General features: G+C 68.9%; 52 protein-coding genes and 1 tRNA gene (1 of these 53 running past the window's edge). 35 read left to right on the forward strand and 18 right to left on the reverse strand.

The features are described 5' to 3' along the window. Positions 1-438, reverse strand: the 5' end (the start) of a protein-coding gene (locus tag FG385_RS10175; protein ID WP_139096386.1) for a DegT/DnrJ/EryC1/StrS family aminotransferase. 669 nt of this gene lie to the left of the window's left edge; only the first 438 of its 1,107 coding nucleotides appear in the window; the start codon lies at positions 436-438; its stop codon lies off the left edge, out of view. Between the two features lie 41 nt (positions 439-479). Between FG385_RS10175 and FG385_RS10180 the strand changes: the two genes are divergently transcribed. Genes FG385_RS10180 through FG385_RS10205 form a run of 6 tightly spaced genes read left to right on the forward strand, consistent with a single transcriptional unit; the run spans position 480 to position 5,820 of the window. Further along, a complete protein-coding gene (locus FG385_RS10180; protein WP_139096387.1) occupies positions 480-1,178 on the forward strand; it encodes an acyl-ACP--UDP-N-acetylglucosamine O-acyltransferase family protein in 699 nt (232 codons plus the stop codon). Positions 1,179-1,182: 4 nt separating this feature from the next. Then, positions 1,183-1,416, forward strand: coding sequence for an acyl carrier protein (locus FG385_RS10185; RefSeq protein WP_200834386.1), 234 nt, complete (start codon positions 1,183-1,185; stop codon positions 1,414-1,416). A gap of 12 nt (positions 1,417-1,428) precedes the next feature. Next, the gene (locus tag FG385_RS10190; RefSeq protein ID WP_139096388.1) at positions 1,429-2,826 is read left to right on the forward strand and encodes an AMP-binding protein; all 1,398 of its coding nucleotides are present in this window, start codon (positions 1,429-1,431) and stop codon (positions 2,824-2,826) included. Then, the gene (locus FG385_RS10195) at positions 2,823-3,812 is read left to right on the forward strand and encodes a LuxE/PaaK family acyltransferase (protein ID WP_139096389.1); all 990 of its coding nucleotides are present in this window, start codon (positions 2,823-2,825) and stop codon (positions 3,810-3,812) included. The genes FG385_RS10190 and FG385_RS10195 overlap by 4 nt, the downstream gene beginning before the upstream one ends. After that, positions 3,809-4,921 carry an acyl-CoA reductase gene (locus FG385_RS10200; RefSeq protein ID WP_235022487.1) on the forward strand — a complete coding sequence of 371 codons (1,113 nt, stop codon included), beginning with the start codon at positions 3,809-3,811 and terminating at the stop codon, positions 4,919-4,921. The genes FG385_RS10195 and FG385_RS10200 overlap by 4 nt, the downstream gene beginning before the upstream one ends. A gap of 5 nt (positions 4,922-4,926) precedes the next feature. After that, positions 4,927-5,820: a lysylphosphatidylglycerol synthase transmembrane domain-containing protein gene (locus FG385_RS10205; protein WP_139096390.1), complete on the forward strand. Its 894-nt coding sequence runs from the start codon at positions 4,927-4,929 to the stop codon at positions 5,818-5,820. Here the strand turns inward: FG385_RS10205 and FG385_RS10210 are convergent. Next, entirely contained in the window at positions 5,738-7,588 is a 1,851-nt protein-coding gene (locus FG385_RS10210; protein WP_139096391.1) for a DUF6541 family protein, read from the reverse strand. The genes FG385_RS10205 and FG385_RS10210 overlap by 83 nt on opposite strands. 114 nt (positions 7,589-7,702) lie before the next feature. On the opposite strand from FG385_RS10210, the gene FG385_RS10215 reads away from it, so the two are divergent. Next, entirely contained in the window at positions 7,703-8,383 is a 681-nt protein-coding gene (locus FG385_RS10215; protein WP_139096392.1) for a lysophospholipid acyltransferase family protein, read from the forward strand. 68 nt (positions 8,384-8,451) lie between these two features. On the opposite strand, the gene FG385_RS10220 is transcribed toward FG385_RS10215, so the two are convergent. Beyond that, positions 8,452-9,267 carry a Cof-type HAD-IIB family hydrolase gene (locus FG385_RS10220; protein WP_139096393.1) on the reverse strand — a complete coding sequence of 272 codons (816 nt, stop codon included), beginning with the start codon at positions 9,265-9,267 and terminating at the stop codon, positions 8,452-8,454. Positions 9,268-9,311: 44 nt separating this feature from the next. Here FG385_RS10220 and FG385_RS10225 point away from each other — a divergent pair, with 44 nt between their 5' ends. From FG385_RS10225 to FG385_RS10260, 8 genes are all read left to right on the forward strand, one after another. Continuing rightward, positions 9,312-10,214 carry an LLM class flavin-dependent oxidoreductase gene (locus tag FG385_RS10225; protein WP_139096394.1) on the forward strand — a complete coding sequence of 301 codons (903 nt, stop codon included), beginning with the start codon at positions 9,312-9,314 and terminating at the stop codon, positions 10,212-10,214. 49 nt (positions 10,215-10,263) lie between these two features. After that, positions 10,264-11,487 carry a UDP-galactopyranose mutase gene (glf, locus tag FG385_RS10230; RefSeq protein WP_139096395.1) on the forward strand — a complete coding sequence of 408 codons (1,224 nt, stop codon included), beginning with the start codon at positions 10,264-10,266 and terminating at the stop codon, positions 11,485-11,487. Continuing rightward, entirely contained in the window at positions 11,480-12,001 is a 522-nt protein-coding gene (locus tag FG385_RS10235; RefSeq protein ID WP_139096396.1) for a phosphatase PAP2 family protein, read from the forward strand. Before glf ends, FG385_RS10235 begins: the two co-directional genes overlap by 8 nt. Positions 12,002-12,068: 67 nt before the next feature. Continuing rightward, on the forward strand, positions 12,069-12,974 hold the full coding sequence (locus FG385_RS10240; protein ID WP_235022497.1) for a decaprenyl-phosphate phosphoribosyltransferase: 906 nt from the start codon (positions 12,069-12,071) through the stop codon (positions 12,972-12,974). Further along, positions 12,971-14,914 (forward strand): arabinofuranosyltransferase, encoded by a 1,944-nt coding sequence (locus FG385_RS10245; RefSeq protein ID WP_139096397.1) that lies wholly within the window; start codon positions 12,971-12,973, stop codon positions 14,912-14,914. The genes FG385_RS10240 and FG385_RS10245 overlap by 4 nt, the downstream gene beginning before the upstream one ends. 10 nt (positions 14,915-14,924) lie before the next feature. After that, positions 14,925-16,358: a hypothetical protein gene (locus tag FG385_RS10250; protein WP_235022488.1), complete on the forward strand. Its 1,434-nt coding sequence runs from the start codon at positions 14,925-14,927 to the stop codon at positions 16,356-16,358. A gap of 61 nt (positions 16,359-16,419) precedes the next feature. Beyond that, on the forward strand, positions 16,420-17,160 hold the full coding sequence (locus FG385_RS10255) for a hypothetical protein (protein ID WP_139096398.1): 741 nt from the start codon (positions 16,420-16,422) through the stop codon (positions 17,158-17,160). A 24-nt stretch (positions 17,161-17,184) separates the two neighbouring features. Beyond that, entirely contained in the window at positions 17,185-19,302 is a 2,118-nt protein-coding gene (locus FG385_RS10260; RefSeq protein WP_139096399.1) for an ArnT family glycosyltransferase, read from the forward strand. Between the two features lie 21 nt (positions 19,303-19,323). On the opposite strand, the gene FG385_RS10265 is transcribed toward FG385_RS10260, so the two are convergent. Further along, positions 19,324-20,079: a decaprenylphospho-beta-D-erythro-pentofuranosid-2-ulose 2-reductase gene (locus FG385_RS10265; protein ID WP_139096400.1), complete on the reverse strand. Its 756-nt coding sequence runs from the start codon at positions 20,077-20,079 to the stop codon at positions 19,324-19,326. Continuing rightward, positions 20,076-21,458 (reverse strand): FAD-binding oxidoreductase, encoded by a 1,383-nt coding sequence (locus FG385_RS10270; RefSeq protein ID WP_200834387.1) that lies wholly within the window; start codon positions 21,456-21,458, stop codon positions 20,076-20,078. Before FG385_RS10270 ends, FG385_RS10265 begins: the two co-directional genes overlap by 4 nt. Positions 21,459-21,553: 95 nt before the next feature. Here FG385_RS10270 and FG385_RS10275 point away from each other — a divergent pair, with 95 nt between their 5' ends. The 5 genes from FG385_RS10275 to FG385_RS10295 all read left to right on the forward strand — a co-directional run bounded on the left by FG385_RS10275 (position 21,554) and on the right by FG385_RS10295 (position 26,651). Then, complete coding sequence (locus FG385_RS10275; RefSeq protein WP_139096401.1) at positions 21,554-22,006, forward strand: GtrA family protein; 453 nt, start codon at positions 21,554-21,556, stop codon at positions 22,004-22,006. Positions 22,007-22,043: 37 nt separating this feature from the next. After that, positions 22,044-23,978 (forward strand): glycosyltransferase, encoded by a 1,935-nt coding sequence (locus tag FG385_RS10280; protein WP_139096455.1) that lies wholly within the window; start codon positions 22,044-22,046, stop codon positions 23,976-23,978. A gap of 130 nt (positions 23,979-24,108) precedes the next feature. After that, positions 24,109-24,579: a hypothetical protein gene (locus FG385_RS10285; RefSeq protein ID WP_139096402.1), complete on the forward strand. Its 471-nt coding sequence runs from the start codon at positions 24,109-24,111 to the stop codon at positions 24,577-24,579. 3 nt (positions 24,580-24,582) lie between these two features. Continuing rightward, complete coding sequence (locus tag FG385_RS10290; protein ID WP_160148759.1) at positions 24,583-25,179, forward strand: DUF3558 family protein; 597 nt, start codon at positions 24,583-24,585, stop codon at positions 25,177-25,179. 2 nt (positions 25,180-25,181) lie between these two features. Next, positions 25,182-26,651 carry a hypothetical protein gene (locus tag FG385_RS10295; protein ID WP_139096403.1) on the forward strand — a complete coding sequence of 490 codons (1,470 nt, stop codon included), beginning with the start codon at positions 25,182-25,184 and terminating at the stop codon, positions 26,649-26,651. 5 nt (positions 26,652-26,656) lie between these two features. On the opposite strand, the gene FG385_RS10300 is transcribed toward FG385_RS10295, so the two are convergent. After that, positions 26,657-26,899: a hypothetical protein gene (locus FG385_RS10300; protein ID WP_139096404.1), complete on the reverse strand. Its 243-nt coding sequence runs from the start codon at positions 26,897-26,899 to the stop codon at positions 26,657-26,659. Between the two features lie 122 nt (positions 26,900-27,021). Between FG385_RS10300 and FG385_RS10305 the strand changes: the two genes are divergently transcribed. After that, complete coding sequence (locus tag FG385_RS10305; protein WP_139096405.1) at positions 27,022-27,774, forward strand: ESX secretion-associated protein EspG; 753 nt, start codon at positions 27,022-27,024, stop codon at positions 27,772-27,774. Here FG385_RS10305 and glfT1 read toward each other — a convergent pair. From glfT1 to wzm, 3 genes are read right to left on the reverse strand one after another with little or no spacing between them, the layout of a single operon-like run. Beyond that, positions 27,768-28,679 (reverse strand): galactofuranosyltransferase GlfT1, encoded by a 912-nt coding sequence (gene glfT1 / locus FG385_RS10310; RefSeq protein ID WP_139096406.1) that lies wholly within the window; start codon positions 28,677-28,679, stop codon positions 27,768-27,770. The genes FG385_RS10305 and glfT1 overlap by 7 nt on opposite strands. 1 nt (position 28,680) lies before the next feature. After that, positions 28,681-29,493: a galactan export ABC transporter ATP-binding subunit Wzt/RfbE gene (gene wzt / locus FG385_RS10315; protein WP_139096407.1), complete on the reverse strand. Its 813-nt coding sequence runs from the start codon at positions 29,491-29,493 to the stop codon at positions 28,681-28,683. 9 nt (positions 29,494-29,502) lie between these two features. After that, positions 29,503-30,468 carry a galactan export ABC transporter permease subunit Wzm/RfbD gene (gene wzm, locus FG385_RS10320; protein WP_139096408.1) on the reverse strand — a complete coding sequence of 322 codons (966 nt, stop codon included), beginning with the start codon at positions 30,466-30,468 and terminating at the stop codon, positions 29,503-29,505. 194 nt (positions 30,469-30,662) lie between these two features. Between wzm and FG385_RS10325 the strand changes: the two genes are divergently transcribed. The 6 genes from FG385_RS10325 to FG385_RS10350 are packed head-to-tail and all read left to right on the forward strand — an operon-like array spanning position 30,663 to position 37,387. Further along, the gene (locus FG385_RS10325; protein ID WP_139096409.1) at positions 30,663-32,528 is read left to right on the forward strand and encodes a glycosyltransferase; all 1,866 of its coding nucleotides are present in this window, start codon (positions 30,663-30,665) and stop codon (positions 32,526-32,528) included. A 23-nt stretch (positions 32,529-32,551) separates the two neighbouring features. Then, a complete protein-coding gene (locus tag FG385_RS10330; protein WP_235022489.1) occupies positions 32,552-33,742 on the forward strand; it encodes an acylneuraminate cytidylyltransferase in 1,191 nt (396 codons plus the stop codon). Then, complete coding sequence (locus tag FG385_RS10335) at positions 33,739-34,608, forward strand: N-acetylneuraminate synthase family protein (RefSeq protein ID WP_139096411.1); 870 nt, start codon at positions 33,739-33,741, stop codon at positions 34,606-34,608. The genes FG385_RS10330 and FG385_RS10335 overlap by 4 nt, the downstream gene beginning before the upstream one ends. A gap of 47 nt (positions 34,609-34,655) precedes the next feature. After that, positions 34,656-35,339, forward strand: coding sequence for a hypothetical protein (locus FG385_RS10340; protein ID WP_235022490.1), 684 nt, complete (start codon positions 34,656-34,658; stop codon positions 35,337-35,339). After that, positions 35,336-35,788 (forward strand): hypothetical protein, encoded by a 453-nt coding sequence (locus tag FG385_RS10345; protein WP_139096412.1) that lies wholly within the window; start codon positions 35,336-35,338, stop codon positions 35,786-35,788. The genes FG385_RS10340 and FG385_RS10345 overlap by 4 nt, the downstream gene beginning before the upstream one ends. Next, on the forward strand, positions 35,789-37,387 hold the full coding sequence (locus FG385_RS10350; RefSeq protein ID WP_139096413.1) for a hypothetical protein: 1,599 nt from the start codon (positions 35,789-35,791) through the stop codon (positions 37,385-37,387). Here FG385_RS10350 and FG385_RS10355 read toward each other — a convergent pair. Continuing rightward, the gene (locus FG385_RS10355) at positions 37,384-37,938 is read right to left on the reverse strand and encodes a bacterial proteasome activator family protein (protein ID WP_200834388.1); all 555 of its coding nucleotides are present in this window, start codon (positions 37,936-37,938) and stop codon (positions 37,384-37,386) included. The two genes, FG385_RS10350 and FG385_RS10355, sit on opposite strands and share 4 nt — an antisense overlap. A 128-nt stretch (positions 37,939-38,066) precedes the next feature. Here FG385_RS10355 and FG385_RS10360 point away from each other — a divergent pair, with 128 nt between their 5' ends. Further along, positions 38,067-39,266: a cysteine desulfurase-like protein gene (locus FG385_RS10360; protein WP_139096415.1), complete on the forward strand. Its 1,200-nt coding sequence runs from the start codon at positions 38,067-38,069 to the stop codon at positions 39,264-39,266. Here FG385_RS10360 and FG385_RS10365 read toward each other — a convergent pair. Both FG385_RS10365 and ypfJ read right to left on the reverse strand, forming a co-directional pair. Then, positions 39,263-40,240: an NAD(P)H-quinone oxidoreductase gene (locus FG385_RS10365; RefSeq protein WP_139096416.1), complete on the reverse strand. Its 978-nt coding sequence runs from the start codon at positions 40,238-40,240 to the stop codon at positions 39,263-39,265. The two genes, FG385_RS10360 and FG385_RS10365, sit on opposite strands and share 4 nt — an antisense overlap. Positions 40,241-40,249: 9 nt before the next feature. After that, a complete protein-coding gene (gene ypfJ / locus FG385_RS10370; protein ID WP_139096417.1) occupies positions 40,250-41,164 on the reverse strand; it encodes a KPN_02809 family neutral zinc metallopeptidase in 915 nt (304 codons plus the stop codon). Positions 41,165-41,639: 475 nt separating this feature from the next. Here ypfJ and FG385_RS10375 point away from each other — a divergent pair, with 475 nt between their 5' ends. The 4 genes from FG385_RS10375 to FG385_RS10390 all read left to right on the forward strand — a co-directional run bounded on the left by FG385_RS10375 (position 41,640) and on the right by FG385_RS10390 (position 45,027). Further along, entirely contained in the window at positions 41,640-42,104 is a 465-nt protein-coding gene (locus FG385_RS10375; RefSeq protein ID WP_139096418.1) for a MarR family winged helix-turn-helix transcriptional regulator, read from the forward strand. A gap of 20 nt (positions 42,105-42,124) precedes the next feature. Beyond that, positions 42,125-42,209, forward strand: a tRNA-Ser gene (locus FG385_RS10380). Positions 42,210-42,932: 723 nt separating this feature from the next. Then, a complete protein-coding gene (locus tag FG385_RS10385) occupies positions 42,933-44,147 on the forward strand; it encodes an HIRAN domain-containing protein (protein WP_139096419.1) in 1,215 nt (404 codons plus the stop codon). 85 nt (positions 44,148-44,232) lie between these two features. After that, complete coding sequence (locus tag FG385_RS10390; RefSeq protein WP_139096420.1) at positions 44,233-45,027, forward strand: hypothetical protein; 795 nt, start codon at positions 44,233-44,235, stop codon at positions 45,025-45,027. Here FG385_RS10390 and FG385_RS10395 read toward each other — a convergent pair. From FG385_RS10395 to FG385_RS10405, 3 genes are all read right to left on the reverse strand, one after another. Further along, entirely contained in the window at positions 45,010-45,417 is a 408-nt protein-coding gene (locus FG385_RS10395) for a nucleotidyltransferase domain-containing protein (RefSeq protein WP_139096421.1), read from the reverse strand. The two genes, FG385_RS10390 and FG385_RS10395, sit on opposite strands and share 18 nt — an antisense overlap. After that, positions 45,404-46,591 carry a hypothetical protein gene (locus tag FG385_RS10400; RefSeq protein ID WP_235022491.1) on the reverse strand — a complete coding sequence of 396 codons (1,188 nt, stop codon included), beginning with the start codon at positions 46,589-46,591 and terminating at the stop codon, positions 45,404-45,406. The genes FG385_RS10395 and FG385_RS10400 overlap by 14 nt, the downstream gene beginning before the upstream one ends. Positions 46,592-46,708: 117 nt before the next feature. Continuing rightward, positions 46,709-47,491 (reverse strand): FadR/GntR family transcriptional regulator, encoded by a 783-nt coding sequence (locus tag FG385_RS10405; RefSeq protein WP_139096422.1) that lies wholly within the window; start codon positions 47,489-47,491, stop codon positions 46,709-46,711. Positions 47,492-47,683: 192 nt separating this feature from the next. Between FG385_RS10405 and FG385_RS33845 the strand changes: the two genes are divergently transcribed. The 3 genes from FG385_RS33845 (at position 47,684) to FG385_RS10415 (ending at position 49,483) form a co-directional block, all read left to right on the forward strand. After that, positions 47,684-47,845, forward strand: coding sequence for a hypothetical protein (locus FG385_RS33845; protein WP_160148760.1), 162 nt, complete (start codon positions 47,684-47,686; stop codon positions 47,843-47,845). A gap of 134 nt (positions 47,846-47,979) precedes the next feature. Continuing rightward, positions 47,980-49,179 (forward strand): aKG-HExxH-type peptide beta-hydroxylase, encoded by a 1,200-nt coding sequence (locus FG385_RS10410; RefSeq protein ID WP_235022492.1) that lies wholly within the window; start codon positions 47,980-47,982, stop codon positions 49,177-49,179. 103 nt (positions 49,180-49,282) lie between these two features. Then, a complete protein-coding gene (locus FG385_RS10415) occupies positions 49,283-49,483 on the forward strand; it encodes a hypothetical protein (RefSeq protein WP_139096423.1) in 201 nt (66 codons plus the stop codon). A 38-nt stretch (positions 49,484-49,521) separates the two neighbouring features. Here the strand turns inward: FG385_RS10415 and FG385_RS10420 are convergent, their stop codons facing one another. From FG385_RS10420 to FG385_RS33850, 3 genes are all read right to left on the reverse strand, one after another. Beyond that, on the reverse strand, positions 49,522-50,778 hold the full coding sequence (locus FG385_RS10420) for a P-loop NTPase family protein (protein ID WP_139096424.1): 1,257 nt from the start codon (positions 50,776-50,778) through the stop codon (positions 49,522-49,524). Then, on the reverse strand, positions 50,775-52,580 hold the full coding sequence (locus FG385_RS10425; RefSeq protein ID WP_139096425.1) for a dynamin family protein: 1,806 nt from the start codon (positions 52,578-52,580) through the stop codon (positions 50,775-50,777). The genes FG385_RS10420 and FG385_RS10425 overlap by 4 nt, the downstream gene beginning before the upstream one ends. A gap of 147 nt (positions 52,581-52,727) precedes the next feature. Beyond that, on the reverse strand, positions 52,728-54,090 hold a 1,363-nt coding region (locus tag FG385_RS33850), incomplete at its 5' end, for an NEL-type E3 ubiquitin ligase domain-containing protein (protein ID WP_160148761.1).

Consider the following 54,090-nt stretch of genomic DNA (forward strand, 5'->3'; position numbering starts at 1 on the left):
GTGCAGACCGTGTTCGGCGGCCAGCGGAGCGAGCTTGCCCATGTCCGCCACCTGCCCGTACAGGTGCACGGGCAGCAGCACCTTCGTGCGCGGCCCGATCACCCGTGCCACCGCGTCCGGGTCGAGCGCGAAGTCCTCGCGTGACACGTCGGCGAACCGGACCGTCGCACCCGCTTCGAGGATCGCGTTCAGCGTGGCCACGAACGTGAACGGGGACGTGATCACCTCGTCACCCGGGCGCAGCCCGAGCGCCTGCAACGCCGCGACGAGCGCCGTCGTCCCGCTGTTCACCGCCACCGCGTGCGCCGTGCCCGCGACGCGGGCGAAGGCGTCCTCGAACCGGCCGACCATCGGCCCCTGGGCGAGCCCGCCCGAGCGCAGGACCTCGATCACGAGCGGCTCGGCGTCACGGACGTCGACCACGGTAAGGGGAATCATGCGGCGATACCTCCTTCGGCCGGTGGGTAGGGTTGCGCCCCGTGAATCGCATCCACCCGACCGCGGTGCTGGGGCCGGGTGTCGCGCTCGGGACCGGGAACGTCATCGGGCCGTACACCGTCATCACCGGTCCCGCCGTGCTCGGCGACGGCAACTGGATCGGCCCGCACGTCACGATCGGCACCCCGGCCGAGGACCGTGACGGCCCGCATCCGGGCTGGGACGACGAGCCCGCGGGCGCGGGCGTGCGCATCGGGCACCGCAACCGGATCCGCGAGTACGCCAGCGTGCATCAGGGCACGCGGCGCCCGACCGTGCTCGGTGACGACGGTTACTACCTGCGAGGCGCTCATGTCGCACATGACTGCCTCATCGGGGACGCGGTGACCTTGGCCTCCAATGTCGTGCTGGGCGGGCATGTGCACGTCTGGTCGCGAGCCAACCTCGGGATGGGCACGATGGTCCACCAGCACGTACGGATCGGCCCTGGCGCCATGGTTGGCATGGGCGCGGCCGTCCGGCGCGAGGTCGGTGCGTTCACGATCTGCGTCGGCAACCCCGCCAGGGTCACCGGCCTCAACGTGGTCGGGCTCGCCCGGCTGGGCCTCGACCAGGACACGATTGATCAGCTCGAACCGTGGCTCAAGGGCAAAGCGCGACTTCCACCCGATGGGTTGACGAACACGCTGCCCACCGGGCTCTCTACCTTGGTGCGAGCCTGGGACGAGCGGAAGGACTGAAAACGTGGAGATCGGACAGCGCCTGCGGGCCGTGTTCGTGTCGGCACTGGACCTCGACGAGGACGCTGACGTCGAGAAACTCGAGTATCGCGGGATCGAGGCGTGGGACTCGGTCGGGCATATTACGCTCGTCGCCGCGATCGAGGACGAGTTCGAGGTGCAACTCGACACCGACCAGGTGCTCGACCTGTCGAGCTACAAGGCGGCGTTGGACCTGGTGACGCAGTTGCTCGCGTGAGGAGGCGGTCCTGTGACGCTCATCGGTGACGGCGCACGACTCGTCGACACGGTTTCCGGTCGCGCGCTCGGGCACGCCGCGCTCAGGCGCGAGGTCGCCCGGATCGCGGAAGCGCTTTCCACGCTGCCCGAAGGCGTGCTGTTCACCCGGGTTTCGATCGGGATGCCCGATCTGCTGCGGTATCTGGCGGCCTTCGAGAGCGGTCGCGCGGTCGCGCTCATCGACCCCGCGTTGAATGCGGACTCGCTGGCCTCCCTGATCGCCCGGTTCCGGCCCGGAGCGGTGCTCTCCGCGCCCTGCGCCGAACCGCCGCCCGGGTACCGCGCCGAGGACGGGCACTGGCTGCGTGCCGACCCCGAAGGCGTGGCGCCGCATCCGGAGCTCGCGATCCTGCTGGCCACCAGCGGCTCCACCGGCGCGCCGCAGTTCGCCCGGCTCTCCCGGCGCGCGATCCTGTCCAACGCGCGCGCGATCGCGGAGGTCCTCGGTATAGGGCCGGACGACGTGGCGCCGACGAGCCTGCCGCCGCACTACAGCTTCGGGCTGTCGGTGCTGAACTCTCATCTCGCGCAGGGCGCGACCGTGGTGATCGAACCGTCGGGGATCCTCGGCCGTCCGTTCTGGGACTCGGTGTCCAGTGCCGGCTGCACGTCGCTGGCGGCGGTCCCGTATCACTACGAGATGTTGCGGCGCCTGGACTTCGACCCGGCGCGCTACCCGCGGTTGCGCAAGCTCACCCAGGCGGGCGGGCGGCTGCGGCCCGAACTGGTCGACGAATTCGACACCAAGATGCGGGCGGCCGGTGGCGGGCTGTACGTGATGTACGGCCAGACCGAGGCGTCGCCGCGGATGGCGACGATGCCCGCGGAACTGCTGGCGCACAAGCCCGCGTCGGTCGGGCCCGCGGTGCCGGGCGGGCAGTTCAGCATCCGCCACGGTGACGGCTCGGAGACGACGCACCCGAAGATCACCGGCGAGGTGGTCTACCGGGGTCCCAACGTGATGATGGGCTACGCCGAGGACGCGGCGGCGCTCGCGCTCGGCGACGAACTCGGCGGCCTGCTGCCGACCGGTGACCTGGGCTACCTCGACGAGGACGGGTTCCTGTTCGTCACCGGCAGGCTCAAGCGCATCGGCAAGGTGTTCGGTAACCGGGTCGGCCTCGACGATCTCGAGCACGCGGCGCGCGCGACCGGGCTCGGCATCGAGATCGTCGCCGCGATCGCCGCCGACGACAAGGTCGTGCTGTTCGCGGAGGGTGTCGCGAAGGACGTGTGCAAGCAGGCTTCGCGCGCGCTCGGCGAACGCCTGCACCTGCACGCCTCGGGTTTCGACGTCCGCCCGATCGACGTGGTCCCGTTGCTGGCCAGCGGGAAGATCGACTACCAGGCGCTGGCGGAGCTGATATGAGCCTGGTGGCCCGGCTTTACGACTTGACCGCGTATCACCGGTCGCGGTGCGGCGAGTACGACCGGATCCTCTCGGCGCTCGGCACCGGCGATGCGTTCGCCGAGGTGGCGGACCTGCCATGGCTTCCGGTGCGCCTGTTCAAGACGCACGCGCTCAAGAGCATTCCGGACGAGGACGTGTTCCGGGTGCTGACTTCTTCGGGCACGACCGGCGCGCCGTCGAGGATCTTTCTCGACAAGGCCGCCGCGGCGGCGCAGACGCGGCACCTGTCGTCGACCCTGCAGCGCGTGCTCGGCCCATCCCGGCTGCCGATGCTCGTGGTGGACCGCAGGAGCATCGTGCGCTCGCGGTCCGCGCGGGGCGCCGGAGTGCTCGGGATGGCGAACTTCGGCCGCAAGCATGTGTACCTGCTCGACGAGGACGAGCGGCCGGATGTGCCCGCCCTTCGGCGGTTCCTGGCCGAGCACGGCGGCGAGCCGTTCCTGATCTTCGGGTTCACGTTCCTGGTCTGGCAATACCTGTACGAGGTGGCGCGCGAACACCGGCTCGACCTGTCGAACGGGATCCTGATCCACTCGGGCGGCTGGAAGAAGCTCATCGAGCGGGCCGTCGACAACGCCGAGTTCCGGCGGCGCTTCGCCGAGGACACAGGCCTGCGGCGGATCCACAACTACTACGGGATGGTCGAGCAGATCGGCACCGTCTTCCTCGAAGGACCCTCCGGCGACGGCTTGTACTGCCCGGAGTTCGCCGACGTCGTGATCCGCGATCCGCGCACCTGGGCGGAACAGCCGATCGGCGTGCCGGGCGTGGTGGAGGTGGTGAGCACGCTGCCGCGGTCGTATCCCGGGCATGTGCTGCTGACCGAGGATCTCGGGGTGTGTCACGGGATCGACGACGGGGACTGGCCGGGGAAGCGGTTTTCGGTGCTCGGGCGCCTGCCCCGTGCCGAAGTCCGCGGCTGTTCCGATACCGTCGCGGGGTGACGTTTCCGAGCCTCGATGGGCCGTTGCTGGCAGTCGGTGACGAGCGGGTCGTCGATTTCCTGGACCGGTTCGGGCGGCGCCTGCTCGCGCTTGGGCGGCGGTATCCGGAACTCGCCTCGCTGGGTTTCTTCCTCCGGCGCGCCGAGACCGGGCGGCAGCTGTCCCGTTTGGACGGTTTGCGGTACCCGCGCGGCGTGGTGTTCCACGTGCCGCCGGCCAATGTGGACACCGTGTTCGTGTACTCGTGGGCGCTGTCGGCGCTCGCCGGGAACACCAACGTCGTGCGGATCTCGCCACGGGCGGGCGCGGCCGCGCGGGCGATCCTGGACGTCTGGCGTTCGATGGACGATCCGGTCATCGCGCGCACCCAGCACATGATCAGCTACGACCGCGACGACGAGTTGACCGCGAAGCTGTCGGCGGCCGCCGATCTGCGTGTGCTGTGGGGTGGCGACGATTCGGTGCGCGCCCTGCGGAAGTTCCCGCTCGCGCCGCATGCGCGTGACCTGACGTTTCCCGACCGCTCGTCGTTCGCGATCGTGTCCGTCGCGGGCTGGCAGCGGGCGTCCGAAGCGCGCCGGCGGAAGGCCGTCGAGGCGTTCTTCACCGACGCGTACTGGTTCGATCAGGCGGCCTGTTCCTCGCCACGCGGCGTGTTCTGGGTGGGCGAGGACGACGTGTCCGCCGTGTTCCGCGAACTGCTGGTGGCGGTCGCCGAGGAGAAAGGGCACCTCACCGAGCCCGCCATGGCCGTGCAGAAGCGTGTCGCCACCTATGGCGCCGCGGCGGACGGTCTCGTCGAGAAGATCTCCTTCGACAGTCACGCGGTGACGAGTCTCGAGTCGGAAGACCTGCTCCGAGAATGGCTCGGCGCCGGAGTTTTCACTCATTCGAAGGTTTCCTCCCTCGCCGAACTCGTACCGAAAGTCGTCCGCAAGGATCAGACGGTCACCCATTTCGGGTTCGAGCGTGCGGAACTTGTCGAGTTCGCCAGGAAAACGGGGGTGGACCGGGTCGTGCCGTTCGGCTCGGCGCTCGAGTTCTCCCCGGTCTGGGACGGCTACGATCTGCTCGCCGAATTCACGAAACTGATCACCGTCACCGGTTGAGGACCATGAAGACCAGGATTCTCGATGTCGCACGCTGGGCCGCGCTCGTGCTGGTCATCGGTTTCGCGGTGCGCGAACTCGCCGCGAACTGGACCGAGTTCTGGCGCACCCTTCGCGGAATCGCATGGGAGTCCTCGGGGTTGAGCCTGCTCGCGCTCGTCGCGAGCATCGCGGTGTCCACCTACGGCTGGCAGGTCGTGGTCAACGGCCTCGGCGCCCCGGTCGGCTACCGGCGCGGCGCGCGGATCTGTCTCGTGGGGCAACTCGGGAAGTACGTGCCTGGCTCGGTGTGGGCGTACCTCCTGCAGATGGAGTTGGGCCGCAAGGCTGGCCTCTCGCGGGCACGCGTGTTCACCGGGTCGCTGGTGCAGTTCGGCATCGGGCTCGTCGCCGCACTGCCACTGGCGGTCCTGGCCGGGCCGCGCACGTGGCTGCTGGCGACGATCCCGGCCGCCGCCGTACTGCATCCGAAGGTGCTGTCGTGGGGCGCTTCGAGGGTGCTCAAACTGGCGCGGCGCCCGCCGATGGAACGGGAGCTCACCGGCCGCCGGACCGTGACGGCGTTCGGGGCGGCGCTGGTCGCGTGGTGCCTGCAAGGCGTGCACCTCTGGCTGCTCGCCGGCTCGGACCTGCTCACCTGCGTCGGCGCGATGGCGCTCGCGATGACCGCGGGCACCTTCGCCTTCCTGCTGCCCAGCGGCGCCGGGGTGCGCGAGGCGGTGCTCGTCGCGGTGCTGACCGCCGCCGGGATCCCCGCCGGTCAGGCGCTCGCGTACGCGCTGACCTCGCGGGTCATGTTCACCGTCGCGGACCTGCTCACCGCCCTGGCAGCAGCTGGTACACCGTGGCGTCCGCGTTCCGGTAGGCCACTCGCAGGAATGGCAGCCCGTCCAGGTTGAGCAGGCCCGGCGGATGCGGTCCGGTGGGGAACCCGCCGCGGCCGAGGATCACCCACCGTATGTTCAGCCGCGCCACCGTCGCCCGCACCTGCGGGTTCGTGTCGTAGTCGCGGAAGTGCGCGGCCAGCAACGTGTACTCCGGCGTGGGCAGCGCGCGATCGAAATGCGCCGCCACGGTACGCACCCCGGTCAGCGCGTACGTCCACACCGAACCGTCGGCGCGGTCGTTCATCGCCCACTGCCCGGGTTTCGCGAGGCGCCCGAGTTCGAGCATCGCCTGCTCCTCGTCGTGGCTGACCGGGAGGTCGTCCTCGGCGATGCCGTCGTGCGGGCCGTATCCCGGTTGGATGATCGCCGCGTTCGCCGTCGTGTAGAGCTGGTTGCTCACCACGAAGAACCCGGCCAGCACGACGACCGCTGTCGCGGGCGCGAACCACCGCATCGTGAACCGGTCGCGCACCACGCGCTGCACCTCCGCGAGCCCGTGCGCGGCCAGGACGCACAGCGGGATCGCGGCCATCGCGACCATCCGGGTCGGGTCGTTCCACCACGGCCGGGAAAGCGCTTTCACCAGCGGGTTTCCCGAGGACAGCACGGCCACCGCGAACAGGCCCAGCAGTACCGCGGACGCGGTGATCCAGCGCAGTTCGCCGAGCCCGCGCCAGGCGATCAGCCCGATCAGGAGTGCTGCGGAAAGCCACAGTTGCGCGTGCGGCTCGGTGCGCTGGAACGCGAGCAGGATGCCGACGGCCTTGTTCGTCGTGGTCTCGGTCGGCCAGCCGTTGTAGGGGAGGCTCCCCGAGGCGAGCCCGATCGCGCCGGACAGTTGCAGCCACGCCGCGACGAGACTCACCGCCGCGATCGGCAGCAGCCGCAGCAGGTTCCGGCCGATCGCGCGGTTGGCCAGCAGCGGCAGGGCGAACAGCAACCCGGCGAAGAGGGTCGACGAGTGGATCGTCAGCAGCCCGATCATGCTCGCGGCGAGCAGGAAGCCCGTGTCGAGGCCCGGCCGCCGGAGGTACTCGCGCAACGCGACGGTGCCGAGGGGGGTGAGCGCGAGGCCCAGCACGAACGGCAGCAGCGGTCCGCCCAGCGAGTCATACAGCAGGGTCGCCGCCGCGACGCAGACCAGCGCGACTGCGCCCGCGAGCACCGCGCGCCCGTGAAACCGGCGCACCAGCACGACCAGGGACAACGCCAGCAGGCCCGGTAGCAGGAGGGTGTTCGCGTTGAGCACGACCGGGATCGGCGCGCCGGTCAGCCGCTCGACGAGCGAGGCGACGAGGTGATAGGCGTTCGGGTAGAAAAGGCCGTGCGGGTACCAGTTCAGGGTCCCCATTCCGGTGAGGCTGCCGTCACCTGTTTCAGCGATATACCGGATTCCGTCGGCGTGATAAACCGCGTCGAATCCCTGGGGAATCGCGGACAGTTCACCCATTCCGCGGAGAAGCGTGCGTGCCCCGATCGTGGCGGCGAACAGTGTGGACACCGCGACGGCCGTATGCCCGCGCCAGTCCCAGTGGTGTTCGCCGGGCGCCGGACGCCGGACGGCGAACGCGATCCCGGCGAAAACGAGCGTCGCCACCAGGAAACTCGGCAGGTTGAAGGGCACTCCGATGGTGGCGAACCAGGGCCCGGCGAGGCCCGCGACGCAATAGGTGAGCAGGGGCGCCATCCCCGCCAGCAGCCAGCCGCGGGCGCCCGCGAGCGCGGCGATCACCGCACCCGGTCCGAAGATCACCAGCAGATACGCCGCGATGGTCAGCAAATTCCCGCCCCGAAAACAAAGAAACCGAATCGCGCGCACCCTACTTCCCCGGGCATCTCCTTTCCGGCACCCCGGTGTACTGACGAGTAACCTACGGTCGCGTAACCTGGTGGTATGGCAGAGCTCGTGTACCCACCCGTGATCCTGTTCGCGAAGACCATGTTCCGGGTCCTCGATCTGAAACCGCGGGTCGAAGGCGGCGAGCGGCTGCCGCGGCGCGGAGGCGCGGTGATCGCGTGCAACCACGTCAGCTACCTCGACTTCGTCTTCTGCGGCTTCGGCGCGCTGCCGGCGAAGCGGCGGGTGCGGTTCATGGCGAAGGAGTCGGTGTTCCGGCACCGGATCTCCGGCCCGCTCATGCGCGGGATGCGGCATATCCCGGTCGACCGGAAGGCGGGCCGGGCCTCCTACGACGAGGCCGTCCGGCGGCTGCGGGCCGGCGAGGTGGTCGGCGTGTTCCCGGAGGCGACGATCAGCCCGTCGTTCACGGTCGAGCCGATCAAGTCCGGCGCGGTGCGGATGGCCGAGGAGGCGGGGGTGCCGGTGTTCCCGATGGCCGTCTGGGGGGGCCAGCGGCTGTGGACCAAGGGCCATCCGAAACGGCTGACGCAGCGGCACGTGCCGATCTCGATCCTGGTCGGCGAACCGCTCGGCGCCGGTGACGACCTGCGCACCCGGATGTCGCTGCTGCTGGACAAGGCGCAGGCGGAGTACCCCGACGAGCCGTCCGGCCCGGACGACCGCTGGTGGCTCCCCGCCCACCTCGGCGGCACCGCCCCCAAACCCCCTACCTGACGCCCCACCCCGCGAGTCCGGCTTTCGCTACGCGCGTGTCCGGCTTTCGCCGCGCGCGAGTTCGGCCCTCAGAACCAGCGTTCGAGGACCTGGGCCACGCCGTCCTCGGTGTTCGGTCCGGTGATCTCGTCGGCCGCCTCGCGTACGGCCGGATGGGCGTTCGCCATGGCCACACCGTGCCCCGCCCACCGCAGCATCGCCACGTCGTTGGGCATGTCGCCGAACGCGATGATCCGCTCGGCCGGCACACCGAGCCGCGCCGCGACTTCGGCGAGTCCGGTCGCTTTCGTGATCCCGCGCGCGGAGATCTCGATCAGCCCCGAGCCCGCGGAGAAGGTGATGTCCACGGACTCGTCGAGCACCGCGCCGACCGCCTCGGCCATCTCGTCCGAGGTCATCCCGGGCCTGGACACCAGCAGTTTCATCGCCGGATGGCCGACGATCTCACCCCGGGTCACCCGCATGCCCTCGCCGTCGCCCCATGGGTTGCGGAAGCTGTCCTCGATGACGAGATTGCCGATGTCCGAGTCGAGCGCGTGCTTGCCGATGCGCTCGGCCGCGAACCCGCAGCGCGGCAGCGCCCGCGCCACCTCGGCCACCACCTCGCGCAGGAGCATCGGCTCGAGCAGGCCGTTCACCTCGGCCACGAGGTCCTCGCCGATGTCGTACAGCACGGCACCGTTCGCGCACACCGCGTAACCGGTCAGGCCGGCGGGTTCGGCGACGGACGGGATCCAGCGCGGCGGCCTGCCGCTGGCCAGCACGAGCGGCACGCCCGCGTCGGCCACCCGGCGGACGACGGCCAGCGTCCGCGAGGACAGCCGTTCGTAGGTGTCCAGCAGCGTGCCGTCGACGTCCGAGGCGATCAACAGGGGTTGCTCCACACGCCCATTGTCCCTTTGCCACCGGCGACCGATAGCGTGCTCAGGTGCGCGTTGGCATTGTGATTCTCCCCGAGGACCGGTGGTGGGCCGCCGAGCCCAAGTGGCGGGCGGCCGAGGAATACGGCTTCGACCACGCCTGGACCTACGACCACCTGGGCTGGAGATCACTGGTCGACGGCCCGTGGTTCAGCGCCGTGCCCACCCTGACCGCCGCCGCCACCGTCACCTCCACCATCCGCCTCGGCACCTTCGTCGCCTCCCCGAACTTCCGGCATCCCGTCCCGTTCATGCGGGAGCTGATCACCGTCGACGACATCGCCGACGGCCGCCTCATCCTCGGCATCGGCGCGGGTGGCCTGGGCTATGACACTCAGGTGCTCGGCGACCCGGACCTGTCCGCGCGGCAGCGGGCCGACCGGTTCGCCGAGTTCACCGAGGCGCTCGACGGCCTGTTCAGCACCGACAAGTTCGACTACAAGGGCGAGTACTACCGGGCCGTCGGCGTCCGCAACCTGCCCGGCCCGGTCCAGCGGCCGCGGGTGCCGTTCCTGATCGCCGCGAACGGGCCGCGCGGGATGCGGCTCGCCGCCCGGTACGGCATGGGCTGGGTCACCACCGGCGCGCTGCCGGACGATCCCGAGCGCGGCGGCTCGCTCGAGAAGTGGTGGCAGCTGATCGGTGAGCTGTCCGCCCGCTTCGACGAGGTCCTCGGCGAAACCGGCCGGAACCGGGCGGACGTCCATCGCTACCTCAGCCTCGATGCGGCCCCGGTCTTCTCCCTGTCCAGCGTCGAGGCGTTCACCGACGCCGCGGGCCGGGCGGCGGAACTCGGCTTCACCGACATCGTCACGCACTGGCCACGCTCCAGCGGCCCCTACGCGGGGCGGGAAACGGTGCTCGAACACGTGGTGTCGGATGTGTTGCCCGGGTTAAGGGGTACCCCTTAACCAGCGGCCGGTGTGATCGCCCTGCGTAGCGTGGGTACCCTCGACGCCCGTGAGCGAGCACACGAACCGTAGTGAGTTTTCCGAAGCCGATTTCACCGGCTACGACCTGATCGTCGTCGGCTCCGGGTTCTTCGGGCTGACCGCGGCCGAGCGTGCCGCCACGCAGCTCGGCAAGAGGGTGCTCGTCCTGGAACGGCGCGCCCACATCGGCGGCAACGCCTACTCCGAGCCCGAGCCCGAGACCGGCATCGAGGTGCACCGTTACGGTGCGCACCTGTTCCACACCTCGAACACGCGGGTGTGGGAGTACGTGAACCAGTTCACGGACTTCACCGGCTACCAGCACCGGGTGTTCGGCAAGTACCAGGGCCAGGTGTACCCGCTGCCGATGAACCTGGCGCTGATCAACCAGTTCTTCGGCAAGTCGCACACGCCGGACGAGGCCAGGAAGCTCATCGCCGAGCAGGCCAGCGAGATCGAAACCAAGGACGCGAAGAACTTCGAGGAGAAGGCGATCTCGCTGATCGGCCGTCCGCTGTACGAGGCGTTCTTCCGTGGCTACACCGCCAAGCAGTGGGAGACCGATCCGAAGGAACTGCCCGCGGGCAACATCACCCGCCTGCCGGTGCGCTACACGTTCGACAACCGGTACTTCAACGACACCTACGAGGGCCTGCCCGTCAACGGCTACACCGCCTGGCTCGAGAAGATGGCCGACCACGAGAACATCGAGGTCCGCCTCAACATCGACTACTTCGACGTGCGCGCGCTGATCCCGGCCGGCACCCCGACGGTCTACACCGGCCCGCTCGACCGCTACTTCGACTACTCGGCAGGCCACCTCGGCTGGCGGACGCTCGACTTCGAGCAGGAAGTCGTCCCGACGGGGGACTACCAGGGCACCTCCGTCATGAACTACAACGACGAAGACGTCCCCTTCACCCGGATCCACGAGTTCCGCCACTTCCACCCGGAGCGGGACTACCCGAAGGACAAGACCGTCATAGTCCGGGAGTACTCGCGTTTCGCCAAGGATGACGACGAACCGTATTACCCGATCAACACCGCCGAGAACCGCGAGAAGCTCGAGCGCTACCGCGAGCTGGCCAAGCGGGAGGCGGCCGAGCGGAACGTCCTGTTCGGCGGCCGGCTGGGCACCTACAAGTACCTGGACATGCACATGGCCATCGGTTCGGCCCTGTCGGTGTTCGACAACAAGATCGCCCCGCATTTGACCGAGGGCGCGCCGCTCGACGGGAGCATCGATGCTTGAGAAGGGCGACAGGCCGCTGACCGAGGTGGACGTCCTCGCCAAGGTGCAGCGCACGTTGAAGCGGCCGCAGGCGGTCAAGGCCGCGCGTGGCCTCTCGCACTTCGGTGAGCACGCCCTCGGCTGGCTCGCCGTCGGCGCGGTGGGCGCGGCGATCGACCGCAAACGCCGCAAGGACTGGCTGACCGCGGCGGCCGGGGTCGCCGCGGCGCACGGCGCCTCGATCGCCGTCAAGCGGGTGGTCCGCCGCCCGCGCCCGGAGCATCCGGACGTCGAGGTTCTCGTCGGTACCCCGAGCCGGCTGAGCTTCCCGTCTTCGCACGCCACCTCCACGACGGCGGCGGCGGTGCTCTACTCCGGACTGACCGGGCGTAACCTGGTTCCCGCCCTGGTGCCGCCGATGCTGGCCTCCAGGCTTGTGCTCGGGGTGCATTACCCGACCGACGTGCTCGCCGGAGCCGCACTCGGTGGCGTGGTCGGTGGTCTGCTGCGCAGGAAGATCCGCAAACAGGGGTAGGGAAAGCTTCGTGACGAAATCAGTGAACGAGACCGGTGTGGACGCCGCGCCGGCCGTCGAGAGCGAACTGGAGACCACTGCGGCCGAGGTCAAGCGCGGCCCGGTCCGGATAGCGCTGGGCGTGCTCAAGACCGCCCGCCCGCGCCAATGGGCGAAGAACGTGCTCGTCTTCGTCGCGCCGTTCACCGCGGCCCAGATCACCAACGGCGGGGTGCTGGTCGACGCACTGATCGCGTTCGTGGCCTTCTCCCTCGTCGCCTCCTCGGTGTACCTGATCAACGACGCGATCGACGTCGAAGCGGACCGGGCGCATCCGACGAAGCGCAACCGGCCCATCGCCGCCGGGGTCGTGCCGGTCCCGCTGGCCTACGCCGCGGCGGTGCTCTTCTTCGCGGTCGGCCTCGGTTTGTCCTTCCTGGCGAGCCCGCAGCTGGCGATCGTGCTGGGCGTGTACGAGGCGGTTCAGCTGGGCTACTGCTTCGGCCTCAAGCACCAGCCGGTGGTGGACCTGTCCATCGTCAGCTCCGGTTTCCTGATGCGGGCCATGGCCGGCGGTGTCGCCGCCGGGATCCTGCTCTCCCAGTGGTTCCTGCTGGTGACCGCCTTCGGCTCGCTGTTCATGGTCGCGGGCAAGCGGTACGCCGAGATCATGCTGTTCGAGCGCACCGGCGCGAAGATCCGCGCGTCGCTGAAGAAGTACTCGGCCAGCTACCTGCGCTTCGTGTGGGCGACCGCGGCGGCGATCCTGATCATGTCGTACTCGCTGTGGGCGTTCACCCTCCGCGAGGGCGCGCACGGCTCGATCTGGCCGATGATCTCGATGGTCCCGTTCGTCATCGCGGTGCTGCGCTACGCCGTCGACGTCGACGGCGGCACGGCCGGTGAGCCCGAGGAGATCGTGCTCAAGGACCGCGTCCTGCAGGTGCTGGGCGTGTTCTGGGTCGCCACGCTCGCGGTGACGTTCTACCTGTGACGACGACGCTGGCGCCGCACGCGCGGACGGACACGGTGCCCGCGCCGGAAGAGCCGCGCCTCACGCGGCTTTCGCTCGGCCGGACGGTCGCCGAACTGGTGCTCGGCAGCGTGCTCGCCGTCGTGCTGAGCCTGCTGTTGCAGGTCGCGGCGAGCCATATCGGCACCGACCCGGGCACCTACGTGCCGCTCGCGCTGGTCGATCTCGCCGGCGCGGTCATCCTGCTGGCGGTGTTCGCCCTGCTCGGCTGGGGCTGGGCCCGTCGCTGGCCGTCCTGGGTGAAGCTCGCCGGGGCATGGGCGGCACTGGCGGCGCTGGCCACCCTGCTGCTCGCGATCCCGCTGCAGGCCACCCGCTTCTTCCTCGGCGGCTCGGCCGTCGACAACACGTTCCGCCTCCAGTACATGGAGCGGATGGCCAGCAACGGGATGGCCGGCTCTCTTCCCGATATGAACTACCACGGGATCGCGCCGTACTACCCGGGCGGCTGGTTCTGGCTCGGCGGGCGGTTCGCGAACCTGCTCGGCTGGGACGGCTGGGCCGCCTACAAGCCGTACGCCATCTTGTGGATCGCACTCGGCTCGGTCGTCGCGTTCGTGCTGTGGAGCCTCGTCGTCAGCCGGCGGCTCGCGCTGCTCGCCTCGATCGCGACCGTGTTCGCCGGTTTCCTGTCCGCGTCGGTCGACGAGCCGTACGCGTGGCCGACCGTAGCCTGGCTGCCGCCGGTCGCCGTGCTCGCCTGGCTGGTGTTCCGCCGCCGTGGCCGTGTCCCGGCGTGGCCGCTCGTGCTGATCGGCGTGTACCTGGGTTTCGCCGGGATCACCTACACCCTGCACCTCGTGCTCGGCGTGCTCGCCGTGGTGGTGCTCGCGATCGTGGCCGGGGTGCTCGCCGTGCGCCGCGGCGCGGCAGCCGGGGCGACGGCGAAGCGGCTGTTCCCGCGGCTGGTCGTGATGGGCGCCGTGACGCTGGTGCTCTCGTTGGTCACCTGGGGGCCGTTCATCCTCGCGGGCGGGCTGGGCAAGCCGAACGCCGCCGCGCATTTCCTTCCCGAAAGCAGCGCGACGTTCCCGACGCCGTTCGAACCGACGAGCGTGTTCGGTTTCCTGTGCCTGGCGGGGCTGGTCTGGATGGTGCTGCGGGTGCGCCGGAGCCCGGTCGCGTTCAGCCTGCTGACCGTCGCCGCGCTGGTGTACGTGTGGTTCGGGCTTTCGACGCTGGCGCTGGTGGCGCACACCACGCTGCTGGCGTTCCGGTTCATCGTCACGATCGACACCGTGTTCGCCGTCGCGGGCGTGTTCGCCGCGGTGGACCTGCTGCGATCCGTGCCCAAGTTGTTCCGTGACAGGCAGGCCGTCCTCGTCACCGGGTTCGTGCTGGCTTTCGCCGCGGCGGTGTCGCTCGCGCAGTCGAGCGTGAAGTCGACGTCGTCCCTGGTCCAGACCGCGGAGTCGGACTACTACGCCAACGGCTACAACGCGAAGGGCCAGCACGACCCGAGCCAGGACGGCGCCTGGACCGGTGAACTGATCAGCACGATCGACCAGTTGTCGGGCCGGCCCCGCACGGAGAACGTCGTGCTCTCGTCCTACGACCGGCTGCTGTCGTTCGCCCCGTACTGGGGTTTCCAGCAGACCACCCCGCAGTACGCGAATCCGCTTGCCGAGTACGCGAAACGCAACGCGGAGATCAAGTACTGGGCCGCTTCGGCCGACTCCGCGGAGTTGCTCCAACGGCTCGCCTCGAGCCCGTACGATCCGCCGAACGTGTTCGTGCTCCGGGCCGACAATGGCAAGTATGCGGCATACGTCGCGTCCGACTCGTTCCCGCAGGCGTCTCCGGTGGCCGTGGAGAAGGTCGACTTCGATCCGGCGCTGTTCGATTCGCCACGGTTCGCCCGACGGGATGTCGGTCCCTTCGTCGTCGTCGCGCAGCGGTGACAATGGCGGGGTGAGAACGTCGTGGTGGCTGCCGGTGGCCGCCGCGCTCGTGTCGGTGCTGACCTTCCTGGCAGCCAAGGACAGTCTCACCGACGACGCGTACATCACGCTCGACTACGCGAAGAATCTTGCGGTGCACGGCGAATGGGCGCTGATCCCCGGCGTGCCCGCGAACACCGCGACTTCGCCGCTGAACGTCGCGCTGCTCGGGTTCGTCACGTTCCTGACCAGGATTTCCGGGGCAGCGCATCCGGTGGTCGCGCTCGGCCTCGTCGACGCCGGTGTCAGCGCCGTGCTCGGCTGGGCCTGGGCGAGAACGGGGCGGCCGGCACTGGCGGCCGCGGCCGGCACGGCGTTGATCCTGCTCAACCCGATACTGCTGTCGGCGCTGGGGATGGAGGTCCTGCTCATCGCCGCGATGCTGGTGCTCCTGGTCGCGTTCGCCGACCGGCCGGTGGCGTTCGGCATCCTTTCCGGGCTGGCCGTGCTGACCCGTCTCGACCTGATCCTGTTCGTCGTGGCGATCGGCCTCTGCGCGCCCGCGATCCGGCGGCGGGCCTGGCGCGTGCTGGGCCTGCTCGGGCTCATCGTGCTGCCCTGGTTCCTGTTCAGCTGGCTGTACTTCGGCTCGGCCGTGCCGGACACGCTCGTCATCAAGCAACTGCAGAAATCCTTCGGCGGCAACGGTTACCTCGAAACCGGTCTGCGTCTGATGTGGAGTTCCGACCCGCTTGCCGTGTTCAGTTTCGCCCCGGCGGAACTGGGTGTGCTGGCGGTGCTCGCGAGCCTGCCGTGGAGGGGCCGGGCCCCCGTCAGGGGGCTGGAGACAACACTGCGTCGCCGGCTGGCTCCGTTCATCGGGCTCGGGCTCGGCGGGATCGCCTACTACGCGCTGTACTCGATGCTCGGGGTGCCGCCGTACCACTGGTACTACGTGCCGCCGGTGGTCGCGTTGAGCGCGGCGGCCGCGGGCGTGGCACTGCCGCGGATCCCGCACGCGGGTGTGCTGGTGCTCGCCACGGCACTCGTCGCCGGGTACGCGCCGGCGTTCACGCGGCCGGTGCCGTGGGAGGCGCCGCCGTACTTCGGAAACTGGGCCAGCGCGCGGGATTACGCGCGCGTCGGCCGGGAACTGGCCGAACGCGTGCCGGGCGCGGCGGTGGGGTCGCCGGGCGAGATCGGCACGCTCGCGTACTTCTGCGACTGCCGGATCATCGACGGATTTTCCGATCCGGGACTGCTCGGACCCGAGATCAGGCAACGAATTGACAACGCGAGCCCGGTCGTGGCGTGGCTCTTCCGCGTCAACTACGCCAATTTCGACTGGTCGAGGCGGCCGATACGGCTGGGCTACCAGCTGCGCTACCTGCCAGGACCCGGCCAGTGGCAGGTGTTCTCGGTCGCGAAGGGTGTCGGGCACTTCACGCTGGAGCCAATTCGCTGACGCCGTTAGCCCCACGTAAAATCCTGCGGCAAGTGGTCGGGGAACACAGCAAAGGGGCGTCATGAGTTACCCCCTGTACCGCCGCGGCACGTTCGCCGTCATCGACGGCAAGTCGTGCCCGGTGTCGTACAAGGTCGGCGAGAACTACGTCCAGCTGGCCTCCGGGGACAGCACCGAGCCGATCCCGGTCGACATGTGCGCCCGCGTGGTCTCGGTCCAGGTCTACGCCACCTACCGCGGTCACGGGGTGCTGGTCGACGACATGGACGAAGCCGGTACGGCTCGGGTGATGGAAGCCGAGTGGGACGGGGAATGGGCCACCGTCAACGGTTTCCTGCACGAGAACAAGTACGAGTACTTCAAGACGGTCGACGTGACCGACCTGCGCGACTACTACGAGAAACAGGTTGATCTGCTGTTCGGTCGCTGGCGTTCGGTGCATTTCTCGCGGCCCATCGAGGGCCATCCGCTCGGCGGCGGCTGGGCCAACGGCCGCCCGGCGATCATCGACGGCCGGCCCCGGTCGGGGTTGCTGGAGACCGAGGACGGCAGACCGGTCGAGGTCACGACCCGCGCGGAGTACTTCGGTCATCCGTGCGAGATCGCGGGAATCACCGCGGACGGGGCGGTCGGACTGTACTACCTCGGCAAGGACAGCGAGCGCGCCGAGGCGGACGGTTTCGAGCCGGACGAGAACGGTCGCTGGGCCAGGGCCGTGCACATCTACGATCTGGCCCGCTACCAGGAACACCACGCCGACCTGTACTTCGACACCTGGTTGCGGGGGCGGGGCAACCGCTAGTCACCCGGGAACGTACAGTTCCGTGTGATCGAAGTGCTGAACGCCACCAGCGAGACCACCCAGACCAGCCGGTCCACGACGGGTACGAAACGTGATCTGTACCCGTGGCTCATCGGCGTACTCGCGCTGCTTTTCGGACTCGTCTTCGTCGCCTCGAACCTCGCGATCAACCAGGGCAGCCTCTTCGCCCCACTCGACGACGTGTACATCCACCTGCAGTACGGGCGGCAGATCGGGCTCGGTCACTTCTTCCAGTACAACACCGGCGACCAGATCAGCGCCGGCGCCAGCAGTTTCCTCTACGCGCTGATCCTCGGCGCCGCCTACGCGATCGGGGTCCACGGCTCGTGGTTCCTCGCCTTCGCGATGGGCTTCAACCTGCTGTGCTTCGCGGCCAGCGCGGCGCTGACGTACCGGCTCGGCTCGGTGCTGGTCGCGCGCTCGGTCGGCGCGTGGGCAGGCGTGCTGCTCGCCGTCAGCGGCCCGGCGCTGTGGGGCAGCGCGAGCGGGATGGAAGTCGGCATCGTGATGCTGCTCGTGACCGCGACGGTGCTGGTGTTCACCCGCGAGGTGCCCAGCGGCCTGTTCATCTTCACCCCGCTCCTTGGCGTGCTGCTCGCGCTCGTCCGCCCGGAGGGGCTGATCTTCGCCGGCGTGCTCACCCTCGCGTCGTGGTGGATCCTGTGGACGCGGCGGCGCACCACGGGTCTCGCCAGGACGTGGGGGCGCTGGCCGCTGACGCTGCTGCCGATGCTCGCCGGTATGGGGCAGCTCGTGTTCTACGCGATCGCCACGGGCACCACCTCGGCCAACGGCGTCCAGGCCAAATCGCTGCTGTATGACCGCCCGCTGTTCTACTTCGGCACCTTCGTCGACCGGGCGACGGCCAACCTGCGCGGGCTCGTCGGCACGTTTCTCGGCTTCACCAACGGGGATTTCGCGTTCCCCGGCGCGATGCTGCTGTTCCTCGCCGGCGTGGTGTACCTGGTCGTGCTGCGGCGGGCGTGGCGGCCGGTGTTCGTCGCGCTCGTGGCCGGGCTCGTCCTTGTCATGCTGTCGGTGTCCACTTTGAACACCGCGCTGGCCCACAACCTGCGCTACGAGCAGCCTTTCCTGCCGCTCCTGCTGCTGTTCGCGGTGTCCGGCGGGTACGGCATCACCCGTGCCGTCCCGCACCGGGCGCGGCGCGCCACCCTGCACGGCGGGCTGGCGATCGCGCTGCTGTTCTCGCTGATCGCCGTGCCGACGTGGGCGGTCCGCTACGGCCGAGACACTTCGACGATCCGGGACACCGACGTTTCGGTCGGCGCGTGGATCAGCACCAACCTGCCGCCGGGGGCGAGCGTCGCGGTGAAGGACGTCGGCGCGGTCGCGTACTTCGGCAGGCACCGCGTGGTGGACCTGATCGGCCTCGCCACCAACGGTCTCGCCGAGCCTTCGAACAACGGGATCGGCTCGCTGTACGAGGCCGTGCGGCAGCTACCGCCGGGCAAGCGCCCGACGTATTTCGCCACCTACGACAGCGGTCCCGGCCCGTCGATGGCGATGCTGCGGCAGGTCGGCATCCTCGACAGCGAACCGCTGCAGCGGTTCAAGGTGCAGACCCCGCCGGATATCCATGGCAACCTGATCGTGCCGTTCACCGAGATCGACGTCTACCGCGCGGACTGGACACTCGCCGGCAGCGGTGACTTCCAGGCGGTGCCGGGACAGTTCCGCGACTATCTGAACGTCGGTGACGTCGCCAACGAGAAGGCGCATGGCTACGACCCGATGATGGCGCAGGCGGGGATGGAGCCGCTGAGCATCGTGAGCCGCGCGGGGAACGTCATCGACAGCGGCCGGAACATCGCCGGCGGCGAGGCGTTCACCGCGCACAACCTGATCCCCGGCCGCCCGCTGACGATCACCGCGCGCACCGCGATGAACAAGATCGTGCCGGACATGCACGTGGTCGTGGACGGCAAACCGGCAGGCACCTGGACGCGCACTCCCGAACAGGGCGCCTGGGGGACCTACACCTACACGATTCCCGGCTCGCTGATCACGGGTTCGACCGCGCGGATCGAGATCGAGCAGCCGAGGCCGCTGCTCAACCCGTACCCGATCTACAACTCCTACGGCTACTGGATGAGTCAGTAGCGGCCACCGGCTCGCCCGGACTCAGATGGGCAGCTTCCGGAAGATCGGCCGCGGCACATGCCGCAGCACCGACATCACGAGCCGGAACTGCGCTGGCGCCCACACGAGGTCCTTGCCCTTGCGCGCCGCGTCCACCGCGATGTCCGCGACCTGTTCGGCGGTCTGCTCGAGCGGCGCCTTGCCCATGCCCTCGGTCATCTTCGTCTTGACCTGGCCAGGCCGGACGACGGTGACGGTCACGCCATGCGGCGCGAGCGCTTCGCCGAGGCCGAGGTAGAACCCGTCGAACCCGGCCTTGGTCGAGCCGTACACGAAGTTCGAGCGGCGCACCCGCTCACCGGCGACCGAGGACAGCGCGATGACCCGGCCGTGGCCCTGCTTCTTCAGCTTGTCCGCGAGCGCCACCCCGACCGACACCGCCGCGGTGTAGTTCACCGTGGCGAGTTCGACGGCCTTCGCGTGGTCCTGCCACACTTCCTCGGCGTCGCCGAGCAGACCGAACGCGACGACGGTCACGTCGATGTCGCCGCCCTCGAAAGCCTTGTCCAGCACGGCGGGGTGCGAAGCCGTGTCGGTCGCGTCGAAGTCCACTTCGGACACTTCGGCACCGGCGGCGCGCAGTTTCTCGGCGGCGAGCTTGCGCCGCTCGCTCGCCCGCGCCGCGAGCACGACCCTGAGCGGGCGCTCGGCGAGGTACTTCCCGGCGATCGCGAGCGCGATGTCGGAGGTGCCGCCGAGCAGCAGCAGCGACTGGGGGTTTCCTACCGCGTCGATCACAGTTCGAGCCTCCGGCTCATGTCTGAGGCGAAAACGCCTTCGGGGTCAACGGAATGCCGGACCTTGCGCCACTCGTCCAGCCGCGGGTACATCTTCGCGAACATCTCGGCCGTGGTCCGGGAGTCCTTCGCGGTGTAGAGCCGGCCACCGGCGGCCAGCACCTCGTCGTCCAACTCCAGGCAGAACCGGCTGAGCCCGCTCTTGATCGGGAAGTCGACGCTGAGCATCCAACCCGGCGAGGGCCACGACAGCGGCGCACGGTTGGCCTCGCCCATCCGCTTGAACACGTTGAGGAACGAGTAGTGGCCCGAGGTCGCGATCCTGCGGCACAGCCGCTTCAGCTCGTCCTCCCGGCCGAACGGCACCGAGAACTGGTACTGCAGGAAACCCTTGGAGCCGTAGGCGCGGTTCCACTCGCTGAGCATGTCGAGCGGGTGGTAGAACTGCGTCAGATTCTGGATCTTGCCGCGCACGCCCTTCTTCGGCACCGTGCGCTGCCAGACGTTGTTGAGCAGCCCGAAGGTCAGCTTGTTGCCCAGCCCGTTGGGGAACACGTCCGGCAGCCTCATCAGCTGGGGCGCGTCGAACTTCAGCGGGTTCTCGCGCAGTTTCGGCGGCAACTGGTCGAGCTTCGCCAGCGAGCCGCGGGAGAACGTCGCGCGGCCCATCCGCTCGTCGGAGTTGATGAGGTCCGGCACCGACATCGAGTAGTCGTAGTTGAGGTCCGAACCATCGGTGAACAGCGCGAGCGTCTCGTCGAGGTTCGCGGTGCGGTCCGCGTCGACGACGAAATACGCGCTTTCGGTCTGCTTCATCCGGATCTTGGCGCGCACGATGATCCCGGTCAGCCCGACGCCCGCGACGGTCGCCCAGAACAGCTCCGCCTCCGGGCCGTCCGGCGTCAGGGTGCGGACCTGGCCGTCCGCGGTGATTAGCTCCATCGACAGCACGTGGTTGCTGAAAGTGCCCGCGCTGTGGTGGTTCTTGCCGTGGATGTCGTTGGCGATCGCACCGCCGATCGTGACCTGCCGGGTGCCCGGCAGCACCGGCACCCACAGCCCGTGCGGCAGCCCGGCCTTCATCAGCCTGTCCAGGCTCACACCGGCGTCGAGGTCGACGACCGCGGTGTCGGGGTCGATCGAGTGAATACGGTCCAGTGGGGTCATGTCCACGACCAAGCCGCCCGCGTTCTGCGCGGGGTCGCCGTAGGAGCGGCCCAGCCCGCGCGCGATCACGCCGCGCTCACCGGCCTGGGTCACCGCGCGGGCGATGACCTCCACATCCGGCGTGCTGAGCACGTTCGCCGTGGTCGGGGCGGTACGGCCCCACCCGCTCAGTGCCCGCCGCTCGGTCGGAAAATCGGGAGTCGTCGCGTTCACCCGGACCAGGGTAACGATCCCCGAACGGCGGCTTGCGGGGCACCGCTTCTACACTTTCTGGCGTCCTGGAAATCCCATGCCGGTGAGGTAGCGCAGTGGTGTCCACGGAACCGCAGGAGTCGACCCAGCCGAAGGCGTCGCCGGGCCTGACCGGCCAGTTGGTGCGCTTCGTGCTCATCGGCGGCTTCTGCGCCTGTCTCGACCTCGGGACGTACACGCTGGAACGCACGCTGGGAATGGATCACGAACCATGGGCGACCGTGGCGCGTGCGATCAGTTTCATCGTCGGCACCACGACCGCCTATTTCCTTAACCGGAGATTCACATTCGCCGCGGGAGCGAAAAAGGGCGCCGGGCAGATCGGCGGCTTCGTCGCGCTCTATGGGACGACGTTCTTCGTCACGGTCGGCGTGAACGCATTGATGCTGCAGGTGCTGCCCGAGTTGACCTGGCGGGCGACCATCGCCTGGGTGATCTCGCAGGGCACCGCGACCGCGATCAACTTCGTGATGCTGAAGTGGGTCGTGTTCCGCGAACCTGTAGCTTGACCCCGGCGTGACCCAACCCCTGGAGGACAGCGAACCGATGGCTGGCAAGACCACCGCGCAGGCGACCAGGACGCGTGGCAACGGCACCCGCGCCGCGAGCAAGGAGCAGACCACGTTCTCCGAACACACCCCGCAGGGGCGGTTGACCACGCAGCGCGGGCTCTTCGCCGGTCCGTCGCCGATCGTCTCGAAGGACCTCTACGCCGAGGTCGAGGCCGGGGTCGTCACCCGCAAGCGTGCCAGCATCAGTCTCGAAGGGTCAGCGCGCGTCTCCGGTAACACCTATTTCGGTCGGTTCCCCGCGAGCTACTGGCAGCGGTGGACCACCGTGCGTGAGGTGCGCGCCGAGGTCGTCGTCACCGGTTCCGGTTTGGTGGCCGTCCGCGCGTCGGACTACGAGGGCGAGCCGCGCACGGTCGCCGCGCAGGAGGTCGAAGGCGCGAAGCAGGCGCCCGTGAGCTTCGATCTGAAACTCGACAAGTTCCTCGACGGCGGCGCGCTATGGCTGGACCTGGAGACCGAGGCCGGGCAGCAGCTGACCGTCGAGCAGGTCCGCTGGACGGTCGAGCCGCCGGAGAAGATCCGGCCCACCGCGGTCACCATCTGCACGATGAACCGGGCCGACGACTGCCTGAAGAACCTGCAGGCCCTGGCCGGGGACATCTCGTCGCTGGACACGCTCGACGCCATCTATGTCGCGGACCAGGGCACGGACCGGGTCGAGTCGCGCGACGGCTTCGCGCAGGTCGCCGCCGACCTCGGGGACAAGCTGCGCTATATCACCCAGCCGAACCTCGGTGGCTCGGGCGGGTTCACCCGCGGCCTGTACGAGGTGGCCGGGCACACCGAGACAGAGCACGCGAACGTCCTGTTCATGGACGACGACGTGCTGCTCGAGCCGGACCTGGTGATCCGGATGACGGCGTTCTCGAACCGCGCCGCGAACCCGGTCATCGTCGGCGGCCAGATGCTCAACCTGCTGCACCCGCACCAGTTGCACGTGGGGGCGGAGTACGCGCGGCTGAACACCCTGGAGCCCGGGATGCCGGTCGAGCACAGCCTGCACACCGCGGACCTGCTGGGCGTCGACGAGGAGACGGGCAACCCGAACAAGCAGGAGCGGCGGCTCGACGCGGGATACAACGGCTGGTGGTCGTGCCTGATCCCGTACGAGGTCGTGAAGGAGACCGGCTATCCGATGCCGTTCTTCTTCCAGTGGGACGACGCCGAGTACAGCTACCGGGCGCGGGCGCACGGGTTCCCGACGGTGACGCTGCCCGGTGCGGGCGTGTGGCACGCGGACTTCCACTGGAAGGACTGGGACGAGTGGCACCGGTACTTCAACCTGCGGAACTCGATCATCACCGCGGCGCTGCACAGCGACTTCAACCTGACCGTGCTGTCGCGGGTGCTGATGGCGCAGGTGGTGCGGTACCTGCTGGGGATGCAGTACGGCCTGACGCACACGCTGATCAAGGCGGTCGAGGACTTCCTGGAGGGCCCGGACATCCTCCGCGACGGCGGGGTCGCCGCGATGCAGGAGATCCGCGAGATCCGCGCGAAGTACCCGGAGACGAAGCGCTACGACCCGACCGAGGTGCCGGGTATCGCGTCCAACGACATCGGCATCATCAACGGCGCCGGGCGGCCCGCGTTGCAGCGGGTGGTGCTGATCAAGCGCATCGTCGACCGGCTGCTCGGCCGTTCGAGGTTCGGCCTTGGCGCGATCCCGATGGACGAGGCGACGTGGTGGCACGTGGCGCTGTTCGACACCGCGGTCGTGACCGACGCCAACCAGGAAGGCGTGCGGGTGCGCAAGTACGATCGTGACCGCATGTTCGACCTGGGCAAACGCGCCGCCCGCGTGATCAACCGGCTGCGCAAGGAGGGCAAGGCCGTCCAGGCCCAGTACCAGCGCGCCCTGCCGCAACTGACAAGCCGCGAGAACTGGCAGCGCCTGTACGAGCTGTAACGGCGCGCGTCTCGGAACCGTCGCCGTCTCGCCTACGTCGAAGTGATGTTTCTGCGTGAAAGCGGGGTTGCGGTCGGTCTGCGGCCAGTAGACTCCGCGACGGAACCGGACAAGACGACGGGGGACAGCGATGACGGGCTTCGTGCCGAACGCGGGCCAACCGCAGACGGCGGCCGGCAGCATCGGGGGATCGATAGGCGCCGCGGTCGGCGGCATGCTCAGCGATGCCGCGATCGCCTCCACGGCTGCCGGCGTGCAGAAGCTGGTCGACTCGGCCAAGTCCGGCGGCTTCGCGATCAGCGAAGAAGGCGCGAACGAGTACATTCGGGTGTTCCAAGACTTCGAAAACGTGCTGGCCTCGATGCAGAACGCGGCGCGTGAGGCTGGTCAGTCGCCAGCGCTCGGGGGTAGTGACTATGCCGCAACAGTGGCTGCCCATACTCGGCTGATGGCGGATGGTGACGCGCAGTCGTATTCGACCGCTTTGGAGTCTCTGGGCAAGGTGGTCGAGCAGGCGAGGCTTGCCTTCCACCAAGCCAAGAAGAACTACGCGCAGATGGACGAGCAGGCCAAGCAGACGTTCGGTCAGGCACAGGTCTGATCGATGCCGAAGGTGATGCGTACCGCTCGCACGGCTGTACCGATGCTCGCAGCCATGATCGCGGTTCTCGCCGGTTGTGCGAATGAGCAGCCTGGCAATCCTTCGCCTGTTGGCGGTCAATCGGCGAGTGCGACGGTGCCAACCAGCGCAGCGGGCTCGACGGGACAGGATCCCGGGCTGGCATCGATCAAGGCCTGCAGCCTGCTTACCGACCACGAGGCTGCCACCTTCAAGGCACAGGGCGCCGGTCAGAATCAGGACACATCGGCCTCGGGCGCGACGAGTGTCTGCCGCTGGACCGGGCGGTCCGCGAGCGGTGCCTCGACGAACCTGAGCATCGCGGTACGGGCGGCGCAGGGAATCGAGTCTGTCAATGCCGAGGGCGGGCAACTGACCGAGGGCAAGGTAAACGGTCGCCCCGCCAAGCAGTTGGTCGACAGTTCAGGCGGCTACTGCATGACGTCCCTCGCCGTCACGCCCGGTTCGAGAGTGGATCTCGGCTACGTGATCGTGGGTGCGTCCGACGCGACCGAAGCCTGCCAGACGGACAACCAGATCGCCGACATCGTCGAGCCTAAGCTGCCGAAATACGAGGGGTAGCCATGACCAATCCGCAGCAGTCGGGCAATCAGGGGCTGGGTCAGTACAACCAGGACGGCCAGTACGTCTCCCCCGAGGAGCAGCTCAAGCAGGAGCTCAAGGCCCAGGGGTACGACCCCAACAGCAAGGGCTTCTGGGACACCTTCGAGAACATGCTCGCGCAGGCGAAGGCGAACGCGAGCGCCACCCAGCAGCGCACCCAGCAATCGCAGCAGCTGAGCCAGGGGGTCGACTACCGGACCGGCCTCCCGACGCCGGACACGCTCTACCAGAGCTACGACCACCAGCGGCTCTTCAACATGGTCCAGACGGTCAGCCCGTCCCAGGTCACTGGCGTCTCGAGCTCCTGGACCCAGCTCGCCAACGCGATGGCCACCTTCGGGCAGCAGCTGGGCCAGGCGGCGAACAACTCGGGCGCCACGTGGAAGGGTGACGCGGCCGAGTCGGCGCACAACTTCGTTTCCGGGCTCGGCACGTGGAGCGACCAGAGCGGCCAGGCCGCGCAGCTCGCGGCCGACCAGGTGTACAGCCAGTCTTCGGCGGCCGAGTCCGCGAAGAACACCATGCCCGAGCCCATCCCGTTCAGCTGGACCGACGAGATCAAGAGTTGGGGATCCTCGGGCCCGTTCGACCTCGTCGACAACATCAACAAGTCCCTCCAGAAGCAGAAGGACAGCCAGGACGCCCACGACCAGGCCGTACAGGTCATGTCGTCCTACGACCAGAACCTCTACTCGGCCGCGTCCAAGGCCCCGGCGTTCAACCCGCCGCCCACCTTCGACCCGCCCGCGGGCGGGTCGGTCGGCCACGTCAGCGGCGGGCTCGACGGCACCAACTCATCCTCGTACACCGGCCCCACGGGCGGCAGCGTCGGCGCGAGCGGCGGCGCCCACAGCGGTCAGACCAGCGGCTCGGGCTCGGTCAGCGGCAACCTCTCCGGCTTCACCCCGCCTACGCTCAACGCGGGTGTCAAGACCGGCGGCAGCAGCACGCCCGGCCGGACCAGCGCCCAGAACTTCCAGCCGAGCAGCGGCACCATCAACCCCAACGCCACCTCGGGCCTCGGCCAGAACGGTCTCGGCTCGATGGGCGCGATGCCGATGGGCGGGCTGGCCGGTGCCGGTGGCATGGGCGGCGACGAGGCGTACTCCAGCAAGCTCGGCCGTGGCGGGGCCAGTGGATTCGGCCCCGGCGGCGGTGGTTCGGCAGCCAGCAGCGGCAGCGCCGGAGCGGGCGCGCAGAGCGGCGCCAGGGCAGGGGGCGCCGGCGCGGCCGAGACAGCCGCGGGTGCTGGTGGCCGTGGCGCGACCGGGGCCACCGGGCGCAGCGGTATGGGCGGCATGGGCCACGGCGGCAAGGGCCAGGGCGGCGAAGACGACGAGCACCAGCGCCCGTCGTGGCTGATCGAGCCCGACCCGGACGACGTCTTCGGCACCAGCGAGCGCACCGCCCCGCCGGTCATCGGGGAGTGACCGCGTCAGCGCAGTCCGAATACCTTTCCTTTTCGCTGCAGGTCGTCGATATAGGCGACGGCCACATGCGCGAAATTGATCGAGACCGTGGTTTCCTCTTTGGTCCGTACGGATTCCGTTGAACCGTGTTCGAGCAGCAGGTGGAGTCTCGACGCGAGTTCCTTCACGCCTTCCTCGGGCAGGGCGAACACCAACGGTTCGCCGCCCGCGGTGAGGTGCAGGATGAGCGCGGGTTTCGTATCGGTCATGCCTCTACCACAGCAGTTCCGGATCTTGTGCGGCAACCGGGTTCGCTGAGGGCAGAGAGGGCAACAACGGTGCCCGTTATCGATTAAAGTGCTGCACGGACGATTCCGAGGGGGAAGTGCCGATGCCACACCAGTTCGCGCTGTCGCTGACGGCGCTGGATGTGCTGCTCGAGCAGCTGCGGCTAGGCCGCGCACCGGCACCGTTCGAAGTGCCCTTCACCGGCGGCACCGTCGACGAGCGGGCCCAGGTGCGCGGTGCGGTGTTCCGCGAGCTCGAAAACCGCGGGCTCGCCGGTCACGGCCGGTTCGACCCGGATCTGGAGCTCGCCCTGCACACCTTCGTCGGCGCCCCCGTCGCCATCACGGCCGTCGCGCAGCTCGACGACGGTGAGCAGCTCTTCGCCCGCGCCGCCTCGAACGGGCAGTACGCCATGGTCGTCAAGCAGGACAGGGATTCGTTGATCTTCACCGGCGCCCGCCCCACGGCGATCGTGCCCGGCATCGTCGACCTGCTGCCCGTTACCCGCGCCGCCGCCGGGCAGTCGGTCACCGTGGCGAAGCCGGCGAAGCGGCCGAAACATCGCCTGGAAGAGGACGACCACTTCGCGGACGTGAGCAGACCCCGGTCGACCGCGCCGGCGCAGATGCGGATGGTCGAGCGCATCTTCGCGAAGCCGAAGCTGCGCATCGGACAGTTCAGCGCCGTCGTACGCGGGCAGCGGCTCACCCCGACGGCCTGGTTCGACACCGAGGAAGGGCGCTACTTCGTCACGTCGCGCGAGGCCGAGGACGGCCAGAGCTGGGTCACCTACGCGCCCGCGGACAGCGCCCGCATCGCGCACCACATCTTCGAGCAGATCCAGCCGTATCAGTAGCGGAAGAAACGTTCGCGCTGCCCTTGGCGCACGAGCTTCAGCCACTGCAGGAACGCCTTCGGGTTCCGCTTGATGCCCACGAAGTACAGCCCGAAGCGGACCACCTCGAGCGCGCCGATCTTGCGCATTCCCGGCTGGGACAGCAGGTACCCGCGGTTGCGGTAGGTGTAGTACCGCTTGACCTCGTTCTCCGGATCCTGCGCGTGGAACCGCCCGCGGAGCATGGGCTTGAACTCGTCCGAGCCGTCCGGATGCAGGTAGGAGACCTTCAGCGAGGTGCCGAACGGCAGGCCCGAGCGCACCAGCCGCCGGTGCACCTCGACCTCGTCGCCGCGGAAGAACAGCCGTAGATCCGGCACCCCGACGACGTCGAGGGTAGACGCGCGGAACAGCGCGCCGTTGAACAGCGAAGCGATCCCGGGCAGGAAATCGGTGCCCAGTTCGGACGCGGATCGCTTCCAGGTCAGGCCGCGGCGCAAGGGGAACGCGAGCTTCGCGGGGGCGTCGATATTCGTCACGACCGGCGAAACCTCGGCGAGGCCGCGTTTTTCCGCCTCGGCCAGCAGTACCTCGAGCACGTGCTCGTCCGCGGGCCTGCCGTCGTCGTCCGCGAGCCAGACCCAGTCCGCGCCGAGCGACAGCGCGTGCAGCATGCCGAGCGCGAACCCGCCGGCGCCACCGAGGTTCCGGTGCGAGGGCAGGTAGGTGAACGGCAGCGGGAACGACTCGACGACCGCGCGCGCGGGCTGGTCCGGCCCGTTGTCGACGACGACGAGATGGTCGACCGCCCTGGTCTGGGCGGCGATGACCTTCAGCGAGTCCGCGAGCAGTTCACGGCGGTGCCTGGTGACCACGACGGCCACCACGGCGCCCTTGCCGAGCGGCGCCTGCTCGGGATGCGTCATGTCACTCTCCGTTGACGACGGCCGCGGGTTCGACCCCGAGCCGCTCGGCCGTTTCCGTGCTGATGTTCTCGTACGGGTCACGGCCCTTGTACGCGGTCAGAACGTCACGCAGGGAACCTTGCATGCGCATCCGGCCCTCGTCCATCCAGACGGCCGTGGTGCACAGCTCCAACAGTAGGTCGTCGGCGTGCGAAGCGAAGACCAACATGCCGGAGCGGCGCACGAGGTCGACGAGGCGGTCCCGGGCCTTGTTCAGGAAGGCCGCGTCGACCGCGCCGATGCCCTCGTCCAGGATCAGGATCTCCGGGTCGATCGTGGTGACTACGCCGAGCGCGAGCCGCACGCGCATACCGGTCGAGTACGTCCGCAGCGGCATCTGCAGGTAGTCGCCGAGTTCGGTGAATTCGGCGATGTCGTCGACCCGCTTCTCCATCTGCTTGCGGGTCATCCCGAGAAACAGGCCGCGAATCATGATGTTCTCGTAGCCGGAGATCTCCGGGTCCATCCCGATGCCCAGGTCGAACACCGGTGCGACCTTGCCCACGACGTGGGCGGAGCCGCGGGTAGGCTCGTAGATGCCCGAAAGCAGCCGCAGCAGCGTCGACTTCCCGGCGCCGTTGTGCCCGACGAGGCCGACCCGGTCACCGTCGGACAGCGACAGCGAAACGTCTTGCAGAGCCTCGATGACCGGCACCTTGCTCGCGGTGCCGATCTTGCCGCCCACCTTGCCGAGCACCCTTTTCTTGAGCGAACGAGTCTTCGCGTCGAAGATCGGGAAGTCGACGAAGGCGTTGTGCACCTCAATGCTGACCATGTTCTCTTCTCACACCCAGTAGGAGACGCGGGCACGGTAGTTGCGCATCGCGAGCAGCGCGAGCAGCCAGCCCACGACGGTGATGCCCAGCACGACCAGCCAGCTGCCGATGCTCACCGCCTGCCCGATGAGCGGCGCACGCAGGATCTGGACGAAGTGGTAGAAGGGGTTCAGGTGCACGATCGGCACCACCCAGCGGGCGAGTTCGGCGCGGGCGCCGTGGCCGTAGAGCTGGTCGATCGGCCAGACGATCGGGGTCATGTAGAACAGCAGCTGGATCAGTGAGTTGATCAGCTGCGGGATGTCCCGGTACCGCGTCGAGATGATGCCCAGCAGCAGGGTCAGCCAGCCCGCGTTGAGCGCCAGCAGCAGGAACGCCGGGATGGCGCTCAGCGAGTACCACCCGAGACCGGGGTGGCAGATGATCGTCTCCCCCGCCGTGCAGGTGCCGTGGTTGAGGTCGTAGGTGTGGCTGAGGCTGCCGAAGAAGATCGCCACGATGACGACCACCACGATGATGTTGTGCGCGAACATCAGCGTCTGCCGCCACACCGTCCGCAGCATGTACACCGTCAACGGCGCCCGGATCTGCTTGATCAGGCCCTCGTTCGAGATGAACGTCTCCATGCCCTCGGCAAGGCAGCCGCTGATGAACGTCCAGACGATGAACCCGGTCGCGATATAGGGCAAGAACGTCGAAACGTGCAAACCCCACAGTGTCGAGTAGAGAATGCCGAGGCCGAGCGAGATGACACCCTGGCTGATGGTGATCCAGAACGGGCCGATCACCGAGCGGCGGTAGCGCTGCTTGATGTCCTGCCAGCCGAGGTGGGTCCACAGCTCACGCTGGGCGAACCCTTCGCGGATGTCGTCGATCGCGCGCCGGAACGAACGGCTGTTCGCCGACGGCACGGTGTGACCCTGGCTGGCGGTCACGGGATCACCGGTCTGATCGACCGTGCTGGTGGCATGCACCCGCCCAGGGTAGCGACCTGGGGTGTGACGTCCCGTTGAGGGCGGGCAACCACATGGTCAACGGGGGCGTCATCATTCGGGGCGGGTGATTTACCCGCTTCCGCGCCAGGTAGCGTGTGATCCTGATTCCGCCGAGGCGCTGGGGCCTTCGCTGTTTCCACAAAAACAAATCCTGAAATGGGGTGTCGATCGGCATGACCCAGAACGTGGTTGCCGAGCCGGAGAACCGGCCGGAGAGTCAGGGCGGCGAGCCCGGGCGGTTGCTCGCGCAGCGGACGTTCTTCGCCGCACGCTCGTTCCCCGCTCCGGACGCCATGTACGCCGCCGCCACGCTGGGCGCCGCGGTCACCGAGCGTGAACGTGTCACGGTCGAACCCCATGCGCAGGTCACCACCAACACCTACTTCGGCCGGTTTCCCGCCAGCTACTGGCAGCGCTACACCGAGGTCGCGAGCTGCGACCTCGAGGCCGTGGTCACCGGTTCGGGCAAGCTCGCGATCACCGCGTCGGACAGCCACGGGGACCCCAGGACGGTGGCGCACAAGGTCGTCGAAGGCGCCGAGCGCGAGCCCATCCGGCTGACCGCCCCGATCGACCGGTTCGTCGACGGCGGTGCGCTGTGGCTGGACATCGAGACCGGTGGCGAGCGCCTCATCGTCGAGAACGTGCGCTGGACGGTGGCCGCCGCGAAGACGCCGCGCCCGATCTCGGTCGTCATCTGCACCCACAACCGCGCCGACTACTGCATCGAGACGCTGGTCGAACTCGCCGAGGACCCGGTCGTCCGCGACTACGTCACGGCCGTGCACGTCACCGACCAGGGCACCGACACGGTCGACTCGCGCGAGCGCTTCGCGCAGGTCAAGGAGTTGCTCGGCGACAAGCTCCGCTACGTCCGCCAGCCCAACCTCGGCGGCGCCGGCGGGTTCACCCGCGGCATGTACGAGACACTCGAGGGCCCGGGCGGTGAAGACGCGCACATCCTGTTGATGGACGACGACATCAAGCTCGAGTCGGACACCATCATGCGGATCAGCGCGCTCGCCAACAGCACCACCGAGCCCGCCGTGATCGGCGGCCAGAACCTGTGTGAACTGCATCCCGACCGGCTGTTCGTCGACGCGGACGTCGCGGACCTGCCGAAGCTGCGCGCCGGCATCGACCGCAGCGAGTCGCTGTCGCAGCGCAGCATGCTCGACCACAGCCAGGAACGCCGCGTGGACGCGACGCACAACGCGTGGTGGTGCTGCCTGCTCCCGGCCGAGGTCGTGCGCGCGGTCGGGTACCCGCTGCCGATCTTCTTCCAGTGGGACGACGTCGAGTACGGCCTGCGCGCTCGGGGCGCCGGGTTCTTCACGGTCACCCTGCCCGGTGCCGGGGTGTGGCACCAGGACCTGTACTGGAAGGGCTGGGACGACTGGGCCCGCTACTTCCACTACCGCAACGGCCTGATCACTGGGGCGCTGCACAACCAGTTGCGGCCCAAGGAGATGGCCCAGTTCCTGCTCACCGAGTTCATGCAGACGCTGGCCTCGATGCAGTACGGCCTGGCGGCGACCATGATCAAGGCGATCGAGGACTTCCTGGACGGTCCGGGCACGCTGGACGACGGCGGCGCGAACGTGGTGCCGTCGATCCGCATGCTGCGCGCCGAGTACCCGGAGACGCACATCGTGCCTGCGGCCAACAGCGGGGTGCGGGCCGATCACGCGCCGATCGTCCGCTCGGGCTGGGAGCCGTCGAAGCCGACGCTCGTGCTGCTCAAGCGCCTGGCCATGCAGTACCTCGACAAGCCGGGCGGCGGTGCGGCGATCCGTTCCGGTGACGAGGCGTGGTGGCATGTGTCGCTGTTCCGCACCGCGGTCGTCACCGACGCTTCGCAGACCGGGGTGCGCGTGCGCCGCCTGGACAAGAAGCTGATGACGAAGCTCGGCAAGCAGGGCCTCGCCGTCCTGTGGCGGCTTCGCCAGGAAGGTGCCGAGACCGTCCGCCGGTACCACCAGGAGCAGCCGCGGCTGACCGGCAAGGAGAACTGGGAGCGCCTCTTCGGGGCGCGATGAGCGGGTTCCGTACCCTCACCCAGGTGGTTGAACACGACGGGACCCGGGTCCTGGCCGTCGTCCCGGCCAGGGGCGGCTCGAAAGGCGTGCCCGGCAAGAACCTCGCGAGGGTCGGCGAGGAGCCGCTGATCTCGCGAGCGGTGCGGGCGCTGCGTTCGTCCTCCCGGGTCGACGAGGTCGTCGTCAGCACCGACAGCCCGGATATCGGCGCCGTCGCGGAACTCGCCGGTGCCTCCGTGCTGCCGCGCCCGGACGAACTGTCCGGTGACGCCGTGTCATCGGAGGCGGTGCTGCTGCACTCGCTGGACATGTTCGAGGAGGAGCACGGTTACGCGCCCGAAGTGGTCCTGCTCGTGCAATGCACTTCGCCGTTCATCGCCACCGAGACCATCGACAAAGTCGTTTCCCAGATCCTGGACGACGGGTGGGACTGCGCCTTCACGGCCGTCCGCGTGCACGAGTTCCTGTGGCAGCGGGACGCCCACGGCGCCGCGGTCGCGGTCAACCACGACGCCGCCGTCCGGCCGCGGCGCCAGGAACGCACGCCCGAGTTCCGCGAGACCGGCGCCGTGTACGGGATGCGCGTGCCCGGCTTTCGCGCCGCGCGGCACCGGTTCTTCGGGCGCATCGGCCTCATCGAGACGCCCGCGAAGCATGCGATCGAGATCGACACGGCCGAGGATCTCGCGATCGCCCGCGCGCTGGCGGCCACGATGGAGCCGTTCGCGATCGACCTCGACGTGGACGCGGTGGTCACCGACTTCGACGGCGTGCACACCGACGACCGCGCGCTGGTCCTGCAGGACGGCACCGAGGGCGTCCTGGTCAGCCGGTCCGACGGCGCGGGCGTCGCCCGGCTGCTCGCGGCCGGTGTGCCGATGATGATCCTCTCGGTCGAGGAGAATCCGGTGGTCGCGGCCAGGGCCCGGAAGCTCGGCGTCGAGGTGCTGCACGGGGTGGGCGACAAGGCGGCCGTGCTCAAGACCTGGCTCGCCGAGCAGCGGCTGGACCCGGCGCGCGTCGCGTACGTCGGCAACGATCTGCGGGATCTGCCGGCGATGGCGCAGATCGGCTGGCCCATCGCGGTGCACGACGCGCAGCCGGAGGTGCGCCAGGCCGCGCGTCTGGTGCTGAGCCGGACCGGTGGTTCCGGTGCGGTCCGGGAACTGGCCGATCTCGTCATGCAGGCGGTCGAACGGAGGAAAGAACAGTGACTTCTGCCGTGCGGATCGGCGAGGCGGAGGTGGGTGCCGGGCATCCGGTGTACACCGTCGCGGAGATCGGCATCAATCACAACGGCGACGTCGAAATCGCTAAGCAGTTGATCGAGATTGCCGCGCGGGTCGGCGCGGACGCGGTCAAGTTCCAGAAGCGCACCCCCGACATCGCGACCCCGCCGGACATGCGCGACACGCTGCGCGACACCCCGTGGGGCCGGATGACCTACCTCGACTACCGGTACCGCGTGGAGTTCGGCGCGGCCGAGTACGAGGAGATCGGCCGGTACTGCAAGGAACTGGGGGTCGCGTGGTTCGCGTCGCCGTGGGACGTGCCGAGCGTGGAGTTCCTGGAGCGGTTCGACGTCGTCACACATAAGGTCGCGTCCGCCTCACTGACCGATTTGGACTTGCTGAAAGCCTTGCGGGACACCGGGAAACCGATCATCGCCTCGACTGGTATGTCCACAATGGACGAGATCGACTCGGCGGTGGCGGTGCTCGGCACCGAGCGGCTGGTGCTGCTGCACGCCACCTCGACGTACCCGTGCCCGCCGGAGGAAGCGAACCTCCGCATGATCGGGACGCTGGCGGAGCGGTTCGGCGTGCCGGTCGGGTACTCCGGGCACGAGCGCGGACTGCAGGTGTCGGTCGCCGCCGTCGCGCTGGGCGCGTGCATGGTCGAGCGGCACGTCACGCTGGACCGCACGATGTGGGGTTCGGACCAGGCGGCGTCCCTCGAGCCGGAGGGCCTGCGCCGGCTGGTGCGCGACATCCGCACGGTCGAGGTGGCTCTCGGTGACGGTGTGAAGCGAGTGTTCCCGGGTGAGGAAGCCCCGCGCCGCCGCCTTCGTCGGGTCTGACACGTTTCGCTACAGTCTGTCGGTCAATCGGTGAAGGGTGGAGCCGAGTGCAACTGACAGAGGCCGCGCCTGAAGAAGTGGGCGAGTCGCGGCAGTTCGACGTTTTCCGTGATCTGGTCACCTCCTATGCCCGCGGGCAGCGGGTCGAAACACTGACCGTCGTCGGGAACGCGCCGCTGCCGCCGAACTCGGAGCGGGCCGCACTGATCGACGGCAGTGATCTCGTGCTGCGGATGACGACGTTCGCGCTCGACGAGCCGGGCGCGGAACCGGCGTACGGCCGCAAAACCGACGTGGTGGTCCTGCATCGCGGGGTCCTCCCCAGCCCGAACACGTTCGCCGACTACAAGTCTCGCCTGTACCTGCTGGCCGAGCCGGGCCGGCTGCACTGGGAACCGGAGATCATCCCGGACTGGTGGCCCACGGATCTGGGGTTCGTGCCGATCCCGAACCGGCAGTTCGTGCGGCCACTGGGCCGGCTGCTCGAGTTCGATCCGGAGCAGGCGATCTGGGGGACCACCGGCACGCTCGCCGTGTATCTCGCGGGACGGCTGTTCCCCGAAGCCACGAAACGCATCACCGGGTTCTCGATCCTTGATCGGCCCGAGCAGACGACGTTCGCGCATGCCTGGGGTGAGGACGTGAACGTGACCGGAGACCATCGCCTGCACGCCGAATCCGCCCTCCTGCGGTCGTGGCGTGACAACGGAGAAATCGAGTTGATCCCGTGAGCACCGTGAAGAGAATCGGCAAGGCCGCGGTCTTTCCGCTGTGGAAGCGCCTGCGCTGGCGGATCGAGAACGTGACCGATCAGCGTTTCGCGCCCCAGCTCGACGATCTGCGCGGCCAGCTGGCGCATATGCGCGGGCAGCTGGACGGCCTGCGCGGCGAGCTGCACGCGGTCCGGGACGAGTTGCGCGGGCACACCGATCAGCGCGTCGACGACCTCGATGGCCGGTTCCGCTGGCACGACGACGAGCTGCGCCGGCTCGCCGCGCACGTCGCCGCGATGGACAGCCGGGTAGCTTCGCTCGAACGCCCCGGTGCCGCCTCCTCCGAAGTCTCCGAGGCACGCGATGAGCACGCTCGTATCCGCGCCCGTGTCGCCGCTGTGGCCCAGTACGAAGAGCGCATCGCCCGCGTCGAAGAGGCGCTCGCGCAACGGGTTTCCGGCGACTGAATGATCGCGCTCTCTGGGCGGCTCGGGTGGGCCGCCGGGGGCGTGGCTGCCCTGGTGGCCGTTGCGACGACGGTGTTGTGGACCGGGCTCAACCACGACGTCCACTACGTGCTCGGCTGCCTGCGTGTCGCGGAACTGCCCGCGTCGGCGGTGTTCGTGCACCGGCCGCTGGGCGATCGCCTGTTCATGGCCGCGCTTTCCCCGCTCGGCTCGGACGCGCTGATCCGGCTCGGCGCCCTGGTACTCCTCGCCGGAGTCGTCTGGTGGCTGCGTACCGCGCTCCGGCGACCGGAGGCGACGCTGGTCGCCACCGCGACCGGCCTGGCGCTCGCGCTCGCGCCGAACTGGGATTTCCTGCAGCCGGAGTGGATCGCGTCGCTGCTCGCGACCGCGGCCGTCGCGGGTGCGTTGTGGCCGCGGCGGCTGTGGTTCTCGGCTCTGCTGGGCGGTTTCTTCGCCGCGCTGGCCGTACTCGTCAAGTACACCACCCTGCCGGCCGCGCTGATCGCGATCGGTGTGGTGCTCGTGCTCGACCGCCGGCGCGCGTTCGCGATGGCCGCGGCCGCGGTACCTCTCGGCGGCGCCCTCTTCGCGCTCGCCGTCGCGATCGAGCCCCGGGAATGGCGGTGGTTACACGAGTTCTCGGTGCTCAACGGTGCCTCGCCGCTCGGCGGGGCACCGATGGACTTCACCGACCTGTGGCGGACGGTTGCGAACGAAGCCGTGCAGGCACCGCTGCTCGCATTGGCGCCGGTGAGCGTGGTGGTGATTTTCCGCGTCGTGCGCGGCTGGTGGCCGGTGTTGCCCGCGCTCGGCGCCGCGGCCGTGTTCGCCGCGACCCTGGTGCAGGCCCAGTGGTTCCAGTACCACCTCGACGCGCTGCTGCCGCTTTCCGCGGGACTGTGGGGATTCGCGGTCGCGCGCTGGTACTCCGCGTTCGGGCGGCCGCCGTGGGCGCTCGTGCTCGCCACCGCGGCGCTCGCCGTCGCCGAACCGCTGGCGGCCGCGAAATCGCACTCCTGGCGCGTTTCCCACGCGGTCACGGTGTACTGGGTGCTGATCGCCGTGGTCGCGCTCGCGGTCGTAGCCGCCGCGCTCGAACCGGTTCGTGGCGGGCGGCCACTGTTCGCCGTGCCCGTACTGGTGGCGGTGGCCGCGCTCGCGGTCCCGGTGTGGCCCAGCAGCCCTTACTCGTTCGACTTCGGCTGGTCGGACTCGACGAACGCCGATCGCGTGCGGGCGTTCACCACCACGACCGCGGAGATGGCGGGCGTTCGCGACGCGATCGGCGCGGACACGCCGGTGCTCTACCTGACCTTCGGCGACGTCGACTACTACCTCGGCAATCCGACGCCGTGCCGCTACCCGTCGCCGGTGTTCCTGCAGCGCGGCATGCGGCTACCGGAAGTACGCACGCTGCGCAGCTATGCCGAGAACGCCGCTTGCCTGGCGGACCCCACGCCGCGATACCTCGTCGTGGCCCCGGCGTGGTTCGACCTGAAGGCCCTGGAACCCGGCCTGGCCGGTGAAATCAGCCGGAGCTACGACTGCGAGCGCGCGATCACCACGGACACGCTCGTGGTGTGCCCGCGGCGCTAGAGGTACTGCCCGGTGCCGCTGATCCCCGGGCCGTGATGGTCACCACGGCCGGCGGAGGTGCCAGGCGGCAGGCCCCGGCGCATCTGCTCGAGCTGGACGCGCGCGGCCATCTGCTGGGCGAACAGCGCGGTCTGGATGCCGTGGAAGAGCCCCTCGAGCCAGCCGACCAGCTGCGCCTGCGCGATCCGCAACTCGGCGTCCGACGGCGTGGAGCCGTCCGTGAACGGCTGCACCAGACGCTCGAGCTCGCTCTGCAACTCCGGCGCGAGCGCCTGTTCGAGCTCCTTGACCGAGGTCTCGTGGATCTCGCGCAAGCGATTGCGGCTCGCGTCGTCCAGCGGCGCGGCGCGGACCTCCTCGAGCAGCTGCTTGATCATCGTGCCGATCCGCATCACCTTGGCGGGCTCTTCGACGAGGTCACCGACGGATTCCTGCTCCTCGTCGGACGAGGGCATCCGTGCCGTGCCCACCGGCTGGCCGTCGGGGCCGACGACCAGCACGTGCTGGGGCTGCTCGTCCGGCTGGGGGATGAACTGGCTGGGCTCGGTCATAACTCCGTCCATGGGGCTTCGGCTGCGCTGATGCGACCTGTACGAGAGTAGTCCCCCCGCCGCGGGCGGGTCGCCCATATCCTGGGCCCCGGACGCGCAGCGAAATTACCTCTCCGTACGGTGTGCCCATGGCGTTCGACGTCGCTCGAATTCGTGGGTTGTTCCCCGCGCTGGGTGACGGCTGGATTCACTTCGACGGTCCTGCCGGAATGCTGGTACCCGAACAGGTCGCCTCCGCCGTGTCGACGGCGATGCGCGCCCCGGTCTCCGGACCCGGCGGCGCGTTCCCGGCATCCCAGCGCGCGGAGAGCATAGTGACCGCGGCCCGCCGCGCGGTGGCCGATCTCGTCGGCACCGACCCGGCCGGTGTCGTGCTGGGGCCGAGCGCCGCCGTGCTGCTGCGCCGGCTCGCCGTCGCGATGAGCGAGCGCTGGCAGCTGGGCGACGAGGTCGTCGTGTCGCGGCTCGACGAGCAGGAGAACCTCGTGCCGTGGCAGCACGTCGCGAAGCGGGTCGGCGCGATCGTGCGCTGGGGCGAGATCGACATCGAGAACTGCGAGCTGCCTGCCTGGCAATACGAAAGTCTCATTTCCGCGCATACCAAGGCGGTCGCCATCACCGCCGCGTCCGGCTCGGTCGGCACGCGGCCCGACGTGCCCACCGTCGTGGAGTTCGCGAAGCGGGTGGGTGCGCTCGTCGTGGTGGACGCGACGTATGCCGCGCCGTTCGTCCCGCTCGACCTGCCGGAGCTGGGTGCCGACGTGATCGTGGTGTCCGCGCAGGCCTGGGGCGGCCCCGCGGTGGGGGCGCTCGCCTTCCGTGACCCCGAGTTGATCGAACGGCTGCCCTCGGCCTCGCTCGACCCGGATGTGCGCGGCCCGGCGCGGCTTGAACTGGGCCCCCACGCGTACCCGCTGCTGGCCGGGCTGATCGCGTCGATCGACTACCTCGCCGAACTCGACGACGCCGCCTCCGGCTCACGGCGGGAGCGGCTGGTGACCTCGCTCGGCTCGGCGAAGTCGTACCACGCGGGGCTGCTCGCGCAGCTGAACACCGAACTGCGCGCGCTGCCGCAGGTCATGGTCATCGGCGACGCGATGCGCCGGATCCCGGCGCTGGCCTTCGCCGTCGCGGGCAAGAAGGCGCCCGAGATCGCGGATTACCTGGCCTCACAGGGACTGTGCGCGTTCGCCGACGACGGGACCAGCGGCGTGTTCGCGGCGCTCGGCGTGGGCGAGGTCGGCGGCGCGGTCCGCATCGGCCTCGCCCACTACTCGAACGTCTTCGAGGTCAACCAGCTGGTCAGGGTGCTGGAAGAGCTGCCCTAGCTCTTGGCGGCGAGGAGGACCTTCCCGAACACGCCACCCTCGTCGAGTGCGCGATGCGCGGCCGCGGCCTCGGAAAGCGGCACGACCTGACCGACGATCGGCTGCACCGTGCCCGCCTCGACCAGCGGCCACAGCTGTTCGCGGACGGCAGTGACGATCGCGCCCTTCTCCTCGACCGGGCGCGCCCGGAGCGTGGTCCCCGAGATGACGGCGCGTTTGGCCATCACCTTGCCGAGGTTGAGCTCGGTCTTGGTGCCGCCCTGCAGACCGATGATCGCGAGCCGGCCGTTGGTCGCCAGCGCGTCGAGGTTGCGGTCCAGATAGGACGCGCCCATGTTGTCGAGGATGACGTCGGCGCCGCCGGTCTCCTTCTTCAGCACCTCGACGAAGTCCTGCTCGCGGTAGTTGATCGTGATGTCCGCGCCGAGTTGCCCGCAGCGCTCGAGCCGTTCGGCCGAACCGGCGGTCACCGCGACGGTCGCGCCGATCGCCTTGCCGACCTGGATCGCGTGGGTGCCGATCCCGCCGGCTCCGCCGTGGATCAGGAACACCTCGCCTTCGGTGAGACCCGCGAGCATCACGACGTTCGACCACACGGTGCAGGCGACCTCGGGCAGCGCCGCGGCGGTGACCAGGCCGACCTCGGCTGGCACCGGCAGCAGCTGCACGGTCGGCACGACGACCTGCTCCGCGTACCCGCCGCCCGCGAGCAGCGCGCACACCTCGTCGCCGATCTGCCAGCCCTCGACGCCCTCGCCGAGCGCCGCGATCGTGCCGGAACACTCGAGGCCGAGGATGTCGCTCGCGCCGCGCGGGGGCGGGTAGAAGCCCTGGCGCTGCAACAGGTCGGCGCGGTTGACGGCACTGGCGGCGACCTCGACGAGCACCTCGCCGGGGCCCGGTTCGGGATCGGGTACCTCCGCCCATGTCAGGACTTCGGGGCCGCCGGGTTCACGAATGGTGATCGCGTGCATGGTTGCAGGCTAGCCGAGATCGCGAGCGCCGAAAGTGTCGCAGCGGGCCGGATCGCCTGTGGTGAAACCGGTGTTGAACCATTTCTCGCGCTGCGCCGAGGTGCCGTGGGTGAACTGCGAGGTGTCGACGCGGCCGCTGCCGAGGTTCCGCTGGATGTAGTCGTCACCGATGCGGGAAGCGGTGTCGAGGGCGTTCTTGACGTCGTCCTGGGTGACCTGGGTGATCAGTGGCCGGCCGCTGGAGGACGGGGTGGTGGTGGCGTGGTTGCCCCAGACCCCGGCGTAGCAGTCGGCCTGGAGTTCGAGACGTACGGAACCGGAGGCCGGCCCGGTGGCGCTGCCGGCGCGCCGGGAGGTGCCGAGGAGGTTCTGCACGTGGTGCCCGTACTCGTGGGCCAGCACGTATGCCTCGGCGAAGGGCCCGCCCTCGGCGCCGAAGCGGGTCTGCAGCTCCTGGAAGAACGACAGGTCGATGTACACCTCGGAGTCGGCGGGGCAGTAGAAGGGCCCGGTGTCGGAGGTGGCGCCGCCGCAGCCGGTGCGGACGCTGCCGTTGAAGAAGTTCGTGGTCGCCTTGCGATAGGTCCGGCCGGAGCGCGCGAACTGGTCGGTCCAGTAGTCCTGGATGGAGTTGATGATCGCGACGGTGGCGCAGTCGTGGTTGCGGTTCGCATCGGCGCCGGTACGGCATTCCTGGGCGAGGGTGCTGCCCGAGACCTGCTGCCCGGGGCCGATGCGGCTCAGGCTCACGTCGCCGCCGGTGGTGCTGACGCCGCCGAGCTGGCTGAGCACGAAGTAGATGAGGACGCCGACCACGCCGAGCCCGCCACCGCCGAGCGCGACCCGGGGCCCGATCCCTCCGCCACCGCCGCGGAGGTCGGTGACCTCGGACGTGTCGAGCTGCGCACCGTCGTCGAACCTCATGGTTGCGGGAGCCTACCCAAAACGGACCCGGGTGCGGCTTCGGACGCCGCACCCGGGCTTGTTAACCGAGGTTGTCATTTTTCGGGGCGGTTGGCTGCTTCCGGGTCGGCGAGTTTCGCGCTGCTGGTGCTCGCTCGGAGGCGGTACCGACGCAGGCCAGATTCTCGCCGTGCTGCGCGAGAGGATTTCGAGCGCTACGACACCCGTGCTGCTCTCTTCGCGACCGGATCGAGGTTCACCACATCCCGGCCGTGGGGCCACAGCCGGCAGTCAACCGCGGGGAATCATTCGCCATTCAACCACCTGGACCTTCCCCGGCGGCGGGTTCCGCGAGGTGCGCCAGGCTGGTACACGTACCGCGGAGCTCGTCCTCCGATACCTCCAGGATGCGCCTTTCCGGCCGTGGTCTCAACCGTTCCGTTATCGCACGTTGGGTTGACGGGGTTGCCCGGGCCGGGGGCAGTAGCCTCCGGGAATGGTTGAAGTGCGCTGGCTGACCGGCGCGGAGCAAGATGTGTGGCGGGCGTACGTCGTGGCCGGGCTGCGGCTGCGGCATCGCCTGCACCGCGAACTGAGCGAGGCGCATGACGTGTCGCTGGTGGATTACGAGTTGCTCGTGGTACTGCAGATGCAGGATGGTCGCCGGATGCGTATGTCGGACCTGGCCGCGCAGCTGGGGTCGACCAAGAGCCGGCTGTCGCACCAGGTGGCGCGCATGGAGGCCGCCGGTCTCCTGCGCCGCCTGCCGGACCCGGAGGACAAGCGAGGCGTCATCGCGGAACTGGCACCGGCCGGCGAGGCGCTGCTGACCTCCGCGGCCCCAACCCACGTCCACGGCGTCCGGCGGCACCTGATCGACCTCATGAGCCCCGAGGAGCAGCGAGTGATCGGGACTGTGTTCTCGCGAGTGCTCGAACACCTGACGGCCCTGCCGAACTGACGAGCTACTCTGCACCTACGGGAAGCGTGGCAGAGCGGCCGAATGCACTCGCCTTGAAAGCGAGCGTTGGGAAACCAACCGGGGGTTCAAATCCCTCCGCTTCCGCGTGTTTGACCAGGGCACATGCCGGGCGGGGCATCTTTGGCTGACTGTACGAGCAGGGCCCTGGTCTCGATTCCGGTCTCATTTGGTCTCGACACTCCGCCCAGCTGGGCGGCGTGCGCGGACCTAATCAATCCAAGTTCGGGGTAGCTCGGGCAGGATCCAGCTGACCTCTGAATGCCGGGGTCACCGGCAGGCGCCGGGGTTGTTCGGTGTCGTGGCGGAACCAGTGTGTAGGCACGGTGCGGCCGTCGGGCAATCGGTGATGGGCGGGCCCCGCCGCAGTGACGAATCCGGCGGAGACCAGCGCGTTGATGCACGCCGTGTTGGTTGTTTCGGCACCGGCTCGCACAGCGGCGAAACCGAGGTGGAGATGAGCAAGAGTTGCGGCACCCTGGAATAGTTCGCGGCCGAGACCGCGGGCCCGGAAGGGCGGGGCCAGCCATCAGCCGACCTCGCGGTGCTTTTCGGTGATGTGAAGGCCGTCGGCGATTCGCCCGCTTGCGCGGTCGGTTGCGATGCGCAACCATGAGTTGCGGTGGTTAGCGAACCGTCGACCGCCGCCGGGTCGTTGGGCCAGCAGCGAGCGCAGCGACGAGTATCGCGAATGCAGCCACGCCGGCGAGCCAGAAGGCAGTGACGACCCGCGCCCACAGCGGCACGCCGACGTAGCCCCGGACTTCGGCGGTCCGTCACCGCTGTCGATGACGCTGATACGGAACTCCTTTGCTGTTTCTGCCCAATTCAGAAGGCCACCGGCCGGGCGGCAGCAACATCGTTGCGAACGCCCAAACCTTCGTCGGCTGGCATCATGAGCTCATGGGAATTGTCAAGCGCCTTTTCGCCCGCAAACCCATCGAGGCGGTTGCGCCCGAGCGCGGAATGCCGCCACGCCCGCTCGATGTCAAGTTGTATGGAGGCAGCTACGACTTGGAGGTAGTCGGCGAGAGCCATTATCAAGAAGCGCTGTGGCGCGTGGTTGGCGGCCGGACGACTGACCGGGTGCGTGTTGAGGTAGAAGCCGTACTCGTTGCTGAGAACGACAACGCGTACGATCCCAACGCGATCTCGGTCTGGATCGACGGCATGAAAGTGGGCTATCTCGCTCGGGAGGACGCGGAGTCGTATCGACCGGGACTTCTGGCTCTGCAGGCACGCGAGGCAATGTCCATCGGGTTGCGCGGGGTAGTCGTAGGCGGGGGTATCCGGGAGGACGGGCCAGGTTTCCTCGGCGTGTGGATGCTGCACGATCCGGCAGACTTCGGCATCGCTGCGCTCGTCCCTCCCCCGGCTGCCGTGCTGAGGGGATCGATGCGTACGGGACTGACCGAGGCGTTGCTCACCGACGAAGAGGACGACTCCTACGATCTCTCATGGTTGGAGTGTCTGCCAAACGACCCGATCGCGGCCATTGGCCGGCTGCGCCAACTTCTGGAACATGACCCCGATCCGATCGACCGCCATTTCATGTTCTGTGAACTCGAGGAACGGCTTTATCGGTCGAGAGACGCGTTTGAATCGGCACTCGCGGAGTACGACGCTGCCTGTTCCCGGCATGATGCCGAGATGGACGGTATCCGAGATGCGTTGCTGGCCAAGTTCGGAAAGGTTCCGCTGCTGGAAACCTATCGGCAGATGGTCATTCGACAGCAGAAGGCAAGAAACTGGTCCGCGGCCGTGTGGTGGGCGGAGCGGGGCTTGGCTCTTTACGGGCAGAACGCCGCGAGGCCCGAGGCTACCGAAGACCTCGAAAAGCGCCGGGCCACATACGTGGCGAAGCTGTCGGCAGCCGAGAAGGCCAACGGACCGGCTCGCCCTGCCGCCACGAAGCCCGCCGGGAAACGGACCGATGAGACGCTGAGATGTGAAGGCTGTGGCAGTAGTTTCGTTAGGCCGACAGCAAGGGGGCGCAAACCGAGATACTGCCCGTCCTGTCGGTAACGCCGACGACGGCGAGAAACGCCCCGGCAGACCCCAGCTTGTCTCGCCATTGCGTGTGCCGTGCAGGGCATACCATGCTGAGGCTGTGCTGACCGAGCTGAGCAGGGCGGAGCGGGCGCTTCACCTCCGTGCGGTGCTGGCATGCGAAGCGGCGGCCGGCGCGGGCTTGGGTTCGTTCCGGAATTTTGAGCAGCGCGGGCTCATGGCTGTGTCGGTCAGCGAGCCGACGTTGAGCTTCCTTGCGACAGTGTCCGGAGTCGTCGAGGGAAACGTGGCTGACGCGATCGATCTCGTTGAGGCGCCGATCTGGAGCGGTGTGGGTCCCACACTGATCGTTTCGCGGCCGTCCGGCAGGTTGGACACCCTGCTGCGCCATGCCGGTTTTACCCGCGTGGAGGATCGGCTGGTGGCCATCAAACGGCTTGGGTGCGGTCCGGCGTCCTGGCACATCGGGAATCGGCTGGAAGTCGTTGACGCGCAAGACGATGACGAATTCGCGGACATCTTGCTGGCTGGTTACCAGGTGGACGGGATGACTGCCGATTTCATCGGGGCGGAACACCGCGCTTCCGCGGTGAAGAAGTTCCTCGTGCGCGACCGTGCTGACCTGATCGCCGCTGGCGCCATGACATTGCACGGCGAGGTAGCAGTGCTTGGCGGTGCGTCGACACTCGAGGATCGTCGCGGGCGGGGGGCGCAACGTCGATTGCTGCGGCACCGCCTGGAAGCTGCTACGGGATCGGGATGTGCGCTGGCTGTCGCGACAGCCGGTCCCGAATCGGCCAGTGCCACCAATCTGCGGCGCGCCGGTTTTCGTCTCGCGCGGAGGCCCGCTTGGAAAACGAAATCGAAGGACCCTGCCTCAGGCCAGTGCGGATAGGAGATCGGCGAGATCGCCGGTCGGGTCGTAGAGCACGCGTGCGCCGTCGGTGACGACTCGGCGGGTGCCGGGATCGGTCTTGGCGCGCCGGGCCCAGGCCGGATCCGTGGTGTTGAGCTCGAACTCCAGCCCGTTTTCGGTCCGGAATCGATGTTCCAGCACGTCTCCCCAACGCTGCAGACGGATCGGGGTACCGAACGCGGTCACCGTGATGTGGTCCGGATCGGTTGTCAGCAGCACAAAGTCCACATCGGACTCGGGCCGTGCGGTGTTGCGCGCGTACGAGCCGACCAGTAGCAGCCCGTACGTCGCGGGCTGGCCGGCGGCCCAGGCGGTGACTCGCTCCACCAGTGCCGCGGCTTCGGCCACGCGTGCCTTACGACGTTCCATTGCCCTGCCGCCAGAACAGCACTACCCCGTGCCCCGGCAACAACCACGACCGCACTTCCAACTCCGGCAGGTCCTCGGCTTTCAGCCACCGCGTCGGGGCGGTGTTGGAGCGGAACGTGAAGGGCGCGATGTTGAACTGGAAATCGCCGGTGCCGTCGATGTCCAGTTCCTTCACCGCGAACGTCACTCGGTCCACATAGCACGGATACGGGGCCTGCCAGTAACAGAAACCTTCGTCGATTCGCTGCAGTGAGGTCGCCCGGACCGACAGGCGTTCGATGGCGCCCACATTCTGGTGATCGTCGGCGATATCGCTCAGATCGCATTCGAAGATGCGCAGATCGGCGAGATGCTCCCGCGGGCTCTGCCGCGGCAGCGGGCCCATGTCCTCCCGGAAGAACGACAGGTAGTCCGACCAGTTCTGGAACTTCACCTCGCGCAGCCGCAGACTGCTCGACTCCGCGACGTGATGGCGCCGGTCGTGGTCGACGTACTCGATCCCGAGGCGCACGGTGGGAAGCATGTCGTCCACGGAGCTCTGGAACAGCTCACTGTCCGGCACGAACCACATCTCGAACAGGGGCAGCTGGCAACCCGAACTGATGGAGTCACGCAGCAGCGCGTTACACGTCGCGAAGATGATGAACCGGTCGACCTGAACGTTCTTCTTGAAGCTGTAGGTCACGGCGAACGTGAGGTGGTACAACTCGCGGTCGACCGCACGCAGTTCGACGGTCACCCCCGTATGCGTGCTGATCGTGAGATCCCCGCCGGCGGGCAGCCGCCCCTCGCCGCCGAGCACGCCCGTCATCACGTCCCGGTTCGCCTCGTTCTTGCCGTAGATCGACTCCAGGAACACCCCCATGACCTGCTGGGGGAGCAGCGCTTCGACGATCCGCGGGCCGGCGATCCTCGCCAGTTCCGCGGTGAACCACCGCCGCAGGAACAGCTCGTACGAGCCGAGCGCGCCACCGGCGAGCAACACCACCGGGAACGTCAGCTCCAGCAGACGATGGATCGCGCCGGACCAGCCGGGCCCTGGCGTCCAGAACACCGCCACGAGCAGCGTGGCCACCCCGAGCGACACCAGTGACGCAGCCAAGGCCAGCGCGCGCCGCCGGTACCCCGGTGGGCGTGCGCCGTCGGCGGACCGCCCGCGTTCCCCAGCCTTCACTGCCTCTCCGCCCGTCCACGACAATCGTGTGCGGGAAGGGGACCAACGCGATAGGCCCGTTCGGTCTAACTGTGCCGTAGTCACCAAGCCGACCGGGCTTTCGGTCGGCTTGGTGAGTCATCGGCTGTGCCAGCGTGGTTCGTCCTCCTCGGAGTCGGAGACGTAGGTGCCGAGCGCGGCCCGCTCGTCGGCGGGCATTCCGGTCTGGTTCGCCAGGTCGTTGTACAGCCCGAGCAGGTGCGTGATCATCGAAACGCGGGCCCCGCCGTCGTCGTGCCGCTTGAGGAACCAGGCGACCTGGTTGTGCTCCGAGGCCGAACGGTTGTGCAGCTCGGCCGTTCCGTAGCTGTTCCGGCGGAGGACACGCAGCTTCGGCACGAGCGTCCGGTAGAGCTGCTCGAGGAGCTCGTTGTGGCTCGCCCGGATGACCGCCGCGTGGAACTCTTCGTCGGTCCGCAGCAGTTCTTCCTTGTCGTCGTTCGAGGCCGTCTGGTGGTCCTTCGCGCGCTTCGCGATCTCGTCGATCTCACCCTCGTCAGCGCGCGAAGCGGCGAGGCTCGCCGCCGTGGCTTCCAGCGCGATGCGCACTTCGATGAGATCGGCTTCGCGCACGCGGTTGCCGAGCACGAACCCCTCGTCGCGCTCGGCGGTATCGGTGGACCGCACGTACCAGCCGCGCCCGCGCATGACCTCGACGACACCCTGGATCTGCAACCGTTGCAGCGCCGTGCGCAACGAGCTGCGGGCCACCCCCAGCCGCTGCGCGAGCTCCGGCTCGGTGGGCAGTCGCTTGCCCGCCGTGAACCGGCCACTCTCGATCAACTGGCGGAGCTTGTCCTCGATGAGTTCCGGCAGTGGTTTACGCGTATCCGGTGAGAGCGACCAGCCCTCGTCATCCATGATCGGCCTTCTCCACCTCAACGGGACCCCGACGACCTGCCGAGCTTAACAAGAACAGACAGCGGACACAAGTTGTCTGTCTACGAGTTGTAACTTGACAGACAACCGACAGCGTGAGGATGCTATTTCCACCGAGGCGGTGCGAAAGCTCGGACAGGCTCGCCGCCCTCGGTTGTAACCGAAGGAGGTGCCATGGTGAGCTCGCAAAACCTGCTGATCGTCATCTTCCTGGTCGCCATCGGGGTCGCCCTGATCGGGTGGCGCACCGTACTGGTGATGACCTTGACGGCCGGGGTGACTCTTGCCGTTCTCGGTCTGGTCGAGATCGTCTCCTTGCTCGGCTCGGCTTCATAAAGGTGAGGTGACAGTGGCCGACGGACTGCTGTCAGACAACACCTCCTTGGCGGAGGTGGGTGAGTGACCCTGGACCGGGCGGGGTAGGTTGGCCCGGTCCTTCAGGTCGCTCCCCCAAGCCGGAAGCCGCGCGGATGAACCTCAGATCTGATTGGCCCGACGCCACCGCGGTGCACGCGGCGCTGGCTCCCGCCGGCGCGCTACTGGCCGAGCGGCGTGGCCTATACCAGTTGGCCGTCGAATTGTTCTCGCCCGGCACGCCGCCCCTGCCGGAAAGTCGGCTCGACAACCCGCTCTTCCGCTTCCGGGTCGGCGAGGCGCTGGCCGATCGCATCCCGTTCGACAGCGACGCGGAAGACGACCTGGACGACCTCGCCACCGAGGTCGGCCGAGACCTGAGAGTGATTTCGGGGGCCTCCGCCAACGAAAGGCTGGCCGACGCGCTTCGCGTGATCCACCGGCAGAGCGGCGCCCCGGGCGTACCGCCGCGCGTGCTCACCGAGGCGGACGGGGAGTCCTTCCGTGAAGCGATGGCCCTCGTCGAAGCCGGGCTGGCCCGCTTCCGTGCGGTCAGCCCCGCGCTGGCCCGCGATCTGTTGCCGCACACCGCGTTACTCGTGATCTTGGACCCGGCGACCGCCAACGGCGTGGTCTCCGCGTCATCGCGACTCTTTCCCGGGCTGATCCTCATCGACAAGCCGTCATGTCCCTATGACGTCGCGGAAGCACTTGTGCACGAAGGGGCCCACCAGAAGCTCTTCGACCTGGCGATCACCCACGACTTCCTCGGTGCCGAGGTCGACGAGCGGGTGTTCAGCCCGTCCTGGTCGAGTGCGCACTGGCCACTCGAACAGGTCGTCGCGGCCTTCCACGCGTACGCGCTGATGGCACAGTTCGCCGAGGACGTCACCGCTTCGGGCGAAATCGGCCGGCTGGGCCGGAACTCGCTGCTGCCCTTCGCACGGGAACGTGAGACCGAGATCGGACGATGGCTCCTTGGCACCGAGGAGTCGCTGGAAGGTGACGCGCGGTGGTTGCTGCGGACTCTGCTGTGTGAAGACAATGCCGCCAGCCAGGCGGAAGAATCGAAAGATCCGATCCCGGACGGCCGATACGAGTTAAAGCCGCTCGTACGGATGGCCCGGATGGCGACCGGCCGGGTGTTACTGGCGAGTCCCGGCCATCCACCGCGGCTGGTTTGGCTCAACGGCAACGCCGCCCGGATCGTGGATCACCTGGGGCGGGAACCGCTCTCGATGAGTGCGCTGGGGCCGGAAAAGGCTCGCGTTCTCACTGGTCTGGTGGATTCCGCACTCGTCCACCGGGTTCAGTGAGTCGTTTTGAGACAGCGTTGACAAGCGGACTAAGATTGCCACGACATCGACAACGGCACTGTCTTGTTTGGACGGTGCCGTCCCTCGTTTCGAAAGGACGCTGATGGCAGCGCAGTGGGATCCTCCCCGAAGAACAGGCACCTCCACGGGCAAGCCGGTGGTTCGCCAGACCCACGGCCCTTCACCGGTGCAGACCGTTCTCGGGAGCGGCCCGTACGGCCGGCCCGTGACCCGTGTCGACTTCTTCCGGCGCATGCCCGTCGGCGGCACCGCCTACCTCAAGCCGACCGACTCCGAGGATTGATTCGCCGGCGCGGCAGCACTCCAGTTGTTGTCGCGCCGTTAAACTGCGCCCGCCGCCATCGCTTCGCAGCTGCGCAGCACGACCGCCGCGGCCCGCCGTTCACCGGCGCTGAAGCCCGCGGTCTCCGCGAGAGCACGCCACCGCCGGATCGTGTGAAAAACGGTGCGATCGACGTCCGTATCGGCGGAGCCGAGCCGTTCCGCGACCCCCGTTCCGTTGCCGCCCACCAGCCGCACCGCCTCCGCGTTCAGCTCCGGCGGGAGCACCACCCGACCCGTGCGCAGTTCCGCGAGCAGCCGCAGCTCACGGAAATCGTGCGCGCTCGCCAGCGTCCGCTCCAGCTCACCCGCGAGCGCCGCCGCGGCCGGGTGCGGTTCCATCCGCAGCACCACTTCCAGCCCCAGCAATGCCGAACGCGCCTTCAGCACCGCCTGCCGTTCGGTGAAGCACTGGTCGATCGTGTCCCGCAGTTCCGCCAGCCCGCTGCGCGGCACGAGCTGCGCGGCCAGCGCGGGCTGGGTCTGTGCCCCGCGCCGGATCAACGTGATCGCCAGCCGCACACCGAACAGCCCGAACCGTTCGAGCAGCGTCGCGCGCCGCTCGCCGTCCTGGGACAGGAACCGATCGGTGGACAGCAGATACGGCTCCAGCTCCGCGCGCGGCACTCGCGCCAGCTCGACCAGCGCCTCGAACTCGTGCGGGCGCAAGGTTCGGCCCGCCGACGCCAGCAACCCCGCCACCGGCACGACGTCCTGGCACAACCCCTGAAGCTCCGGCTCGCGGCGATAGCGCCGGGCGATCTGGCGCGCCGAAACGAGCGCGTCCACGCGGCCGGCGCCGAGTTCGTCCGCGCGCGACAGCACGACCACCGAGTTGATCGCCGAAGCTCGCGCGATGGGGTGGTCCTGCAGGGTGTGCAGGAAGCCGAGATCCGCGTTTTCCGGATGCCGCACCAGGAACAGCACGGCATCCGCCTCGAGACAGATCCCTTCGATCGTGTGCGGGGCCGCGTCCGCGTCGATCGCGGGTGCGTCGATCAGGGTGATGTCGTCCTGCGACCGGCTCGGCGCCACGCGGTACCAGTGCATCCCCGGACCGTCGCCGCCGAGTTCCTGGCCGGCGATCGCGCTCACCATCGTCGACTTGCCGGTCTGCTTCGCCCCGACGACGGCCAGCCGCAGCGGGTCGGAAAACCGGTCGAGATGGCGCCGCAGCCAGCCGGCCGCGCGCGGGCTGTCCCGATACGCGTCGACGGCCTGCTCGAGCATCCGCCGTGTGCGTGCTGCCAGGCTCACGCGGTGAGCCCCCGCGGCGCCGGCCGAGGCCGCAGGCCGCCGATCGCCTGCGCGCGCTGCCGCAGCAGGCCGAGTTCGTCGATACTGCGGCGGATCTCGTGGGCCCGCGCGTTGCGTTCCGCCGCATCGGTGTCGATCACGCGCTTGACCGCCTTGGCGGACTCGGTGATCTCCGTGCGCAGTTCGTCGGCGACACCGCTCAGCCGGTCACGAAGCGCGCGATGGATCTGGCGCGCGGTGTCCTTGCTGTGCTTGCCGTAGGTCAGGAAGAAGTCGTCGACGTACCGGTGCGCGGCGTTCTTCGCCGCGGCCTGCCGCCGCTTGAGCCGGTTTCCCCGCTCCTCGAAGACGCTCTTCGCGCCGAACGCGGCGCCCGCGCCGAGCGAGATCGGGTTGATCAGCGGGAGGCCGGCGATCGTCGTCGCCAAACCGAACATCAGGAGACCGCTGTAGGAGCCCCGCATCCCGACGAACAGCTTCTGCCCGACGCTGAACTTCTCGACCCTCGGCATGCGGAGGTCGCCGACCGAATCGGCGGGCACCTCGCGCGGCAGCGTCTCCGGCACGGCGTCCGGGCGGTGCGGTGAGACGTGCCGCGCCATCTTGCGGGCGATCCACTCGAACCGGTCGAGCAGCCATTCGGAGTTCGTCTCGGCGACGACGGTCAGGTTCTCGCGCAGCCAATCCTCGAATTCCGGCCACGCGCGGGCCGGATCGGCGGCGTCGAAGTAGTCGTCGACTTCGACCAGGATGCGCCGGGTCCGGTCGCGCAGGTCGAACTCGACATCCGAAAGCAGGTCGGCGACCTCGTCGGAAAGCAGGGTCTGCCATCGGGCCGCGTCGCGTTGCAGCCGTTCCAGCCGGTGCCCCTCGTTGTGCCAGCGCGCCACCGCTTCGCCGTTCTCCGGCTGCTGCGTCTTGACGAACTCCTCCTGCAGCGGGCCCATCAGCGATTCCACGGTCAGCGCCGTCAGCGCCGCGACCGAACGGCTCGCCAGCAGGTCCGCCTGGCCCAGCAAATCCTTGTGCAGGAAGCGAATGAGCTCGCCGAAGCCGGACTCCTCGTTGAGCGCCTTGTCGCCCGTGCGTGCCGCGGCGAGCCGCAGCGTCGCCGAAACGGGGACGACGGTCGCCAGCAGGCCGCCCTCGTCGAGCCGCGCCCGGACCCGTTCGGCGACCACGCGCCAGCCGGGCACGAGGTCGATCTTGGTGAGGACCACGATGATCGTCGGGCACAGGTGCGCGGCCTGTTCGAGCAGGCGCAGTTCGGTGGCCGAGAGGTCCGCCGTGGCGTCGGTGGCCATCAGCACGGCGTCGGCCGCCATGTCCTGCACGGTCTCCAGCGCCGCGCGGGCCGGTGTGTCGACGATGGCGAGACCACCGGCGAGCAGGGCACGGGGCAGGCCGATTTCGGTGCGTACAACGGGCGCGCCGGTGACGGACAGGGCTTCCCGGTTGGCCTCCGTCGTCACGGACTCGACGGCGACCGGGGTCCGTGCGGAGCCCTCGATCGCACGCCGGCCGCCGGTCACCACCGTCGCGGTCGGCGTCTCGGCGTGCTCGATGACCGCGGGCACGACGGTGGTGCGGTCGTCCCCCACCGCGCAGACCGGCGCGTTGAGCAGGGCGTTGATCAGCTGGCTCTTGCCCTGACCGGATTCACCGATGACTACCACGCGCAGTTTGGGATCCAGCAGCCGGGATCTGCGCGCGCCCAGCCGCTCGACCAGATCCACGCGCTGGTTGGCGGCGCACGCACGGACGGTGTCGTCCAGCACTTCGAGCCACGGCGGAGCCATCACGCGCAGCAGTGTGGCGCATCCGGTCACGAAAAGGAAACGGCGGGGGTCCATCCGAAGATGAACCCCCGCCGTGCACGACCGGCGATCGGTGCGCTCACCTCACAGGGAGGGCACAGGTGAACGCACCATTCGCCTCACTGGGCGCGGTCAGTGGCCGAACGGCAGGTCGTTGTGGAGGCTGTCGAGGCTGGGTGCCTCCGGCAGCGCGGCATGGTCGAGAGTGTCGCCGAGCGGGCTGCCCGACACCGTGTCGGTGACCGGGTTGTCCGCGATGGCGTGCGTCAGGTCATTGACCTGCGGCAGCGGGTTGGCCACCGGCAGGTGCGGGAGCGCGTGGGGCAGCTCACCGGCCAGGTGCGGCACGTCGGCCGGCAGGTGTGTGGGCAGCGCCGGGACCGCGGGCAGCGCCGGGGCGGCCGGCAGGTGCGCGGCCTGGTCCGACACCGCCGAAGTGGCGTGGTCGATGCCATCGGTGACCTGCGAGCCGGCCGTGGTCATCGCGTCGGTCGCGCCTGCGCCCGGAGCCATGGAGGAGAGGCCGGTCAGGTAGCCGCCGATGGTCGACGTGCCCGTCTCGACCGGCTGGCTGAGCAGGTCGCCACCCGAGGACACGTAGTCGGCCAGCGCGCCGCCGGCCGGGTCGGCCTTCGCGAGCGCGTCGGAGTCGAGGGAGCTGCCCAGGTCGCCCAGCGAGCCGAAGCTCGGCACGGCGCCCGGGGTGCCCTCGGCGCCCGCCGAGTAGGACCCGAGGCCGGAGTCCGACTCCAGGCTGCCGGCGAAGCTGTCGAGGCCCGCGACGCCGCTGCCGGTCACGGTGCCCAGCGGAGAATCGGCGGCGCCCGCGGCGGCGACGTTCTCACCCGAAACGGCGGCACCGGCCGCGCTCGAAGCCTCGTCGCCGGTGGTCGTGATGCTCCCGGCGAGGTGGTCGGCGGTGCTGCTGGTCGCGGTCTTGACGTCGCCGAGGGCCGGGACGCTCAGCTCCGGCGCCTGCAGCGGCAGGCCGCCGAGGTCCGGGGTGGCCAGCGGGAGGGCGTCCGCGCGGGGGCCTTCCACGGGCAGGGTCGCGACCTGCGGCTCGGGCAGCGCCGGAACCGAGATCGGGAGGCTGCTGAGCGACGGCGCGTCGAGCGGCAGGTTGCCCAGGTCCGGAGTGGCGATGGGGAGGCCACCCAGGTCGGGGGTGGCGATGGGGAGGCTGCCGGTGGGCAGGTCGCTGAGCGACGGCACCGAGGCGGGCAGGTCGCCGAGGTTCGGGGCGGCGATCGGGAGGTCCCCGGTGGGCAGGTTGCCCAGCGGGAGGGCGTCGGCCTTGGGGAGGTCGACCGGCAGGCCGCCGACGGGGAGGTCGCCCAGGTTCGGGGTGGCGATGGGGAGGCTGCTGAGCGACGGTGCGTCGAGGGGGAGGCTGCCCAGGTCGGGGGTCGCAACGGGGAGGTCCCCGGTGGGCAGGTTGCCCAGCGGGAGGGCGTCGGCCTTGGGGAGGTCGACCGGCAGGCCGCCGACGGGG

The organism is Amycolatopsis alkalitolerans (assembly GCF_006152065.1).
Lineage (GTDB): Bacteria > Actinomycetota > Actinomycetes > Mycobacteriales > Pseudonocardiaceae > Amycolatopsis_E > Amycolatopsis_E alkalitolerans.

Excerpts from the sequence above, each read along its gene's own strand:
- FG385_RS10195 (WP_139096389.1), top strand. The coding sequence starts at position 2,823 with ATGAGCCTGGTGGCCCGGCTTTACGACTTGACCGCGTATCACCGGTCG.
- FG385_RS10360 (WP_139096415.1), top strand. The coding sequence starts at position 38,067 with ATGGCGTTCGACGTCGCTCGAATTCGTGGGTTGTTCCCCGCGCTGGGT.
- wzt (WP_139096407.1), bottom strand. The coding sequence starts at position 29,493 with ATGGTCAGCATTGAGGTGCACAACGCCTTCGTCGACTTCCCGATCTTC.
- FG385_RS10215 (WP_139096392.1), top strand. The coding sequence starts at position 7,703 with ATGGCAGAGCTCGTGTACCCACCCGTGATCCTGTTCGCGAAGACCATG.
- FG385_RS10410 (WP_235022492.1), top strand. The coding sequence starts at position 47,980 with ATGAACCTCAGATCTGATTGGCCCGACGCCACCGCGGTGCACGCGGCG.
- FG385_RS10295 (WP_139096403.1), top strand. The coding sequence starts at position 25,182 with ATGACCAATCCGCAGCAGTCGGGCAATCAGGGGCTGGGTCAGTACAAC.
- FG385_RS10350 (WP_139096413.1), top strand. The coding sequence starts at position 35,789 with ATGATCGCGCTCTCTGGGCGGCTCGGGTGGGCCGCCGGGGGCGTGGCT.
- FG385_RS10235 (WP_139096396.1), top strand. The coding sequence starts at position 11,480 with ATGCTTGAGAAGGGCGACAGGCCGCTGACCGAGGTGGACGTCCTCGCC.
- ypfJ (WP_139096417.1), bottom strand. The coding sequence starts at position 41,164 with ATGAGGTTCGACGACGGTGCGCAGCTCGACACGTCCGAGGTCACCGAC.
- FG385_RS10355 (WP_200834388.1), bottom strand. The coding sequence starts at position 37,938 with ATGACCGAGCCCAGCCAGTTCATCCCCCAGCCGGACGAGCAGCCCCAG.
- FG385_RS10325 (WP_139096409.1), top strand. The coding sequence starts at position 30,663 with ATGACCCAGAACGTGGTTGCCGAGCCGGAGAACCGGCCGGAGAGTCAG.
- FG385_RS10280 (WP_139096455.1), top strand. The coding sequence starts at position 22,044 with ATGGCTGGCAAGACCACCGCGCAGGCGACCAGGACGCGTGGCAACGGC.
- FG385_RS10290 (WP_160148759.1), top strand. The coding sequence starts at position 24,583 with ATGCCGAAGGTGATGCGTACCGCTCGCACGGCTGTACCGATGCTCGCA.
- FG385_RS10205 (WP_139096390.1), top strand. The coding sequence starts at position 4,927 with ATGAAGACCAGGATTCTCGATGTCGCACGCTGGGCCGCGCTCGTGCTG.
- FG385_RS10395 (WP_139096421.1), bottom strand. The coding sequence starts at position 45,417 with ATGGAACGTCGTAAGGCACGCGTGGCCGAAGCCGCGGCACTGGTGGAG.
- FG385_RS10375 (WP_139096418.1), top strand. The coding sequence starts at position 41,640 with ATGGTTGAAGTGCGCTGGCTGACCGGCGCGGAGCAAGATGTGTGGCGG.
- FG385_RS10285 (WP_139096402.1), top strand. The coding sequence starts at position 24,109 with ATGACGGGCTTCGTGCCGAACGCGGGCCAACCGCAGACGGCGGCCGGC.
- FG385_RS10415 (WP_139096423.1), top strand. The coding sequence starts at position 49,283 with ATGGCAGCGCAGTGGGATCCTCCCCGAAGAACAGGCACCTCCACGGGC.
- FG385_RS10405 (WP_139096422.1), bottom strand. The coding sequence starts at position 47,491 with ATGGATGACGAGGGCTGGTCGCTCTCACCGGATACGCGTAAACCACTG.
- FG385_RS33845 (WP_160148760.1), top strand. The coding sequence starts at position 47,684 with ATGGTGAGCTCGCAAAACCTGCTGATCGTCATCTTCCTGGTCGCCATC.
- glfT1 (WP_139096406.1), bottom strand. The coding sequence starts at position 28,679 with ATGACGCATCCCGAGCAGGCGCCGCTCGGCAAGGGCGCCGTGGTGGCC.
- FG385_RS10300 (WP_139096404.1), bottom strand. The coding sequence starts at position 26,899 with ATGACCGATACGAAACCCGCGCTCATCCTGCACCTCACCGCGGGCGGC.
- FG385_RS10365 (WP_139096416.1), bottom strand. The coding sequence starts at position 40,240 with ATGCACGCGATCACCATTCGTGAACCCGGCGGCCCCGAAGTCCTGACA.
- FG385_RS10255 (WP_139096398.1), top strand. The coding sequence starts at position 16,420 with ATGAGTTACCCCCTGTACCGCCGCGGCACGTTCGCCGTCATCGACGGC.
- FG385_RS10305 (WP_139096405.1), top strand. The coding sequence starts at position 27,022 with ATGCCACACCAGTTCGCGCTGTCGCTGACGGCGCTGGATGTGCTGCTC.